Origin of the sequence: Streptomyces panaciradicis (genome assembly GCF_023516615.1) — a bacterium.
Taxonomy (GTDB): domain Bacteria; phylum Actinomycetota; class Actinomycetes; order Streptomycetales; family Streptomycetaceae; genus Streptomyces; species Streptomyces panaciradicis.
Map to the genome: position 1 here is coordinate 1 of NZ_JAMGBF010000060.1, position 56712 is coordinate 56712.

General features: G+C 69.0%; 51 protein-coding genes and 5 pseudogenes (1 of these 56 only partly in view). 29 read left to right on the forward strand and 27 right to left on the reverse strand.

Annotated features, from left to right (window positions below; genetic code table 11):
• Positions 1–326 precede the first annotated feature (326 nt).
• Genes M8J74_RS20830 through M8J74_RS20850 form a run of 5 tightly spaced genes read right to left on the reverse strand, consistent with a single transcriptional unit; the run spans position 327 to position 5758 of the window.
• Positions 327–1325 (reverse strand): histidinol-phosphate transaminase, encoded by a 999-nt coding sequence (locus tag M8J74_RS20830; RefSeq protein WP_249837882.1) that lies wholly within the window; start codon positions 1323–1325, stop codon positions 327–329.
• Between the two features lie 3 nt (positions 1326–1328).
• Positions 1329–2348: a 3-oxoacyl-ACP synthase III family protein gene (locus M8J74_RS20835; protein ID WP_249837883.1), complete on the reverse strand. Its 1020-nt coding sequence runs from the start codon at positions 2346–2348 to the stop codon at positions 1329–1331.
• Positions 2345–2998 (reverse strand): SRPBCC family protein, encoded by a 654-nt coding sequence (locus tag M8J74_RS20840; protein WP_249837884.1) that lies wholly within the window; start codon positions 2996–2998, stop codon positions 2345–2347. Before M8J74_RS20840 ends, M8J74_RS20835 begins: the two co-directional genes overlap by 4 nt.
• Complete coding sequence (locus M8J74_RS20845) at positions 2970–4745, reverse strand: thiamine pyrophosphate-binding protein (protein WP_249837885.1); 1776 nt, start codon at positions 4743–4745, stop codon at positions 2970–2972. The genes M8J74_RS20840 and M8J74_RS20845 overlap by 29 nt, the downstream gene beginning before the upstream one ends.
• A complete protein-coding gene (locus M8J74_RS20850) occupies positions 4742–5758 on the reverse strand; it encodes a GlxA family transcriptional regulator (protein ID WP_249837886.1) in 1017 nt (338 codons plus the stop codon). The genes M8J74_RS20845 and M8J74_RS20850 overlap by 4 nt, the downstream gene beginning before the upstream one ends.
• A gap of 502 nt (positions 5759–6260) precedes the next feature.
• On the opposite strand from M8J74_RS20850, the gene M8J74_RS20855 reads away from it, so the two are divergent.
• Together M8J74_RS20855 and M8J74_RS20860 are read left to right on the forward strand one after the other, a co-directional pair.
• Positions 6261–6593, forward strand: coding sequence for a hypothetical protein (locus tag M8J74_RS20855; protein WP_249837887.1), 333 nt, complete (start codon positions 6261–6263; stop codon positions 6591–6593).
• A gap of 283 nt (positions 6594–6876) precedes the next feature.
• Positions 6877–7281 (forward strand): hypothetical protein, encoded by a 405-nt coding sequence (locus M8J74_RS20860; RefSeq protein WP_249837888.1) that lies wholly within the window; start codon positions 6877–6879, stop codon positions 7279–7281.
• Positions 7282–7303: 22 nt separating this feature from the next.
• Here the strand turns inward: M8J74_RS20860 and M8J74_RS45140 are convergent, their stop codons facing one another.
• Positions 7304–7672: a hypothetical protein gene (locus M8J74_RS45140; RefSeq protein WP_443744578.1), complete on the reverse strand. Its 369-nt coding sequence runs from the start codon at positions 7670–7672 to the stop codon at positions 7304–7306.
• Positions 7673–7712: 40 nt separating this feature from the next.
• Positions 7713–8111 (reverse strand): annotated as a pseudogene (locus tag M8J74_RS45145) (transposase); the annotation flags it as partial.
• 1297 nt (positions 8112–9408) lie between these two features.
• On the opposite strand from M8J74_RS45145, the gene M8J74_RS20870 reads away from it, so the two are divergent.
• The 3 genes from M8J74_RS20870 (at position 9409) to M8J74_RS20880 (ending at position 11720) form a co-directional block, all read left to right on the forward strand.
• Positions 9409–9930 carry a pyridoxamine 5'-phosphate oxidase family protein gene (locus tag M8J74_RS20870; protein WP_249837889.1) on the forward strand — a complete coding sequence of 174 codons (522 nt, stop codon included), beginning with the start codon at positions 9409–9411 and terminating at the stop codon, positions 9928–9930.
• A gap of 5 nt (positions 9931–9935) precedes the next feature.
• Positions 9936–11057, forward strand: a complete 1122-nt coding sequence (locus M8J74_RS20875) for a serine hydrolase domain-containing protein (protein WP_249837890.1) — start codon at positions 9936–9938, stop codon at positions 11055–11057.
• A gap of 93 nt (positions 11058–11150) precedes the next feature.
• On the forward strand, positions 11151–11720 hold the full coding sequence (locus M8J74_RS20880; RefSeq protein ID WP_249837891.1) for an SMI1/KNR4 family protein: 570 nt from the start codon (positions 11151–11153) through the stop codon (positions 11718–11720).
• A 77-nt stretch (positions 11721–11797) separates the two neighbouring features.
• Here M8J74_RS20880 and M8J74_RS20885 read toward each other — a convergent pair whose 3' ends face one another.
• Both M8J74_RS20885 and M8J74_RS20890 read right to left on the reverse strand, forming a co-directional pair.
• Positions 11798–13369 (reverse strand): glycerol-3-phosphate dehydrogenase/oxidase, encoded by a 1572-nt coding sequence (locus M8J74_RS20885; protein ID WP_249837892.1) that lies wholly within the window; start codon positions 13367–13369, stop codon positions 11798–11800.
• On the reverse strand, positions 13366–13977 hold the full coding sequence (locus tag M8J74_RS20890) for a TetR/AcrR family transcriptional regulator (RefSeq protein ID WP_249837893.1): 612 nt from the start codon (positions 13975–13977) through the stop codon (positions 13366–13368). The genes M8J74_RS20885 and M8J74_RS20890 overlap by 4 nt, the downstream gene beginning before the upstream one ends.
• 141 nt (positions 13978–14118) lie before the next feature.
• Here M8J74_RS20890 and M8J74_RS20895 point away from each other — a divergent pair, with 141 nt between their 5' ends.
• From M8J74_RS20895 to M8J74_RS20910, 4 genes and pseudogenes are all read left to right on the forward strand, one after another.
• Entirely contained in the window at positions 14119–15708 is a 1590-nt protein-coding gene (locus tag M8J74_RS20895) for an FAD-binding oxidoreductase (protein ID WP_249837894.1), read from the forward strand.
• A 43-nt stretch (positions 15709–15751) separates the two neighbouring features.
• On the forward strand, positions 15752–16633 hold the full coding sequence (locus M8J74_RS20900) for a diacylglycerol kinase family protein (protein ID WP_249837895.1): 882 nt from the start codon (positions 15752–15754) through the stop codon (positions 16631–16633).
• 292 nt (positions 16634–16925) lie between these two features.
• Positions 16926–17057: pseudogene (locus M8J74_RS45150) on the forward strand (IS21-like element helper ATPase IstB); the annotation flags it as partial.
• 151 nt (positions 17058–17208) lie between these two features.
• Positions 17209–17853 (forward strand): dihydrofolate reductase family protein, encoded by a 645-nt coding sequence (locus M8J74_RS20910; protein WP_249837896.1) that lies wholly within the window; start codon positions 17209–17211, stop codon positions 17851–17853.
• Positions 17854–18000: 147 nt separating this feature from the next.
• Here the strand turns inward: M8J74_RS20910 and M8J74_RS20915 are convergent, their stop codons facing one another.
• Together M8J74_RS20915 and M8J74_RS20920 are read right to left on the reverse strand one after the other, a co-directional pair.
• Positions 18001–18693, reverse strand: coding sequence for a DUF4328 domain-containing protein (locus M8J74_RS20915; RefSeq protein ID WP_249837897.1), 693 nt, complete (start codon positions 18691–18693; stop codon positions 18001–18003).
• A 404-nt stretch (positions 18694–19097) separates the two neighbouring features.
• Positions 19098–19664 (reverse strand): TetR/AcrR family transcriptional regulator, encoded by a 567-nt coding sequence (locus M8J74_RS20920; RefSeq protein ID WP_249837898.1) that lies wholly within the window; start codon positions 19662–19664, stop codon positions 19098–19100.
• An 86-nt stretch (positions 19665–19750) separates the two neighbouring features.
• Between M8J74_RS20920 and M8J74_RS20925 the strand changes: the two genes are divergently transcribed.
• Positions 19751–20176, forward strand: coding sequence for a nuclear transport factor 2 family protein (locus M8J74_RS20925; protein WP_249837899.1), 426 nt, complete (start codon positions 19751–19753; stop codon positions 20174–20176).
• A 70-nt stretch (positions 20177–20246) separates the two neighbouring features.
• Here the strand turns inward: M8J74_RS20925 and M8J74_RS20930 are convergent, their stop codons facing one another.
• The 3 genes from M8J74_RS20930 to M8J74_RS20940 form a co-directional block, all read right to left on the reverse strand.
• Entirely contained in the window at positions 20247–20411 is a 165-nt protein-coding gene (locus M8J74_RS20930; RefSeq protein ID WP_372500222.1) for a hypothetical protein, read from the reverse strand.
• A gap of 138 nt (positions 20412–20549) precedes the next feature.
• Positions 20550–20843 (reverse strand): DUF1330 domain-containing protein, encoded by a 294-nt coding sequence (locus tag M8J74_RS20935; RefSeq protein ID WP_249837900.1) that lies wholly within the window; start codon positions 20841–20843, stop codon positions 20550–20552.
• 289 nt (positions 20844–21132) lie between these two features.
• Positions 21133–21705 (reverse strand): carboxymuconolactone decarboxylase family protein, encoded by a 573-nt coding sequence (locus M8J74_RS20940; RefSeq protein ID WP_249837901.1) that lies wholly within the window; start codon positions 21703–21705, stop codon positions 21133–21135.
• Between the two features lie 138 nt (positions 21706–21843).
• Between M8J74_RS20940 and M8J74_RS20945 the strand changes: the two genes are divergently transcribed.
• Together M8J74_RS20945 and M8J74_RS20950 are read left to right on the forward strand one after the other, a co-directional pair.
• Positions 21844–22140: a winged helix-turn-helix transcriptional regulator gene (locus tag M8J74_RS20945; RefSeq protein ID WP_249837962.1), complete on the forward strand. Its 297-nt coding sequence runs from the start codon at positions 21844–21846 to the stop codon at positions 22138–22140.
• 148 nt (positions 22141–22288) lie between these two features.
• A pseudogene (locus M8J74_RS20950) lies at positions 22289–22636 on the forward strand (IS5/IS1182 family transposase); the annotation flags it as partial.
• Positions 22637–22679: 43 nt separating this feature from the next.
• Here the strand turns inward: M8J74_RS20950 and M8J74_RS20955 are convergent.
• The 3 genes from M8J74_RS20955 to M8J74_RS20965 form a co-directional block, all read right to left on the reverse strand.
• The gene (locus M8J74_RS20955) at positions 22680–23621 is read right to left on the reverse strand and encodes an NADP-dependent oxidoreductase (RefSeq protein WP_249837963.1); all 942 of its coding nucleotides are present in this window, start codon (positions 23619–23621) and stop codon (positions 22680–22682) included.
• Positions 23622–23734: 113 nt separating this feature from the next.
• Positions 23735–24556, reverse strand: a complete 822-nt coding sequence (locus M8J74_RS20960; protein ID WP_249837902.1) for a helix-turn-helix transcriptional regulator — start codon at positions 24554–24556, stop codon at positions 23735–23737.
• 400 nt (positions 24557–24956) lie between these two features.
• Entirely contained in the window at positions 24957–25790 is an 834-nt protein-coding gene (locus tag M8J74_RS20965; protein ID WP_249837903.1) for a helix-turn-helix transcriptional regulator, read from the reverse strand.
• Positions 25791–25907: 117 nt separating this feature from the next.
• Between M8J74_RS20965 and M8J74_RS20970 the strand changes: the two genes are divergently transcribed.
• Entirely contained in the window at positions 25908–26972 is a 1065-nt protein-coding gene (locus M8J74_RS20970; protein WP_249837904.1) for an aldo/keto reductase, read from the forward strand.
• A 164-nt stretch (positions 26973–27136) separates the two neighbouring features.
• Here M8J74_RS20970 and M8J74_RS20975 read toward each other — a convergent pair whose 3' ends face one another.
• On the reverse strand, positions 27137–27925 hold the full coding sequence (locus tag M8J74_RS20975) for an SDR family NAD(P)-dependent oxidoreductase (RefSeq protein ID WP_249837905.1): 789 nt from the start codon (positions 27923–27925) through the stop codon (positions 27137–27139).
• A 63-nt stretch (positions 27926–27988) separates the two neighbouring features.
• Between M8J74_RS20975 and M8J74_RS20980 the strand changes: the two genes are divergently transcribed.
• The gene (locus M8J74_RS20980) at positions 27989–28366 is read left to right on the forward strand and encodes a MerR family transcriptional regulator (protein WP_249837906.1); all 378 of its coding nucleotides are present in this window, start codon (positions 27989–27991) and stop codon (positions 28364–28366) included.
• A gap of 106 nt (positions 28367–28472) precedes the next feature.
• On the opposite strand, the gene M8J74_RS20985 is transcribed toward M8J74_RS20980, so the two are convergent.
• Positions 28473–30410, reverse strand: coding sequence for an AfsR/SARP family transcriptional regulator (locus M8J74_RS20985; RefSeq protein ID WP_249837907.1), 1938 nt, complete (start codon positions 30408–30410; stop codon positions 28473–28475).
• A gap of 112 nt (positions 30411–30522) precedes the next feature.
• Here M8J74_RS20985 and M8J74_RS20990 point away from each other — a divergent pair, with 112 nt between their 5' ends.
• Positions 30523–31401 carry an alpha/beta fold hydrolase gene (locus M8J74_RS20990; protein ID WP_249837908.1) on the forward strand — a complete coding sequence of 293 codons (879 nt, stop codon included), beginning with the start codon at positions 30523–30525 and terminating at the stop codon, positions 31399–31401.
• 459 nt (positions 31402–31860) lie between these two features.
• On the opposite strand, the gene M8J74_RS20995 is transcribed toward M8J74_RS20990, so the two are convergent.
• From M8J74_RS20995 to M8J74_RS21010, 4 genes and pseudogenes are all read right to left on the reverse strand, one after another.
• Positions 31861–35103, reverse strand: coding sequence for a S8 family peptidase (locus M8J74_RS20995; RefSeq protein WP_372500223.1), 3243 nt, complete (start codon positions 35101–35103; stop codon positions 31861–31863).
• Positions 35104–36773: 1670 nt separating this feature from the next.
• On the reverse strand, positions 36774–39248 hold the full coding sequence (locus M8J74_RS21000; RefSeq protein ID WP_249837910.1) for a SpoIIE family protein phosphatase: 2475 nt from the start codon (positions 39246–39248) through the stop codon (positions 36774–36776).
• A 213-nt stretch (positions 39249–39461) separates the two neighbouring features.
• Positions 39462–39587, reverse strand: a pseudogene (locus M8J74_RS21005) (IS5/IS1182 family transposase); the annotation flags it as partial.
• A gap of 337 nt (positions 39588–39924) precedes the next feature.
• Positions 39925–40941 (reverse strand): helix-turn-helix domain-containing protein, encoded by a 1017-nt coding sequence (locus tag M8J74_RS21010; protein ID WP_249837911.1) that lies wholly within the window; start codon positions 40939–40941, stop codon positions 39925–39927.
• Between the two features lie 108 nt (positions 40942–41049).
• Here M8J74_RS21010 and M8J74_RS21015 point away from each other — a divergent pair, with 108 nt between their 5' ends.
• The 8 genes from M8J74_RS21015 (at position 41050) to M8J74_RS21050 (ending at position 48855) form a co-directional block, all read left to right on the forward strand.
• Positions 41050–42105, forward strand: coding sequence for a methyltransferase (locus M8J74_RS21015; protein WP_249837912.1), 1056 nt, complete (start codon positions 41050–41052; stop codon positions 42103–42105).
• 495 nt (positions 42106–42600) lie between these two features.
• Positions 42601–43317, forward strand: coding sequence for a hypothetical protein (locus tag M8J74_RS21020; protein WP_249837913.1), 717 nt, complete (start codon positions 42601–42603; stop codon positions 43315–43317).
• 199 nt (positions 43318–43516) lie between these two features.
• Positions 43517–43657, forward strand: coding sequence for a hypothetical protein (locus M8J74_RS21025; RefSeq protein ID WP_249837914.1), 141 nt, complete (start codon positions 43517–43519; stop codon positions 43655–43657).
• Between the two features lie 590 nt (positions 43658–44247).
• Positions 44248–44691: a large conductance mechanosensitive channel protein MscL gene (gene mscL / locus M8J74_RS21030; RefSeq protein ID WP_249837915.1), complete on the forward strand. Its 444-nt coding sequence runs from the start codon at positions 44248–44250 to the stop codon at positions 44689–44691.
• A 188-nt stretch (positions 44692–44879) separates the two neighbouring features.
• Complete coding sequence (locus M8J74_RS21035) at positions 44880–45209, forward strand: hypothetical protein (protein WP_249837916.1); 330 nt, start codon at positions 44880–44882, stop codon at positions 45207–45209.
• Positions 45210–45856: 647 nt separating this feature from the next.
• Positions 45857–46744 carry a KPN_02809 family neutral zinc metallopeptidase gene (ypfJ, locus tag M8J74_RS21040; RefSeq protein WP_249837917.1) on the forward strand — a complete coding sequence of 296 codons (888 nt, stop codon included), beginning with the start codon at positions 45857–45859 and terminating at the stop codon, positions 46742–46744.
• Positions 46745–46847: 103 nt separating this feature from the next.
• A complete protein-coding gene (locus M8J74_RS21045; RefSeq protein WP_249837918.1) occupies positions 46848–47357 on the forward strand; it encodes a hypothetical protein in 510 nt (169 codons plus the stop codon).
• A gap of 1015 nt (positions 47358–48372) precedes the next feature.
• A complete protein-coding gene (locus M8J74_RS21050; protein ID WP_249837919.1) occupies positions 48373–48855 on the forward strand; it encodes a barstar family protein in 483 nt (160 codons plus the stop codon).
• Between the two features lie 95 nt (positions 48856–48950).
• Here the strand turns inward: M8J74_RS21050 and M8J74_RS21055 are convergent, their stop codons facing one another.
• On the reverse strand, positions 48951–49694 hold the full coding sequence (locus M8J74_RS21055) for an SDR family oxidoreductase (protein WP_249837964.1): 744 nt from the start codon (positions 49692–49694) through the stop codon (positions 48951–48953).
• Between the two features lie 142 nt (positions 49695–49836).
• Here M8J74_RS21055 and M8J74_RS21060 point away from each other — a divergent pair, with 142 nt between their 5' ends.
• Positions 49837–50346, forward strand: a complete 510-nt coding sequence (locus tag M8J74_RS21060; RefSeq protein ID WP_249837920.1) for a TetR/AcrR family transcriptional regulator — start codon at positions 49837–49839, stop codon at positions 50344–50346.
• Positions 50347–51268: 922 nt separating this feature from the next.
• Here M8J74_RS21060 and M8J74_RS21075 read toward each other — a convergent pair.
• Positions 51269–51448, reverse strand: a complete 180-nt coding sequence (locus M8J74_RS21075; protein WP_249837921.1) for a hypothetical protein — start codon at positions 51446–51448, stop codon at positions 51269–51271.
• A 109-nt stretch (positions 51449–51557) separates the two neighbouring features.
• Positions 51558–53264: an MFS transporter gene (locus tag M8J74_RS21080; protein WP_249837922.1), complete on the reverse strand. Its 1707-nt coding sequence runs from the start codon at positions 53262–53264 to the stop codon at positions 51558–51560.
• A gap of 826 nt (positions 53265–54090) precedes the next feature.
• Between M8J74_RS21080 and M8J74_RS21085 the strand changes: the two genes are divergently transcribed.
• The 4 genes from M8J74_RS21085 (at position 54091) to M8J74_RS21100 (ending at position 55725) form a co-directional block, all read left to right on the forward strand.
• Positions 54091–54423: an RHS repeat-associated core domain-containing protein gene (locus tag M8J74_RS21085; RefSeq protein ID WP_249837923.1), complete on the forward strand. Its 333-nt coding sequence runs from the start codon at positions 54091–54093 to the stop codon at positions 54421–54423.
• Between the two features lie 62 nt (positions 54424–54485).
• Entirely contained in the window at positions 54486–55004 is a 519-nt protein-coding gene (locus tag M8J74_RS21090) for a hypothetical protein (protein ID WP_249837924.1), read from the forward strand.
• Entirely contained in the window at positions 55001–55366 is a 366-nt protein-coding gene (locus tag M8J74_RS21095) for a hypothetical protein (RefSeq protein ID WP_249837925.1), read from the forward strand. Before M8J74_RS21090 ends, M8J74_RS21095 begins: the two co-directional genes overlap by 4 nt.
• Complete coding sequence (locus M8J74_RS21100; protein WP_249837926.1) at positions 55363–55725, forward strand: hypothetical protein; 363 nt, start codon at positions 55363–55365, stop codon at positions 55723–55725. The genes M8J74_RS21095 and M8J74_RS21100 overlap by 4 nt, the downstream gene beginning before the upstream one ends.
• A gap of 445 nt (positions 55726–56170) precedes the next feature.
• On the opposite strand, the pseudogene M8J74_RS21105 reads toward M8J74_RS21100, so the two are convergent.
• Positions 56171–56419 (reverse strand): annotated as a pseudogene (locus tag M8J74_RS21105) (transposase); the annotation flags it as partial.
• A gap of 287 nt (positions 56420–56706) precedes the next feature.
• On the opposite strand from M8J74_RS21105, the gene M8J74_RS21110 reads away from it, so the two are divergent.
• On the forward strand, positions 56707–56712 hold the 5' portion of the coding sequence (locus M8J74_RS21110) for an FG-GAP-like repeat-containing protein (RefSeq protein ID WP_249837927.1). Its footprint extends 3177 nt past the window's final position; the window shows 6 of its 3183 coding nt (coding positions 1–6); the start codon lies at positions 56707–56709; the stop codon falls past the right edge of the window.

Genomic DNA, 56712 nt, shown 5'->3' on the forward strand with positions numbered 1-56712 from the left:
CCGGGGACGCCATGCTTCTCGGCCGTCTGAAGAACGAGTTCTTCGACGATTGGAGTAGTCATGACCGCGATCATGCCAGGAGCGACGGACACCGAAAGACTCTCAACTCCTCATCCCGTAGGAGCAGTTACAGCGAGGACTGTCCTTCGACCGCGCTGTTGCCCGGTAGGGGCCGCTTCGACCCCAGGGCGCGGTTTGGGGCCGGAGGGTGCCATCAGCTCGCACCCAGATCAGCCTTACCGGCACCTCCTGTGCACCGGCCGTCCGCGGTAGGTGCTGACCGCCCCGTCCGGTGCTGCGGCCGATGGGCTTTTGCCGGACACCCCCTACCGGTGTACCCCCGCCAACGCGGCGAGCGCGGCATCGTTGGCCCGCCGGCTGCCGACGGTGAGCCGCAGGCCCTCGCCGGGGTAGTGGCGAGCCTGTACATGCGCAGCGGTGAGTGCCGCGGCACCCTCGTCGACCGGATCCGGGGCAGCGAGCCAGACGGAGTTGGCGTGGCCGGGGCGTATGTGCCAGCCTCGCTGGAGGAGTTGGGACTGGAGCCGTTCGCGTTCGGCGATGACGGTGTCCACGCGTCGGCGCAGCTCGTCGGCGGCGCGCAGCGAGGCCTTAACTGCCGCAGTTGCCACCGCGTTGATCCCGAAAGGCAGCTGTTGTCGGCGTATCCGTGCCACCAGGCCGGTGGCGCCGATTCCGTAACCGACCCGCAGGGCGGCGAGGCCGTACGCCTTGGAGAAGGTGCGCAGGACAAACAGGTTGGGGTGCTGGAGTAAAAGGGTGAGCGTGTCCGGCAGGTTCGTGTCGCGGGCGAACTCGACGTATGCCTCGTCGAGGAGCACGGTGACGTGCCGGGGGACCTGGCGCAGGAACGCCGACAGCGCGTCGGCGGTGACCAGGCTCCCGGTGGGGTTGTGCGGATTGCACAGCACCACGACGCGGGCGCGATCGTCGAGCGCCGCGAGCAGGGCGCCCAGATCCTGGCATCCGTCCGGGGTCAGGGGTACGGGGACGGGCTGGGCGTCGACCATGGCTGCCAGCAGGGGATAGGCGTCGAAGCTGCGCCAGGCGTAGACAAGTCTTTCGCCGGGATCGACCACGGCCTGCAGCAACTGCAGGGCCACCCCCACCGAACCGTTGCCGACCACGACGTTGTCGGGACTCACCTGGCACCACGCGGCGATTTCCTCCGTGAGGTCGTCGGGGTAGAACGGCGGGTACCGGTGCGCCTGTGCGACAGCACGTCGCATCGCCCTGCGGACCGAGGGCAGCGGGGGGTACGGGCTCTCGTTCAGCGCCAGCCGGTGCAGCACGGGGATGTCCATCCGTCATCCCCGCCCGCCGTGCCAGCGGACCGCGACGGCACCGGCGAAGTCGCCCGCGTGGGCGAATCCGCCGAGCACCACCAAGTCGCCGTCCTCGACCTGCCGTGAGCGGATCGCGTGGTCCAGAGTGATCGGGATCGCCGCTCCGAACAGGTTGCCGTACTCGTCGAAGGTGTTCAGGTGCCGTTCGGCGGGCAATTGCAGCGCCTCGCGCCAGTTCCGCAGAAAGGTGCGGTTGGGCTGGTTGGTGATGAGGACGTCGATGTCGGCGGTCGCCATGCCGAGTCGCCGGCACAGGTCTGTGACGACTTCGGGGACGAGGCGGTTGCCGCGTGCGAGGACCTTGGCGACGCTGGAGTCGGTGAACCCGATGCGCAGTTGGGACTCTCCCGGCTCCCAGTACTTTCGGCCGTCGTCGACCGCCACGGTCATGTCCCCTGCGTAGTCGCCGATATGCCGGGTTTCCACGTCGAGTACCGGACTGTCGGCCGACGTCGTCACATATCCCACGCCGCAGCCGTCGCCCGGGATCGCGGCCTGGGCGAACCGTCGCACCTCGGACTGTGTGAACCACTGGCCCGCGGCGCTCTGCGCATTGCAGATCAACGCGGTCTTGGCGTCGGTGGTGGTCAGGATCTGCCGCGCCAGCTTCAACATGTACACGAAGGACGCGCAGCCCGCGTTGGCCACGTCGACCAGCCACTCCGGGTTCAGGCCGAGTCGGCGTGCCACCTCGGTGCCGGCGCCCACGAACGGCAGATCCGGGAGCTGGCTGTGCACCAACAGTACGTCCACAGCCCGGATTTCGGCCCTTCCATGCCGTTCGATCAGGGGCTGTACGGCGCGCTCGACCATGTCCGCGTTGGTCTCGTCCGCTGCCACGTGGTGCCGCAGCGGCGGGACCTTGAACATGGGGTGGCTGCGCAACTTGTCCTCGGCTCCCGGGTACTTGGTATAGAAGGCCGCGGGGACCGGCTCGCCGGGCAGGTAGCTTGCGACGTCGCTGAGACTGACCGTGGTCACCGAGCCACCGCCTTCACCGGAGCGACGCAGACCGGCAGGCCATTGCGGTGGCGGTGTTCAAGGATCGTCTTGAGGTTGTTCATCTCCACGGTGTGCCCCGCGTAGAAGAGGTCCCAGAAGTCGCCCACCCAGGGCCGGTCCGGGCGGGGAGTGATGTCGGGGTGCGGATTGTCGTCGTAGTAGGGGTGGCGGCAGTTGGTCCAGGTGATCACCGACCCCGGTTTGTCGAGGACCAGGCGAGCCGGTACGACGCGCATCAGGTAGATCATCCACAGCCTGTCCCCCTGGTCCCAGGAGCAGTGGTAATCCACGGTCATGGCCTCTGGGTTGGCGGCCACCTTGCAGTAGATCCTGGTGTCGTCCTCGAGCCGGTCGTAGCCGGCCCACAGCCCCGGCGTGCCGGTGGGCGCGAAGTCGCGCAGGGTGCAGGTCCACTCCTCCAGGTGGTGGCCCTGGCGCAGGTAGTCGTAGACCTGCTCCGGGGGACAGTCGACGTACTCGTGGATGGTGCAGTACTGCCCGTAGATCTGATGGTGGGGGTAGACGGCATGGGTGAGTTCCATGCAGTGGGCGGTCAGCTCCTCCTTGCCGGTGTTCTCGATCCGCATCAGACCGGGGATGTCAGCCAACGTGGACGACGCCTCGCTCATGGGAACTCTCCTCGCTGTCGGTGGTTTCGGTGGCTCGGGTGGCTTCGGCGAAGGACTGGAAGGGCAGGAACGGGGGGATCTCAGACGGCTCGCAGTCCAGCGCGATGAACGCCGGGCCGCCGCCCGCGTTGCTGCGCACCAACGCCCTGCGCAGGTGCGCAGCGTCTTCGGCCCCGGTGACCTGCAGCGTCGGGAAGGCAGCCGCCATCCCGGCGGCGAGGTCGGTCCGGGAGAAGAGGTCGTCGCTGCGGACGCCGCCCTGGAAGAACTCCTCCCGCACCGCGCACATGGCGTGGGCGTTGTTGTTGAAGATGACGAAGGTCACGGGCGCGGCGTGCTCCACGGCCGTGTGCACTTCCATCCCGTGCATGAAGAAGGCCCCGTCCCCGGCGAGTACGTAGGTGCGTCGGCCGGTGGCGAGCGCGGCGCCGATTGCGGCCCCGAAGGTGTAGCCCATGCCTCCCATACCGACCGCCACGACGAAGCGGCCGTAGCGCGGTGCCGGGAGGAGGTGGATCGCGCTGGCCCCCGCGTTGCCGGCGTCCACGAAGACGTGCGCGTCGTCGGGGAGTGCCGCCTCCACCGCGGCGAGGGCTTCGGTGTAGGGAATGGTGCGGCCTTCGGCCCCAGGGTCCGGGCTCGGCATGACGGTGGGAAGGGGTCCGGAGTGCTGTGGGCAGGCGCGTCGCCGCGGCGGGAGGAGGCCGGTCACCTCGCGGAGCGTGTCCGGCAGGTGTCCGAGCAGCGTGGTGCCCGGCACGAACGGTGGTTCGGCACCGAGGCAGACGATTTCGGTGGCGGCCAGGGCCCGGTCGAGGCCCCCGCGGGCCAGGAGCGGCAGCCTGGTGCCGACCAGCAGGCACACATCGGCCTGCCGCAGACAGTCTTCGACGTTGGCATGGCCCATCACCCCGGCAACGCCTGCGAATCGGGGGTCACTGTTGTCGAAGACGTCCTTGGCGTCGGGAGTGACCGCCACCCACGCGCCGAGGCGTTGGGCCAGTTCGGCCAGTTCCGCGCGTGCGTCCGTGGCGGCGACGTCTTCACCGGCGATGACGAGGACGCGCTCGGCTCCGCGAAGGGTGTCCGCCACGGCGGTGACGGCCACGGTGTCGAACCGTGCCGCTGCCGTCGGGCCCGACGGCAGCACACCGGGCACCTTGGCCACGCCGCGGCCGGGCAGCTGCACCCGTGCCTGCTGTACGTCCTTGGGCAGCAACAGCACGACCGGCCCAGGTTGTTCGGCCCGTGCCGCCGCTACGGCACGAGGCAGCAACTCCGTGAGCGAGTCCGCGTCATCGACGCGCGCGCAGAACCGCGAGACAGGTGCGAAGACCTCCCTGGCGTCGAAGGAGCCCGCCCTGCCGCTGGTGTCCTGGAACGCCCCGTGGCCTTCCTGGCCGGTCGGAGGCTGGCCCACCAGAGCCAGCACAGGCACCCGGGAGGCGTACGCCTCGGCCAGGCCCGGCAGGAGATTCATGGCACCACCGCCCGAGGTGGCGGCGACGACGCCGAGACGCCTGGTCGTACGGGCGTATCCGTCGGCCATGGTGACGGCTGAGAACTCGTGTTTGGCGACGACGCCGCGGACGGCGCCGGTGCGGTGAACGGCGTCGTACACGTCCTCGATGTTCGCGCCGCCGACCCCGAACACGTGGGTGACGCCGGCCCTGGCGAGTTCGCCGACCAGGTAGTCGACCAGACGTACCCTTCCTGCCTCGGGTAAGTCCGCGTTCTTCGGAGTCATACCGGGCTCCTGTCCGTCTCGTGGTGCGGGTCGATGAAGCCGGATGGCGAGATGAGCTGAAAGCGGTGCCGGTATTCCGTCGGGGTGAGTCCCAGCGTTCTCCCGAAGGAGCGGAAGAAGGTCTCGGGGGCGACGAATCCGCAGCGGCGCGCTATCTGGCTGATCGTGAGGTCGGTGGTTTCCAGCAGCTCGCGGGCGCGGGCGATACGGGTCCGCTCGATGTACTGGCCGGGGGTCGTGCCCGCCTCGCGCCTGAAGACACGGGCGAAGTTGCGCAGACTCATGTTGGCGCGCCGGGCGATCTCGGCGACGGGTAACGGGTTGTGCAGGTTGTCCAGAATCCACTCCTGTGCGGCACGGATCGGCGGATGGTCGGCCAACTGGGCGTCGAGAACGGCGCTGAACTGCGACTGACCACCGTGCCGCTTGAGGAACAGCACCAGAAACCGTGCCGTCTGCAGCGCGCACGCCGAACCGTGGTCGGCCTCCACGAGGGCAAGCGCCATGTCGATCCCCGTCGACACGCCGGCGGAGGTCACAAAGGGGCCGTCCCAGACGAAGATCGGCTCGGCGTCCACCGTCACGTCCGGATAGCGGCACGCCAGGGCCTCGCTGTACGCCCAGTGCGTGGTCGCGCGTCTGCCGTCGAGGAGGCCCGCCTCCGCGAGCAGAAAGGATCCGCCACATACGGAGGCCACTCTGCGGGACCGGGCCGCCGCCTGGCGGATCCAGGAGACCAGCGCCCGGTCCTGAAGCGCCCCGTTCAGGCTCCATCCGCCCGGCACGAGGAGCGTGTCGATCGGACCCTCGCCCGCCTCCAGCGGCGCGGCTTCCACCTTCATCCCGGAACTCATGCGCACCAGTGGTGCTTCGGGGGAGACGAGCTCGATCCGGTACGGGGCGCCCTCCGGAGCAAGGAACCGGTTGGCGGTATCGAACACTTCAATGGGTCCAGTGATGTCCAGCGCCATTGCGCCCGCGTACACCACCACCACAACACGTCGCTCAAACACGATCACAGCCTGTATCGAGTGCCGCACTGGCTGCAATGACAGATCATTGACGTATCCGGCCAACGCGCGGTCGTCGAGTACGTAAGAGCAGTGCTGGCCATGCAGTTCGTGCCGTGAGCGGCTGGCGGCGGGTGAGACAGCTCACAGGGCACCTACTGCGCCACCACTCGGGCCAGCGGATGTGCACTCGATCTGCCCAGGAGGCACTGGGCGTCGTCAAAGCCATCAAGGACCCAGGACCCCGACCATCCACGTCCGCTGCAAGCAGTGACGAAGTCCTGAGTGACGGATTTGCGGCGTGCTGGGCGAGTGCGCGGGTTGCAGACGCGCGGCTGGCACCGGCATTTGGGGGGTCTTCTCTCCGGTACGGCGCCGAACGCCTGGATCACCTAGGCGGCGAAGCGCCGCGAGGCTGTGAACCGGCAGGCACGCGGCATGTCCGCAAGGGCTCAGCGCGCCGTGGGCATCAAGATCAGGTCGTCGTCGACGAAGCCGGGCGCAGGTGGCCGGACTCCTGGGCGCGGTGGGTCAGTTGGCCGACGGCGTGCAGAGTCTCTTCCCGATCGGCGAAGAGGCCCGTGGTCTCGTGGAAGGCCGTCATGAAGGCGTCTGCGAACCCCGGCTGTGGACACGGAGTTCACAGATCGGCTTGACCAACCTCCGGAAGCCGTGTCAACGGTCCGTCCACGAGGGCGTCGCGAACGGCGGCATGGGAACCCCGCCGCTGCACGGCGACGGTCTCCACGATCAGCGCCTGCTTGGTGGGGAAGAACTGCTACACGGGTTTGCCACCGACTTCGCGGTGCCGCTCGCCGAGGGCGGCGAACGGCGGTGAACGGCGGTGAGGCGATCGCAGATCCGGTAATGCTGCGGCACCAGGGCGGGATGTTCGGCTCGGTCGCCTCTCCACCCACGGTCTGGCGGTTGCTCGCTGACACCGATTGGGCTGCAAGTGCCTCACTGCGAGCGGGCCGCGCTTGCGAGCCGTTCGGGGGCGTGACGCCTTCAGGTGGGCGCGCCGCACGGGTTACCGCCGGGCCTCGCGACGGCGCACGAGCAGGACCGTGCCTGCACCGGTGGCTATGACTGCGGCCGAAGGGTGCTTTAGGCTCGGCCAGGTGATCTTCGACAAGTTCCCCATCGTCGGCGGCTTCCGGGAGCTGGAGTACGGCAGTGCGGAGGGGCCGTCGATCCGAGCTGCTGCGCGCATGACTGCGCCGGGGTATGAAGGTGATCTGGTTCGATACCTGCGCGCCGGCACGACCTTGGTCGCCACGCCTTCAGCCGTGCCTGACGTGCTCAGCGAGAGTGGCGCGTTCATCGGAGGGCTGCACCTGCTCACAGACGGACATTGGCTGTGGTACTCCGACCTGGCCCACTACGTGGGGCGCTATCACGTGGAGCTTGACCCGGCGTTCATCGAGCACGCACGCAGCAACAGCTGGACCGTTCCGCAGGTAAGCGACGAGCGCCTCGAAGCGATGGTGACGTTGCTGATCGGGAGTCAAGGTGAGCCGGGCTGATGTTGCTGCCCGCGTTTGGCTATCAGGCCGAGGTTCGGGTCAACGGGCGCTGACCCGCGCGGGAAACCGGCCCCACTCGGGTCAGGCGGCGGACCATGATGCCGATCATCGCCCAGCGGACCATCGTCTCGGAGGGGGCAGGACTGGTCTCGTAATCGCGGGCCAGGTGTCGGTGGGCGGTGAGCCACGAGAAGGTACGTTCCACCGCCCACCGCTTCGACTGGACTTGGAACCCTTGCTGGTCGGGGGCGTTGCGGACGATCTCCAGCTCGCGACCGAGCACGGTAGGGGTCCAAACGACCAGACGGCCGGCGAAGCCCTGGTCCGCCTCGGATCTTCTTGACACCTGGATGGTCGAGGCGAGTCCACAGCAGCGGTCGGCGGGCGCCATCGCGGTCCTGGACACTGGCCGCGACGACGTGCACGGCCAGCAGCAGGCCGAGAGTGGCGGTGACGATGAACCGCTTGCGGCCCTTGACCTTCTTGCCCGCATCGAATCCCCGTGGGGCCGCCGGGACGGTATCGGCAGTACGAACAGACTGCGAATCGATCAGGCCCGCGCTCGGCTCGGCGTCGCGGCCATCGGCTTCGCGGATCCGGCCACGCAGGGCGTCGTGGATGCGCTGGACCGTGCCGTCATCGTGCCACCAGGTGAAGTACCAATACAGCGTCGGCCACGGAGCGAAGTCCCTCGGCAGTGGCCACCAAGCACAGCCGGTCCGCCCAACGTAGAAGATCGCGTCCACGATCCGCCGCCGTGGATGTTTCTCCCGCCGCCCGCCCTTGGGCCCCACCCTCGCGGGCGGCAGCAACGGCCCACCAACGCCCACTGCGCGTCCGTCAAGTCCGACGGATACCTACCTCCAGCACCGCTCACGGAGTGTGCAACGACCACACCAGCAACGGGCCACGGCAGAACTCAAACGCGGTCTCAAAGTGAGAACAGCCTTTCAGCACGCTCTAGCCGACGGGTTCGGCCTCGTAGGCCCGCAGAGCCGTGATGCGTGGCTGAGATCCATCCAGGGTGCCGTCAGCCAGCGGTACCTGGGCAGAAGACCCGAACGGCGCGTACATCCCGCCGGATTGGCGCGGTGGCCAGTCCTGCCCGGTCAGGCGTCTATAGCGCGGCGGGCGGACCCGTGGAGCCTCGCCGCAGATCCCGTTTCGACGGTCCTCGAAATCTTTGTGGCATCATCCAGCGCCCTCTACGTTGAAATACCAAGCAATTCACCGCAGCGTGAGCTGTTGGCCCTCACAGCACGCCAGCGCGGTGGCGCAGGGGACGGCACAGCGGGCAGTTCGAGGCGCCCGGCGAGCCCGCACCGGGCCGAACGCGGCGAGGTGCCAACTCCTGGCGAAAAAAAGGACATTGAGAGGTCTCAGATGCGTCTTCACCAGCGAGCGGTCGCTGCCGTCTTCGTGACCACCGTGGCTCTGACCGCCCTCGCCCCCCAGGCCGTGGCTGCCCCCATGCCCTGGGAGACCAGCAAAAGCCCCACCCACCACGTCGTCTCCTCAGCGGCCAGCACCAGCGGGACCGTCGCCGTGCTGTGTGGCCCCCCTTGCTACCAGTAGGTGCCACCACCGAAAGCACTCAAAGTGAGCTGGGCCCGGGGTACTTCGTAGTCGCTGGGAGCGTCCCGGCGGCCGATCGCGTAGGCCCAATGGGGCGAACCGGCAGGAGGCGAAGACCCCCGCGAACACGAGTAACTCTTCCGGACTGTCAACGGTCCCCACGGGGCGCGATGCTGCGGGGCTGGCGTCTCCGAGGCGGGCAGGAGCCACGCCCGCCTCGCCAGCCGCCCGACATATCCGCGCCGCCCCCATAACCGCTCGCCCAGAGATCACGCAGACCCTCTTGCCTGCCGTCCCGTGCCGTGCAATCGCACAGTGCCGCGGCGTCTCGCCGAACCACATCCACGGGCGGTGGGCCCCCGGTTCTCACCCACCCTGCCAGCCGCTCGACGGCAAGATCACAGCTTCCCAGTGCGTTCTGACCGATGAATTTGCCGCCGACCTCGGGTCACCACCAAGGCGGCGAAAAACCTGTCCGAGACCACGGCAGGTCGGCTGGATGGCGCTGGTCTACGTACGCCGTGGCGGAACGTGCCTGATTGGGGACGCAGCATGTTGAACAGCGAACCGGATGTTGCGCTGGGGCCCTTCTCGTCCCCGAGCGCGCGGGCGACGCCATGGGCGTCGGCGTGGGCGGTGCTGGCCGAGGCGGAGGTGTTCTGGCTCTCCACGGTGCGCCCGGACGGGCGACCGCACGTGACGCCGCTGTTGGCCGCGTGGAGTCTGGGTGGCATGTGCTTCACCACGGGCAGCCAGGAGCGAAAGGCACGCAACCTGGCGCGCAATCCTCGCTGTGTGCTGACGACCGGCACGAATGCTTTGACCGGTCTGGACGTCGTCATCGAGGGCGCCGCACACACAGTGGACGGGCGCTCCGAGCGTGAACAGGCTGCCGCCGATTTCGAGCGGAAGTACGGTGCGCATCTGACCAGCCCTGACGGAGCCTGGTACAGGTTGGGCGAGGTCGTCATCGGCGGCGGCGTCAGTCTGTATCGAATCGAACCGACTGTGGGGTTCGCGTTCGGCAAGCTACCGACGTCCAGCGAGACGCGCTACACCTGGCCGAACCAGTGACGATCATGTCCACACTGCAGCAAGAGATCCAAAGTGTCCTGGACGAACTCGTGGATCGGCGGGCAGAGACCGGTCTGCAGGTCGCCGTCTACCACCATGGCGCTCTCGTCGCCGACGCCGTGGCCGGCGTCGCCGACGCTCGAACCGGGCGCAGGGTGACTTCGCAGACGTTGTTCTTCAGCTTCTCCACGGGCAAGGCCATGACGTCGATGATCGCTCACCTGCTCGTCGGGAGGGGAGTGATCACATACGACACACCATTGGTCGACGTGTGGCCGGAATTCGGCGCCCACGGCAAGGAGAAGGCGACTCTTCGACACGTGCTGACCCACTCGGTCGGTGTGCCGGCTGTGCCACGATGCATCGGCCCTGCTGATCTCTGCGACTGGCCGCGGGTCTGCAGCGCCATTGCCGACGCCGAGCCGCAGTGGCGGCCCGGGACCGAGACCGGCTACCACTCGTTCACCTACGGCTTTGTGGTCGGTGAAGTCGCCCGCCGGGCCACCGGGAAAACGATGCGGCAGCTTCTACGTGAATGGATCACCGTGCCCCTGGGGATCGACGGCGAACTGTATTTCGGTGTGCCCAGCACCGAGCTGCCCCGCTTGGCATGGCTTGAGGACGCTGCACCCCCGCCGGCCACCGCACCCGACGAGGCCATCCTGGCGCCCTGGGAGATGCAACCGATCGCGGCTCTGGGGAACAGCCACCAGATCTTGTCGGCGGACGTCCCGTCCGTGGGCACCTTCACTGCGCGGGGAATCGCTGCCATGAATGCGGCGGCACTCAACGGTCAGCTCATGGACACAGCCCAGCTGGAACGGCTGACGGCGGTGGCCTTCGAGGGAACTGACCGGGTTTTCGGCAACCACGCGCGACTGGGCCTGGGCTGTCCGCTCGGGCGCCTCGGTGCCCCGCCGAACGAACCCTCGACCGCGTTCGGCTGGGTCGGTGGAGGCGGCAGCTATGTCTACGCCGACCCGGCCGGCAGCGTCTCCTTCGCCATGACCAAGACTCGCCTCACACCTCATTTCAACACCGCGCAACGACTTGCCGACATCACCGCGGCCGGCACGGTTGAAGCTCGACAGCGGGATGGTTTGCCCGGTGGTCGAGTGATCCAGTGAGGCCATCTTGTGCAGGTGGGAGAGCCGAATTCATACCGTCGACACCGTGCCGAGCCGTGAAAGCTGTGCGCCGGGCGCGGATACCGTTCCGGCGTGAGCAGTGACGCAGACCCCTTGAGGGGGACGTGGTACGACGCCTCCGTGCGCTCTCGTGTTGCCGTGATGGCGCGGCACGACCCCGAGCATCGCCGCTTCGGCGCCTCCCACCACCACTATCGGCTTCACCCGCCTCTGAGCCGGGAGACGATCAGCTCGTTCGAACGGCTGCACGGCATCACCCTGCCGGCTTCCTATCGAGGCTTCCTGGGCTCGGTAGCCGGCGGGGGAGCGGGCCCGTACTACGGACTTTTGGGCCTGGCCGAGGAAGTGGACGATCAAGAAGCCTTGTTTGACCTTCGAGCAGAGTGCCTGGAGCCGGGCTTCCTTGCCGCCCCTTTCCCGCACACCACCGGCCGGCCGGGCCCTGACAAGGGAGGCAGCGCTGACTACTCGGTCGCAGGGACGCTCGTCCTCGGCGAGGTCGGCTGCGGCGCTTTCTCTCGCCTCATCATCACTGGAGGCCGTGCCGGCCAGGTGTGGCTCGACGACCGCTCCTGGGGTGGTCTGACCCCAGGACCGGACTTCGGCGAGTGGTACACAGCATGGTTGGCATCCACGAGCTAGAGCTGTCCTACCGCTGAAAGTGCCGCTCCGGATGGTGTGGCCGTCTGATTCCGCCGGTGCTGGGCGGGGCGGCCGAGTCACGGGTGTATTGCTGCCGCCTCCTCGAGGACTTCGCGGGCCACGGGGACTGCCTGCGCGCGGTCCTCTGGGACCACGCCGATGCGGGAGCGGCGGTCCAGGAGGTCGTTCTCGTCCAGGGCGCCCTCGTGCCGGACGGCCCAGAGGAGTTCGGCGCGGGTGACGGGGTGGCCGGGGAGCACCGGCTCGGCCAGCGCGGGGTTCTGGTCGGCGAGGGCGTGGACTTCCACGGCCTCCGTGCCGTATCGGCGGACCAGGCGGCGGGGAACGGGCAGTGCGCGCAGTCGTTCGGGGGAGGCCGCACCGATGAGCGGCAGCCCGGCGGTGGCGGAGGGGGCGGCGCGCAGGCCACGGGCCGCGATGGCGGCGTCCACGGCGTCCTGTGCCATCCGCCGGTAGGTGGTGAGCTTGCCGCCGACCACGGTGGTGACCCCGTCGGGCGAGGTCAGTACGGCGTGCCGGCGGGAGATGTCGGAGGTGCGGTCCGGGGAGCCGCCGGTGGAGGTGTCGAGCAGCGGGCGCAGGCCGGCGAAGGCGCCGACCACCTCGTCCCGGCCGACCGGCACGTCCAGGGCCGAGCCCAACACGTCCAGCAGGAAGCCGATGTCGGTCTCGGGCACCTCCGGCACGTCCGGTATCGCGCCCTCGACCGGCTCGTCGGTGAGGCCGACGTACACCCGGCCGTCCCCTTGTGGCAGGACCAGCACGAAGCGGTTGGTCTCTCCGGGGACCGGGATGTGCAGGCCGGCCGGCAGGGCTCCGAGCCGCTGCGAGCGCAGGACCAGGTGGGTGCCGCGGGAGGGCCGGATGCGGATGCCGTCGGCGAGGGTGCCCGCCCACACCCCGGTGGCGTTGATCACGGCACGGGCCCTGATCTCGCCCTCCTCACCGGTGAGTTCGTCGCGGACGCGGGCGCCGGTGTCGTTCAGTTCCAGTGCACGCACCCGGGTCAGCACGCGGGCGCCATGCGCGGCGGCAGTCCTGGCCAGGGCCGTCACCAGCGCTGCGTCGTCGGTCACCTTGCCGTCCCACGACAGCAGTCCGCCGCGCAGGCCGGAAGCGCGGACGGCGGGCGCCAGGTGCCGGGCCTCCGTCGCGGACAGCCGGCGTGGCGCGGGCAGCACCGGGCGCGGGGTGCGGGCGGCCAGCCGCAGCAGGTCGCCGGCCCGGAACCCGGCCCAGGCCAGTGAGGCCTGGGCCCGGGACACGAGCGGGGTCAGCGGCAGTACGAACGGCTGCGCGGCCACCAGGTGAGGGGCCGTCCGGGTCATCAGCACCCCGCGTTCGACCGCGCTCTCGTGGGCGACGTCGAACTGCGCGGAGGCCAGGTAGCGCAGCCCTCCGTGGATGAGCTTCGAGCTCCAGCGGGAGGTGCCGAAGGCCAGGTCGTGGGCGTCCACCGCGACGACGTCCAGGCCGCGGGCCGCAGCGTCCAGGGCGACGCCGGCCCCGGTGGCGCCGAGCCCGACGACCAGGACGTCGACCGTCCGGCCGTCCGTGGCCTGGGCCAGTTCCCGGCGGCGCCGGTGTGCGCTCAAGGACGAGCCGGGCGCGGCCTCGGTATGGCTCATGGCGTCAGGGTCCTCTCCAGGAGGGTGCGCAGTTCGCCGAGGAACGCGGCCGAGTCCAGCTCCGGGTCGTCCTCGTCGGTCATCGTGCGCAGGGACAGGGTGAAGGACTGCACGGTCAACAGCAGCGCCCGCGCCTGCCGTTCGGCGTGGCCGGGCCGTACCGAACCGTCCGCGTGGCCCTCGCGCAGCGCGTCGCTCAGCAAGCCCAGGAGCGCCTCCTGGCTCGCGCCGCGCCGGTCGAGGACGTACGGCAGGAGCAGTTCCGGGTCGACATCGACGATCTTGCGGAAGAGGGGGTGGGCCCGGAAGGCCTCGACCCCGGCCACCAGTCCGTCCACGATCCGGGTGCGCGTGCCGGTGCCGGACGCGGGGTCCGGTATGGCCCGGGTGGCCACGCCGACCCACTCCCGCGTCATGAGGTCGCCCACCAGGGTCCGCAGGTCCGGCCAGCGCCGGTACAGCGTCATCCGGGAGACCCCGGCGCGGCGGGCCACGTCGGCGAGCGTGGTGCGCCGCACTCCGACGGCCAGAACACAGTCGCGGACCGCGTCGAGGACGGCGTCGTTGTCCGATCCGCCGCCCGAACCGTTGTGACGAATAGGCGTCATGTGTCACAGTGTAACGCCTCGGGGTCGAGACGACACCGGCGTGGTCCCGATGGCAAGCCGAGCCGCACGGAGGCGGGCACCGAGGCAGGCCGCCCCCGAATCGCCCCCGACCAGACACCGACCTGTGAGGACGACCGTTCAATGGACATGCTGTGGAACGGCTGGGGCGACCCGGCCAAGGCGGCACCGCTGCCCGAGACGGTGACCGGGCTGCTGCACGACCTGCTCGGCGTCCAGCCCCGCAGCACCCCCGCACTCGGCCTGGACGACATCCGCCCACCCGCCCCCACGGCAACCCCCGCCGCCTTGCGCGCCCTCGGTGCCGCGGTCGGTGACGAGCACGTACGCACGGACGCGGAGAGCCGCGTCCGGCACACCCGCGGCAAGTCCACCCCCGACCTGCTGCGCCTGCGCGCCGGCGACGTCAGCGACGTCCCGCAGGCAGTCGTCCTGCCCGCCACTCACGACGAGGTCCTCGACGTGCTGCGCGCCTGTGCCGCGCACGGCCTCGCCGTCGTGCCCTTCGGCGGCGGCACCTCGGTGGTGGGCGGACTGGCCCCGCAGCGCAGCGCGTTCGTCGCCCTCGACCTGCGCCGCATGAACGCCCTGCTCGACCTCGACCCGGTCTCCCGCACCGCGGTCCTCCAGCCCGGCCTGCGCGCTCCCGAGGCCGAAGCGCTGCTCGCCGCAGAGGGCTTCACCCTCGGCCACTTCCCGCAGTCCTTCGAATGGGCCACCATCGGCGGCTTCGCGGCGGCCCGCTCCAGCGGGCAGGCGTCCGCCGGCTACGGCCGCTTCGACGAGATGGTGCTCGCACTGACCCTCGCCACCCCCGAGGGCACGATCGAGACCGGCCGCGCCCCACGCTCCGCCGCCGGACCCGACCTGCGCCAGCTGATCCTCGGCTCCGAGGGCGCCTTCGGCGTCATCACCTCCGTCACCGTACGGATCCGCCCGCTGCCCGAAGTCCGGATCTACGAGGGCTGGCGGTTCGGCTCCTTCGAGGAGGGAACCGCCGCACTGCGCCGGCTCGCCCAGGACGGACCCCGGCCGACCGTGCTGCGCCTGTCCGACGAGACCGAGACGCTCGTCGGCCTGGCCCAGCCCGACGCCATCGGCGCCGACCTTGCCGCAGGCGGTGCGGGCTGCCTGGCGATCGCCGGGTACGAGGGGACGGCCGAGGACACCGCGTACCGCCGCGAGCGGGCGGCCGCCGTCCTGGCGGACTGCGGCGGCACCCCGGCCGGCGCCGAACCGGGCGAACGCTGGGCGCACGGCCGCTACTCCGCGCCGTACCTGCGCGACGCCCTGCTCGACGCCGGCGCCTTCGCCGAGACGCTGGAGACCGCGGCCTTCTGGTCCCGCGTCCCCGAGCTGTACACCGCCGTCCGCACCGCCCTGACCGACACCCTCACCCAGGCCGGCACCCCACCGCTGGTGATGTGCCACATCTCCCACGTGTACGAGAACGGCGCCTCCCTGTACTTCACCGTCGTCAGCGCCCAGGGCGAGGACCCGGTGGCTCACTGGACGCCCGCCAAGCACGCCGCCAACGAGGCCGTGCTCGCGGCCGGCGGTACCATCTCCCACCACCACGGGGTCGGCACCGACCACCGCGACTGGTACGTCCGCGAAGCCGGCCCCCTCGGCATCTCCGCCCTGCGCGCCGTCAAGCGCCGTCTGGACCCCGAGGGCCTGCTCAACCCCGGCGTCCTGCTGCCCACCGACTGACCCACCCCACCCCATCCGACCGCCTGCCTCGGAGGCCCATTCGATGCGCCAGTACACCGCCGTCGTCAACCCCACCGCGGGCGGCTCCACCGGGGCGGCGACCCTGATCCAGCTGGCCCGGCTGCTGCGCGCGGCCGGTGCCGAGCTGGAGACCGAGTACAGCAACGACCTCTCCCACGCCCAGGACATCGCCCGCGCGGCCGGCGAACGCGGCCGGATCGTCCTGGCCGTGGGCGGCGACGGCATCGCGGGCGGCATCGGCGGCGCGCTCAGCGGCACCGGGACCGTACTGGGCCTCGTACCCGCCGGACGCGGCAACGACTTCGCTCGCGCCCTGCACCTGCCCGCCGAGCCGGAAGCCCTCGCCCAGATCCTGCTGCACGCCGAGCCCCGGCCCGTCGACACCATCGAGGTGGAGTCGGCCGTCCACCCGCGCACGGTGGTCCTGGGCAGCGTGTACGCCGGCGTCGACGCGCAGGCCAACCTGCACGCCAACAACGCCCGCCTGCTGCGCGGCGCCGCCTCCTACTACGCGGGCGGACTGCGCGCCGTGACCACCTGGCGGCCGGCCGACTACCGGGTCACCGTCGACGGCGAGGAACACCTCCACCGCGGCTACACCGTCGTCGCGGCCAACTCGCCCTACTACGGTTCCGGCCGGCTCATCGCACCCGACGCGCGCGTCGACGACGGGCTGCTGGACGTGGTGCTGATCCGCGAGGCCCCGCGCAGGCTCTTCTTCACCCTGATGAACGAGCTGAAGACCGGCGCCCACATCCGCCGCCCCGAAGTGCGCGTCCTGCGCGGCCGGGAGCTGCGCATCGAGGCCGGCCGGCCCGTCCCCTACGGCGCCGACGGCGAGGTGGACGCCACCCTCCCGGTCACCGCGCGGGTGCGGCCCGGGGACCTGTCGGTGCTGTACTGAGCCCGCAAGATCGTCTCGACCGCCGAGGAGGCAGCTGACCAGCCGGTCTGCCGGTTCACGATGTGCAGTGCGCGCCTTCGATCCCGACGGCACTCCCATCGCAGCGTGCAGGTGCGCGCCGGGATGAAGACGGCCCTGTGACGGCGTCGAGGGCCGGACAGCCCACGGCCGGGTTGGGGCTGGCGCTGCGGGATCGCGGTCGTACGCAAGGGAGCCCTCTCCTCTGCTCCGGATCCTGCCACTCGGGGGAGGGGCGCCGTTGCGAGGGAGTCGCCTGCGGTGCAGACCCGCCGATCCCCGGCTCTGCGCGGGCACCTTTGACCGCCTGACGTTCAACGGCACGATCATCGACACCGGCACCGATGCCTACCTGCCTGCCTCACCCGGGCACAGGCCGGCGACCGCAGCCAAGGCCGGCTCGTAGCCGCCTTGAGCCACCGAGCAGCTGGGCCGCTTCACGGCGGGTGTCGGAAAAAGAGTCGTGGGCTGCTGTCGATCCGGTCGCGTCCCGTTCGACGTGATTGATGTCCGGCGGTTCGCCGCACGGTGACGCGACAACCCGACGAGGAAACCACGTGGATCAACTGCTCAGAGTCATGAACTTCAACGTCTCGAGTGACGGAATCGGTGCCGGTGAGCACCAGAGTCTCGAGAGGCCGTTCGGCCACGACCATCCCGAGAAGCTGTTCGCCTGGGCCGGAGCAACGGCGAGCTGGCCCATGCGTACCGACCCCGGGGGAAGCCGGGGCCTCGACGACTACTTCACCCGGGACTTCGCACGCAACATCGGTGCCGAGATCATGGGCCGCAACAAGTTCGGGCCCCAGCGCGGACCCTGGGAGGACCATGAGTGGCGCGGCTGGTGGGGGGAGGAACCCCCGTTCCGTACGCCGGTGTTCGTCATGACCCACCACACACGTCCGTCGTTCACGCTCTCGGACACCACCTTCCACTTCGTCGACGGCGACCCGGCCGCGGTCCTCGACCAGGCGCGGGAAGCGGCACAGGGCAAGGACGTCCGGCTCGGTGGCGGGGTCACCACCATCCGACGGTTCCTCGACGCCGACCTCGTCGACACCCTGCACGTGGCGGTCTCACCGGTAGAACTCGGGACCGGGCTACGACTCTGGAAGTCCCCCGATGAGCTGCTCGACCGGTTCCACCTGGAGGTCGTGCCCAGCCCGAGCGGCGTCACGCACCATCTGTTCTGGCGAAGGTGACGCAAAGACCCGTCCCGTAGGGGCGTCATCCATCCAGCTGGGGCCAGGTTGTGGAGTCGGGCTTTGGCAGGCCCGACCCACAGCGTCGCGCGGACGTCCAGCCTCCGTTCCGCAGTGCTACGTGATTACTGCTGAGCGAGGAGGTCTTCAGCCAAGTGCGGGAGCGGGCAGCTCGCCGGAGAGGACCTTGCGCTCCTGCAGCCGGGTCAGGCGGACGACCACCACGATGGCGAGGACCGCCGCCGCGATGTCGAGGCAGTCGGAGAACAGCATCGTCCCGGCTGCCTCGTGCAGTTCGTCCGCCGTCTGGCCCTGACGGGAACTGCTGTCGGCGAACCGGCCCACGAAGACGCTGGCGATCCACAGTGTCCACCAGGCGTTGACCGGCGTGTGCCCGGACCGCGAGCCCCAGGGAGCGCTGGCGTCCCAGCTGTCCGCGACGATCCGGTGCGGGAACCACAGGTTCACCACCGGGCAGAACCAGGCGCCGATGGTCCAGCCGCGCTTCAAGCGATGCCGCGAGGCGTCGAACACCTCGGCGTTCACCCGGATCCGCCACAGCCAGCACAGGTAGACGACGGCCGTGGCCACCAGCGCGACACCCTGCGCGACGCCGGCGATGGCATAGAGGGCGTCCGCCTGGTCCGCCCGGTCGATCACGTCGGCGCCGGTGACGCCGTCGGTCAGGTCGCCGGTGACGTTCATCTCCCGCAGGTCGGCGTAGCAGGCGAACAGGTCGGTGGCGATGACGAGGCCGAGCATGATGACGGTGGCGCGGCCGAGCGCGGCCGGCGAGCGCAGCAAGGCGCCGGGCGAGGCAGCGTTTGGCGGAACCGGCATGGGCGTGGTCATGAGAAAGTCCCCCGAGAAGACGAGATCCGAGCCGGCGCGCGGTTCTCCCCGAACCGGCGCGGGCGCATTGGTGTCAGCGCGCGTACGAACGCGCGCGGCCACCGGAACATACGGTTGGATGCCGTCGTACGTCCACTCGGTTCTCAGCCCAGCTCGGTCCGCCAACTCCCTGAAGACGGCCTGGGCGAGCGCCGGCTCGCCCAGGTCCCTCAGCTCCCACGGCGGTCCGCTGCTGAGACCGGATGCTCCAGCACGTGTCCGGGCGAGGAGGATGGACGTGCGGGGTGGTGGCGGAGTTCGGGTTCAGGCCGGCGCTCGGCACCAGCCGGCACCCTCCATCTGCGACGACCCCGACCAGTGGCTCGCCGCCTCGACCGACGAGCATTCCGGGCTCACCCCGAGGGCCCTGCCAGGGCCTTGATGGCGGGGCGAAGCAACGCGGCGATGTGATCCGCAGGGGCCTCACGAAGCGCTGCCAGGCCGAGCAGCTGGTGGCCGATGGTCACGCCCAGCAACGCGGTGACAACCAGTGCGGCGCGTAGTTCGGGATGGTCGGGATCCGGCAGGGCGGCACCGACGCTGTCGATCTGCCGCCCCAGAGCGGCACGCACGTGATCGGCTGCCGCCTGGTCTGTGAGCATCGACCGCATCATCGCCAGTGTGCCCTCGGGAAGCCCGCCGAGCTTGAGGCCGAGGGAGGCCAGCAACTGATCGACCAGCTCGTCGGCATCAGTGGTAGGCAGCGGGGTGGGCAACGCCTGCACGGCTTGGCCGAACAGCTTCCGTTTCGAGCCGAAGTACTGCATCACCAGAGCCGGATCGACGCCTGCCGCGGCCGCCACGGCGCGGATGGTGGTGCGCTCGAACCCCTTTTCGGCGAACAGCTCCCGGGCGCTGTCGAGGATGCGTGCCTCGGTCGCTCGGCGGCGGTCGGCGCGGGACTGGCGGGGAGTGGACACCAATTCACTCTACAGCCGTTGACCGAACTTCCGCGGCGAGCCTACCGTGATCGGGTCAACAAGTGTTGAGCGAATGGAGTGCCCCCGTGTCACCTCTCGATACACCTGCCGGCCGCACCCCTGCCGAGGTGTTGAGCCGCTACTACCAAGCCATGCTCGACAAGTCGGCCGACGAACTCGCCGACCTCTACGCCGTCGATGGGGTCCACGAGTTCCCGTTCACCCCACCCGGCTTCCCGGCCCGCTTCGAGGGACGTGAGGCTGTGCGCGCCGGCTACCGGGCGATCTGGGGCGCCAGCCCCGCCGAGGTGCAGGAGGTCAGAAGGATCGCGGCCTACGAGACCGCCGATCCCGAGGTGATCATCGCCGAGCATGTAGTGGTGGGAACAGTGCTGCCCAAGGGCTCTGCGTTCACCGTTCCGGGCCTTCTGATACTCCACGTCCGCAACGGAGTGATCACCCGCGTCCGCGACTACATGGACGGCTCAGGCGTCGCCGGCGCCAGGGCCTGACGGCCCGACCACTCCAGCCACGGCCCAATTCGGCCGAGCCCGGTGCCGTGGGCTTGTCCTCGTCCGGTGATCACCGGACGGATGCCGCGTTGCCGCAGGGCCGGCGGTACTTGTCGTGGTCGTAACCGCAGTCGGCGAACAGCGCGTCGGGCCGTTTGAGGGGCCGGCCGACGACTCCGGCCACGGGGAACGGCGGCAGTCCCTGATCACCGGGGTGTGCCCCCGGCTGCGTCATCGAGAAGCAGGACTCTTCCTCGAAGACACTTTGTCTTCGTCGCTTTCGATGGCTCGTGCGGCCGGGCACCGACCACCAGGTGCGGGGAGGTGCCGTTCGGGTCCTGAAGTTGATTCCAGCGATGACTGAGCCCGTCGGTCAGTCGATGCCTTCGACGATGCGGAAGTCGCGCTTGAAGCCGTCGGGGAGGGCCACGAGCGCCTTCTGGTATGCCTCGCTCTCGTAGGCCGCGACGGCCTGTCCAAAGCTGTCGAACTCGATCAGAACGACGCGTTGCGTGATTCCGAGCTCGTGGGCGACGACTCGGCCGCCACGGGACAGGACGCTCCCGCCCGCAGCCCGGACGGCCGGACCGGCCAGTTTGTTGTAGGCAGTGAGAATCTCAGGGTCGGAAATGGCGGGGTAGACACTGACCCAGTAGCCCTTGGTCATGGAAACCTCCTGTGTTCGGGCGGACATGTACGACTTCGAATCGACGCTCAGACGCTCAGACGCTCATGTTGCTCGGTCCCGGTGGCGGAGCACCGAACGTGTGTGAGGACTTGCTGATCCGGCCTGGGCACCAGCCCGCCCAAGCGCGAGGCGGCGCTCGCCATCGGTCAACGGCCTGCCGGCGTCTCGTCCACGACCACCGTCGGATTGCCTCCACGCCCCTCACGCAGGCATGCGTGGACGATCGTGACGGGCAGGTCGTCGTGGCCGGCAGGCCCGGTGGGGCGCGTCATCGAGTGCGGGGCGGGAAGTCGGCGAAGCGTGGTGCGCCGGGCTCGTGCGGTATGCGGGCAGTGCGGGCGGCGAAGCTGACGGCGTGGTACCACCCACACAGCAGGAGCAGGTCGAGCAGTTGGAGCTCGTCGAAGACCGAGGCAAGCCGTGCCCACAACGCGTCGTCGATGTCGGAGCGCTCATGCAGCATGTCGACAGCGAGAATGAGCAGTCGTTCCCGCTCGGATGTCCAGCATTCGTCGGCGGGACCGCCGTGCACCAGCGAAGTCGCCTGTGCGTGAGTGAGGCCGACGCGCTCGGCGAAGGTCAGCATGTGCACGCCCCACTCGTACTCGCACCCGCACAGCGCGCACGTCCGGTCGATGACGATCTCGCGTTCCCGCATGGTCAGCGTCAGCTGCCGACCCAACTCGTAGCGACCCCACCCGTGCATGGCGCCGGCCATCGGGAGGTTTCTGGCGAACATCCGGAACAGACCGATCGGCGGGGCGTCTCCGGGCATCATGCGCGCGAGCAGTGCGCCGACCTCGTCGGTGTACGGCGGTTCGAGCAGGGCTATCCGCGACATCGGCTCTCCCTCGAGCTTGTTTCGGAATCAGAAACGCCGAATGGATGTTAGTGTTTCGAATAGAGAAACGCAAGGAGACGTATGTCAACGCCGCGCCCAGGAAAGCCGGTTCGTGGATCGACGACCGGCCGACCGATCATGGCCGCGATGGACCTGTTCGGTCGGCGGTGGGCGCTGCGCATTCTCTGGGAGCTGCGTTCGGGCCCGCTCGGCGCCCGTGCACTGCTGGCGCGGTGCGAAGGCATGTCGTCCAGCGTCCTCTACCAGCGGCTCCGCGAACTCACATCGAGCGGGATCATCGCCCAGTCGACCGACGGCTACGAGCTCACTCGGCTGGGGACAGCACTCAGTCACGCCCTGCGTCCGCTCGACGAATGGGCGGCCGTCTGGGCGCAGGAGCAAGAACGCGAAGGTGAGGAGCCCACCGAGACCTGACGGCTGACTCCCGAACCAGGTGGCGGTGAAGTGACGATGTGCTGGGTAGGGGCGGTGGGCCCCCGGCAACATGCGGCTGAGCCGGCATGGATTGCTGGGGCCGCGGTCTGCCCGGTCCGGCAGATCGCGACTCCCGGCAATGGCTCGGGCCGCAGACGTGCCCGAACCCGACGACCACGCGCTCGGACGCTCTCGCGGCGGCCTGAGTACGAAGGTCCACCTCACCGACGATGGCCGTGCTCGGCCGATGGCCCCGCCAGGGGGCGATGTCCCGGCCTTTGGGACCGCCCTGGCCGGCATCCGTGTTCCGCGAAGTGGACTCGGAAGACCGAGGATCCGGCCGAAGGTCGTTGTGGCGGATCGCGCGTGTGCGTCACGCGCGATCCGAATACGCCTCTGCCGACGAGGGATCGGCGTTGTCATCCGCCAGTCGTCCGACTGGGTCGGCCATCGTGTGCGGCGGGGTCGCGCCGGAGGCCGCCCGCCTGCCTTCGACGCTTGAGCACGACGATCTCACCGACGGATCCACGAGGCAGTGCCTAGGTGAGCGGGGCGGTGGGGGCAAGGACGAGGACCTTGCCGGAGAGCGCGCCTTCGGCGGCCTCCGCGTGCAGCGTCGGCAGCTCGGCCAGCGGCACCCGTCGAGCGATGTCGACGTGCAGCGCTCCGGAGTCGACCAGTGTCACCAGCCTCGCCAGTTGTGCGGCGTCGCTGTTGACGAAGAGGTTGACGCCGCGCACGCCGCGTTCCTCGTCGGAAGGCGCGGGCATCCACACCGTCGTGTTCACCACGATGCCGCCGTCGCGCACCGCGGAGGTCAGCGCGGCCAACTGCATCGGCTCGACCGGCGCGAGGTTGAGCACGACGTCGACCAGCGCGGACAGCTCGGGAACGCCGTGGCCGAGCACCTCATCGGCACCCAAAGTCTTGACGCGTTCGCTGCTGCGTGGCCCGGCCGTGGCGATCACGTGTGCGCCGGCGTGCTTGGCCAGCTGGACGGCGTAGCCGCCGACTGCACCGCCCGCGCCGTTGATCAGCACCCGCTGGCCGGCAGTGAGCTTGGCGTGGTCGAAGAGGGCCTGCCAGGCGGTGAGCCCGACCAGAGGCAGCCCGCCCGCATCGGCAAGCGGGATGCTCGAAGGCGCCGCCGTCAGCAGGCCGGCCGGTGCGAGTGCGTACTCCGCCGCCGCGCCGGCGCCGGTCATCGGTAGGAGGCCGACAACGCGGTCACCTGCCCGGACACTGTGCACGCCCTCACCCAGGGCGTCGACCGTGCCCGCGACGTCGATGCCGGGGGTGTGCGGCAGGGTTACCGGGATGGGGCCCTGCATGAAACCCGCGCGGATGTTGCCGTCGACCGGGTTGAACGACGTCGCGGCCACCCGGATCAGGACCTCCCCGGCCGCAGGGATCGGCTGTTCCACGTCTTCGTAACGCAAGACGTCCGGAGAGCCGTACTCATGGAAACGTACTGCTTTCATGGCACATGCCACCTTTCATGATGGAGAATCTGCTTCGAATTTGAAGCACATTGAGGCTGGGGCATGCCTCGGTTTCGAGACAGTGCCTTCAGGTGTGTGAGGGACGACAGCCGCTAGAGGGCGGTCAAGAGCTGGAGCTTGTCATGGCTCGGGGAACCGGGGACGGCGGTGAACACCAGCAGCGTCTGACACTGTTCCGGATCCAAGAGCATCTCGGCGTAGAGCTCCAGCTCCCCCAACTCGGGGTGCAGGTAGCGCTTGAGGTCGTGATGATGGGTCACTCCCACTTCGTGCAACCGCCAGATGTTCGCGAACTCGGAACTGACCTCCAGCAGCGCGGCTACGATCTCGCCGGCCTTTCCTGTGGGATCCGCCGTGTACGCGTCCCGGATCTCCGCGGCGAAGACCCTGCCTCGTATCGGATGGTCCTCCACGGGGTACAGGCCACGGACCTGCGGATCACCGGTGAACCATCGGTAGACCAGGTAACGGGACATGCCCGAGTACTGGGTGTAGTCACCGAGCAGTGCGACCGCCGGGCGAGTCTGCAGCAAGGCCTCACCGAGTCGTGACAGCACGATGGCCGGCACGTCCGAAAGGCCAGCGACGATCCGCAGCATCGTGGGTCCGACGTAGTCGTCCCGCAGGATCCGCCGAGGCGCCGGGATCCCGCCCAGGACGAAGAGGTGGTCACGCTCGCTCTGGTTGAAACGCAGTGCCCGGGCGAGCGCGACGAGCATCCGCTCCGACGGCACCGGACCTCGCTGCTGCTCGATCCGGCTGTAGTAGTCGGCCGACATCCCGGCCAGCGCCGCCACCTCCTCGCGCCGCAGCCCGCCGGTGCGGCGCCGCTGCCCGCGGGGAAGCCCGACATCCTCCGGCTGCAACGCCTCACGACGTGCTCGGAGGAAATCCGCCAGCAACGCCCGGTCCATCGTCCGACCTCCTCTGTTCGACAGGACAATCTTGACGCGAACCCGGGAGCGGATGAAGGGTGGCTTTAACCGGGGACAAGTTGTCCCTGGCTGACGAGCTCATGCAGCTACGTTGCACTTTGGATGCGCTGCCTGGCGGTCTGAGTGGCGCGCCCGGCGGCATGCTCAGCCCTGCGGTTCCCGCGGCTTGACACCGTACTCCCGCACTTCTTGGTCCTTGAGGCCCGTGCGGGCGGCCTGCGGTGCGATCCCGCAGCATCGTTCCGGTCGCGTCCTGCGGCGGAGCGCACACGCCTCGTTCGGACTGGGTCTGGTCCACGGTCGCTCCCGGCCCTCCTGCGTGCGTTGGACCGGCATCACCCCCCTGAAGCCGGGATCACCTCGCTGTCGAGGCTGGACCTCACCGTGCGTACAGCCTGTCCAATGCAGACCGGCTCGCGGCGTCCGCGGGGCGGCATATCATCAACCGCTGGTCTGGGTCTTGAAGTGGCGTGAGGACTTCGAAATCCACGGCGATCACACCGGCGCCGGGATGGTCCATCAGTTTGCGCCCGCGGCCATTGACATCGACGTGCTGCTCGTCCCACAAGCGTGCGAACTCCTCGTCGCCCGCGATGATTTCGCCGATCAGGCCGGTGAGCACCTCGTCACGTGGGTGTGCGGCCCATGCACTGCGCAGGTGGGCGACTCCTTCCCGCACGACGCGCTCGCGCTCGACGTAGTACTTGCGTGTCTCCGGATGCATCAGGCACAACCACATCGCATTGCGCTGAGCCGGCGGCAGGGCGGCGAAGTCCACCAGCAGCCCGGCCATTTCGCTGTTCCAGGTCAGCACGTCGAAGCGGTGGTTCATCAGCATGGCCGGCAGCGGCGACAGATCGTCGACGAGCCGGGCCAGCGACGGCGTTGCGGTTGTGGCGGGTTTGCCCGCGTCGCGGGGACGCTGTTGGGCGAGCTGGAAGAGGTACCTGCGTTCGTCGGGGGCCAGGCGCAGCGCGCGGGCCAGCCCCTCCACCACCTCTGCCGAGGGCCGCAATCCACGGGCCTGTTCCAGCCGTACGACGTAGTCGACGCTGACTCCGGCCAGTTCGGCGACCTCTTCCCGTCGCAATCCCGGAGTACGCCGGGCCTGTCGGCGCGTCGGCAGGCCGAGTGCGTCCGGGTCCAGACGCTTGCGTCGACTCCGCAAGAACGCGGCCAGCTCCTGTGTCGTGTCCACGGTGCGGGGCGTCATGCCCGGTCCAACACCCAAGGTGGGAGTGGTGTTCCCAGGAACGTCCCGCCCTTACCCCCGGCTCGCGGTGATCGCAGGCTTGCTCCCGACGACGGATCACACGCACAGGAGGACACGATGTCGCACACTCTCGACACCTACCGGCTGCTCGGCCGCAGCGGACTGCGAGTCTCACCGCTGGCACTGGGCGCGGCCACCTTCGGCACCGAGTGGGGCTGGGGCGCAGAACGGGACGAGGCGCGCAGGATGTTCGACCTCTACGTCGAGCGTGGCGGCAACTTCATCGACACCGCGAACACCTACACCAACGGCAGCTCCGAGCGTCTGCTGGGCGAATTCACTCGCGACCACCGCGAAAGTCTGGTCCTGGCGACGAAGTACACGACGCTGCGCCGGTCCGGCGACCCGAATTCCGGGGGAGCTCACCGCAAGAGCCTGTTCGCGTCCGTGGAGGCCAGCCTGCGACAGCTGAACACGGACTACATCGACCTGCTCTACCTGCACGTGTGGGACTTCACGACGCCGGTCGAGGAGATACTGCGCGGCCTGGACGACCTGGTCCGGCAGGGCAAGATCCTCTACGCGGCGATCTCCAACGCTCCGGCTTGGCAGGTCTCGCGCATGCAGACCATCGCCGACCTGCGCGGCTGGTCCCCGCTGGTCGCGCTGCAGATCGAATACAACCTGGCGGAACGTGGCGGGGAGCGCGATCTGATCCCCATGGCACGCGAGATGGGACTGGGAGTGGTGCCGTACTCACCGCTGGCTGGTGGGGTGCTCACCGGCAAGTACAGCCACGACGACCTGACCGCGACGCACGCCGCATCCGCAGACAGCACGCGTAAGAGCTTCAACGCCGCGCTGGGCACCGTCACCGAACGCGTCCTCACCATCGCCGGTGCCGTGCGTGAGATCGCCGCTGAGCTGGGCCGTACGCCCGCCCAGGTCGGACTCGCCTGGCTCCTTCACCACCCGGACGTGACGGCGCCCGTCATCGGCGCCCGCACTCCGGCGCAGCTGGAGGACAACCTGGGCGCCTTGTCAGTGGACTTCACCGCCGCGCAGCTGGCTCGTCTCAACAAGATCGGCGGGATCGAACTGGGTTATCCGCACGCCATGCTCGCCAGCGACCACATCCGAAGAGTGACCGGGGGCGACCTCAGGATCGAAACCCGTCGCTGACACCGCACCGAGCCCCTGAAGGGCTGCGCCTCGGCCCCCCAGGGCCGCGATCTGCGGTAGGCGCCGGCGTGTTGCGGCATCGGGGCGAGATGTGCGTGTAGGAGGGTTGGCAGGGGCGTGCGGCTTCCTGATGGGGCGTCATGGATGAGCGGTGAGCGGGAGCTTCAGCTCCTCAGCGCCGCCCTGCGCAGGGTTCGCTCCGCGATCCGGGCAGCCGCTGACGCGGGCAGCAGGTGGCCGAAGACAAAGGCCTGGACCGTGTTGAGACGGCCGTCCACGACCGCCGGGCCCCGTCCTCGCAGGGCGGTCATGACGGTGTCCGCCACGGAACCGGGCGCGCGCTTGCCCGGCACTCGGCGTGTGTTCATCGGTGTGTCGGTGGCACCGGGGCTGACTGCCACGACCCGCACTCCCGTCGCCCTCGTCTCGGCCCATACCGCCTGGGTGAAGGACAGCACGAACGCCTTCGAGGCCGCGTAGGCGGCCACATACGGCGCGGGCGCGTACGCACCGGTGCTCGCGATGTTGACGATCGCACCTCTTCCCCGCGCGACCATGGGGGGCAGCAAGAGCGCCGTCAGCTCTGCCACCGCGCCGGCATTGAGGTCGACCAGGCCGCGCACCAGCGCGGGATCGCTGCCGACGACCGGCCCCAACAGACTGGCGCCGGCATTGTTGACGAGCACGTCGACCTCGGTCCCCGCATCCGCCAGCCACTCGGCCAGCCGGGAAGGAGCACCCTGGTGCGACAGGTCGAGAGCGAGCGTCGAGACCTGTGTCCCGTGTTCGGCGTGCAGTCGCTTGGCCTCCGCCTCCAGGCGTGCGCCGTCGCGTGCGACCAGGACCAGGTGCATGCCCTGCCCGGCCAGCCGCTCGGTGATCGCGGCCCCGATGCCTGTCGCGGCGCCGGTCACGACCGCAGTTCGCCACCTCGTCTGTTCCTTCGTCTTCATGCCCAGAACCGTAAACTCTGACATTGACGTGAATGTCAAGCATGGATCGGTGGAGGAGACGGCGTGCGCATCGGGGAACTCAGCAGGGCCACCGGGGCCAGCACCCGTTCGCTCCGGTACTACGAGGAGCAGGGGCTGCTCTCCAGCCGCCGTCGCTCCAACGGATACCGGGAGTACGGTGAGGAAGCCGTACGTCAGGTCGCCTTCATCCAGGACCTCTACCGCGCGGGGCTGCCCTCTCAGATCATCCGGGACATCCTTCCCTGCAGCACCGAACCGGCACCGCCCGCGGGTGAGTGCACACAACTCCTGGCCCGCGTCCGGCAGGTCCGCGACGAACTCGCCCGCCAAGAGCAGCAGATCGCTCAGCGCCGCGAGACGCTCGACCGGTACCTCACGGGCACGGCCGCCCCCGCCGGCCAACCCCGCCGCTCCGCTTGAGGCGGCTGAAAGGCGTGTGAGGTCGGCACCCTGGCGCAGACCGGAACCTCGCGACGGAGCCGTGGGAGGGGTGCGGACGGGCTCGGGGTGCGCGGATTCCGGTCGCTCACTCTCCTGCGGCGCATGCCTCCGCCTCTGCCAGGTACCGCGCCACCGGGCCCAGGGTCAGCATGCCGCTGGCGGCGCCGGCGTGTTCTGCGCAGGCATCACGCAGGGCAGCCGCACAGTGTGCGGCGACTTCGCGCTCGCCGAGGCGTACGGCGGCGCGGGCGGTCAGGCACCACATGGCCTCCTGCATCTGGTCACGCGGTGGTTCTGGCACGGCACCGAGGGCGGTACGGACCTCCTCGCATCGGTCCTGGGCGAGCAGCACGAGGGGGCGCGTCCAGGGCTTGTACGGGCCCCAGTCGAGGTGCGGGTCGGTGGGCGCCGGCCGGTCGTGCAGCAGGCGCAGTCCCAAGAGGGCGAGCGGGAACAGGCCGCGGTGCAGCCCCGGCATTCCGGCCGTCCGCAGGGCGTCCTCGGCAGAGCGGTAGTGCGCTGCTGCCGTGGCGGCGGTCGGTCCGCCGGGTTCGGCACTGCGGGCGGCTGCGGCCCGGGCCCTGAACCAACCGGTGAGGACGGGGACGAGGGACGCCTCGGTGGTGGCGGCGAGTAGGTCGGCTGCATGGGCGTGCGCGCTCGCGGCGTCCAAGTCGCCGAGGGCCGAGGCGGATTGCAGGCGGACGAGTCGGCCGAGGACGGCGAAGTTCGGCAACTCGTGCCGGGTGGCCAGGTCGAGGATCTCGGCGCCGGTCCTGTCCCGTGCCGCCGCGAGCCCGGGGCGGGTGAAGGACTGCAGGAACACCCCGTTGAGGGCGAAGGCCAGTAGAGCGGGATCGGCCAGATGCCGTGCCAACTCCTCTGCCTGTCGTGCCGCCTGCTGCGCACGCTTCAGCTCGGTTGTGGACAGATCGGCGCTACGGCTCTCGACGGCGACCGTGGCCAGGAGGCGGGCGCGCAGATCGGCGGGGCAGTCTGGGCCGAGCGCGGTGAGTGTGCGCTCGGCAGCCGCGACGACGGCGCGGGACTGCTCGGGGTCGTCGGCCCGGCTCCAGAGTGCGGGCACGTCGTAGGCGCCGATGGTTCGGGCGGTGAGAAAGAGGTCTCCCGTGCGCTCCGCCGCGTGGATGGCGGCGGGGCGGTCGCGCCGAGAGTGGACGAGGGCGTCGCCCCCCGCCAGCGCGAGGGTGCGGGCCAGGTCCATGGTGGTGCGCGGGCCGAGTCGGACACCATGGCCGGTCCACGCGGTACGCGCTCCCTCCAGGGGCGCGGCCCCGTTGAGGATGTCCGTCTCCAGACGCTGAAGGTCGCCGCTGGGGTCGAGCCCGAGTTGGTCGACGAGCATGGCGCGGGCGCGGCGGAGGACGGCCAGTGCGTCGGCCTGGCGGCCCGCGCGGTGCAGCGCGCGGGCAAGCAGCTCCCAGGCCGGCTCGCGCCACGGGTGTTCGGCGACATGGGCCCCCAGTTCGGCGACGAGGTCGGCCCCTTCGCCGGAATCGAGGAGGATGCGGGCGCGCAGTTCCACCCCCTCCAACCTCAGTTCCTCCAGTCGGGTCCGCTCGCGCTGCGCCCACGCCGAGCCGGTGACATCGGCGTAGGCGGGTCCGCGCCAGGTCGCGAGTGCCGCGCTGAGGTCGGTCACCGCGCCGGGGCTGCGGCGGGCTCGGGCCAGGGTGTCCTGGAACCGATGGACGTCCACGTCATCACGCGGCAGGCGCAGCGCGTAGCCGGGACCTTCGGTGACGAGTACGCGCGGCGGATTGCGGGGCGGCCGGTCGGGTTCGAGGGCGCGGCGCAGCGCGGCGACGAACGTACGCAGAGCACCCACGGCGCGGGCCGGCGGATCGGTCCACAGGTCATCGACCAGGGTGTCGGTGGTGACCATCCGTCCTTCGGCGGCGACGAGCCGGGCGAGCACTTCACGATGGCGGGGTCCGCCCAGGTCAACCGGGCTGCCGTCGTCGCGGAGGGCCCGCACCGCACCGAGCACGTCGATTCGCATGCCCCCATCCTCCGTGCCGGGGGCCGGTTGCGCCCAACCGTACTGATCGGCTGCTGATCGCCGTCGCCCAAGCTGATCCGGTCAAGTCCCCGACCCGAAAGAGTGGTCCCTCATGACGCTCACCATTCCCGGCTTCGATCACGTTCGCCTGCCCGGTGCGGACGGTGTGGAGCTGGCCGTAGCTGTCGGCGGCAGTGGCAGCCCGGTCGTGCTGCTGCACGGTTTTCCCCAGACCCACCTGATGTGGCGACACGTCGCCGAGCGGCTCTGCGACGAGCACACGGTGATCTGTCCTGACCTGCGGGGTTACGGCGCCAGCGACAAGCCGGCGGCCACCAGCCCCGATGTGTATGCCAAGCGCACCATGGCCGCCGACGTCGTGACCCTGGCGGCGGCGCTCGGCCACGAGCGCTTTGCCCTCGTCGGCCACGACCGAGGCGCCCTGGTCGCCTTCCGGGCGGGGTTGGACCACCCTGAGACCATCACGCACCTGGGCATCCTCGACATCGTGCCGACGCTCGACATGTGGAACGTCCTGCATGGCGTCTCGGCGGCGGTCGGCTACCACCTCTTCCTGATGGCACAGCCGCCGGGCCTGCCGGAGACGATGATCGCAGGCAGCGCGGACGCGTTCTTCGGCTCGTTCCTCGACACCTGGGCCAACGACCCGAACGCCATGCCCGCCGATGTGCGTGCCGAGTACCTGCGCGCGAGCGCCGCGGCGGTGACGTCGATCGTCGCGGACTACCGGGCCTCGGCGGACATCGACGTGGCGCACGACCAGGCGGACCTGGACGCCGGGTCTCAACTGGCCATGCCCGTGACGGTCGTCCAGCAGGACTGGGGCGCGCGGCTGGGCTACGACGCTGCCGGGGTGTGGAAGGCGTGGGCGCCGGACCTTGACCACCGGCTGACCCGCGCCGGACACTTCATGGCCGAAGAGGCACCCGACGAGATCGCGGCTGCGATCCAGGACCTGCTGGCCCGCTGAGCGTCCACCCTCCAGAGCCAGGGTGTTGCCCTTTCGGATCCAGGAACGGGCGGACAGGGCCGCGTGGGGCAACGCCAGCTCGATGAAGATCGTGAAGCAGCTGGTGGCGGTGGTGAGGAAGGCGTTGCTCATCAGGTGCGTATACGCCGCCGACATCTGGAAGCCGGTGATGCGGCTGATGTACCGGCGGACAGCAGGGCCCCGTCCCGCTCCGGGAGGCCCCATGCGCGAGATGAAGAGTCCCAGTCAGCGGCCGAGGTGCCTACGGACAGGCGTGCCCAGGCTGCCAGTCGGCGAGCGAACCGACACGTGGGCGGGGGCCATGTGGACGCCGCGCTTGGCCACGGGGCAGTGCGGCGGTCTGAGGCGGGCTCGCTGTCGTCACGGGGGCGGAGCACGAGAACGGCCCGCGGGAAGTGGTGCTTCCCGCGGGCCGTCCGTCATCGGCCTATCGGCGTGTCACTTGCCGAGGTAGGCGTTGTAGACGGTGATCGCCGACGTGTTGCCCTTCTTGTCGGTGATCTTGGCGCGGAACGAGATGCCCTCGTTCTTCGCCGGGTTCTTCACGGTGATCCTGCCGCCATGGACGGTGACCTTCTTGAAGGTCTTGCCGTCGTAGGAGACGTACACCGAGAGGGACTTCAGGTTGCCGCCCGCGGCCGCGCCCTCGACGGTCACCGGGAAGGTGACCTTCTTGTCGGCGTCGACCCGGCTGTCCAGGCCCGTCGTGGCGCCGAAGTGCAGGGCGGAGACGGGGAGCTTGGCGATGCCGCCGCCCGACGGCTTCTTGGAGCGGAAGGTCCAGGTGGCGTCGATCCGCGAGGAGACCGCGGCGACGTCCGGCGAACGCTTGACCGAGGTGGTCAGCTTGTACGCGGCGTCGGCGGACGGGACGTCGAAGGGCTCGCCGAACAGCGGGTCGTGGTTGGAGCCGACCTTGCTGCCGTTGCGGTACAGGGTGGTGTTCACCGAGGTGAAGAGCGAGGAGCCGGCGTGCTTGGCCCCGTCGGCGAACAGCGGCAGCATGCCGTAGATCTGGTTGCCGTCGCGGTAGACACCGAAGTCGGCGTTCAGGTGCGGGCCGAAGACCGCGGTGTTGAACGTCTTCGTGTACGACTTGCCGGCCGAGTAGGACTGGGCGCCCAGGGCGTAGCCCGCCTCGCTGATCGGGAACCCGTCCTGGTCGAGACCGCCGTCCTGTTCGAACTCCAGCTCCCACTTCACGCCGCCCTTGGCGGCCAGGTGCAGGGTGCGGGTGCCGGGCAGCTTCTGCGGGATGGAGACGGCGGAGGCACCGGAGGCGCCGGGCAGCCAGCCGAAGGCTGCGACGGAGCCCTTCTTGCCGCTCACGGAGGCGCCGAGCCGCGCCTTCACCGTGGCCAGTTCACCCGCCTTGTAGTGCTTGGTGTAACCGGTGGCGAGCTGCCTGACCGGGCCGCCGGAGGTGACGTCGTACTGCTCGGTGGCACCCTTGGTCCAGTGGCCGTCCCACTGCTGGGTGAGCGTGCCGGCCGGCAGCTGCGGGCCCAGGTGGGCGGTGTGGAAGTTCTTGTACGTGGTGAGGAACCAGCCGAAGCCGTACTGGCCGTCGCCGATCGTCACGTCCCACTCGGGTGAGGCGAACACGGACTTGGCACCCGAGGCCGGGACGGTGATGTCCACCGGCTTGGCCTTGCGTGCGTCGATCGTGATCGTCTGCTTCTTGGCGACCGTCAGTTTCGGCTGGGCGATCGAGTCGATGCCCTTGCTCGCGTCCTGCGGGTCCCCGTAGACGGCGGCGTTGAGGATGTACGTGCCCTTGGGCGCCCGCACCTTCACCGTGCCCGACTTGTCGTACCCGTTCAGCTGCTGGCCGTTGGCCAGACCGGCCACACCGATCAGATCGGCGTTGTAGTACGGGGCCGGCTTGCCGTCACGACCGACGAACTTCAGCGTGACGTCGTAGGACTCCACCTCGCGCTGTACCGCGGCGGCCGTGCGGACGCTCTGCCCGTCGCCGGTCGCGGTCACATACGACGAGTAGGCGCCGTCGGTCGTGCCACCCAGCTTGGTGTCGACCGTGAAGCCGACCGCGGCCTTGCCGTGCGCCGGGACGGTCACCGAGGTGGCGGCCAGCTTGAAGAAGCCGGCCGGGGCGGCATGGCCCTTGGGGTCGGTGGCGGTGCTGGTCAGCTTGAGCGTGACGTCCTTGTCGCCGAGGTTGCGGTACGTCAGCTGCTTGGTGACCGGCTTGTCGTCGGTGTGCGGCCACTGCTGCACACCGAAGCTGACCGAAACCGGGTCGGCGATCACGGACTGCTTGATGGCCTTGTCGACCGCGATACGGCCCGAGCCCTGCTGGAACGGCGTGTAGTTGCCGCCCTTGGCCGAGCCGGTGAGCGCGCCCTTCAGCTCGGCGTAGCCCCAGTCGGGGTGCTCCTGTTTGAGGATGGCGGCGGCGCCCGCGACGTGCGGGGTGGCCATCGACGTGCCGGAGATGGTCAGGTAGCCGTCGGGCTTCTCGCCGACCTCCTTGTCGATGACGCTGCCCTTGGCGGCTGCGGCGGTGATGTCCACGCCGGGCGCGGTGACGTCCGGCTTGATGGCGCCGTCGCCGGCCCGCGGACCGGTGGAGGAGAAGTCCGCCAACTTGTCCTTCTTGTCGACGGCGCCGACGGTGAGCGCGGCGTCCGCACTGCCCGGCGAACCGATCGAGTGGGGGCCCTCGTTGCCTGCGGCGATCGCGAACAGGACGCCCTTGTCGGCGGAGAGCTTGTTGACCTCGGCCTCGAGCGGGTCGATCTCGGGCGTGTCGTAGCCGCCCAGGCTGAGGTTGATGACGGAGGCGCCCTGCGCGGCCGCCCACTCCATGCCGGCGAGGATGCCGGAGTCGTCACCGGAGCCGGTGTCGTCCAGGACCTTGCCGTTGAGGATCTCGGCGTCGGGGGCGACACCCTTGTACTTGCCGCCCGATTTGGCGCCGGTGCCCGCCACGATGGAGGCCACGTGCGTGCCGTGCCCGAAGTGGTCGGTGGCGTCGGCGGCCGCTGAGAAGTTCTTGGACGCGACCACCTGGCTCTTGAGGTCCGGGTGGGTGGTGTCCACACCGGTGTCCAGGACGGCGACCTTGACACCCTTGCCGGTGTAGCCGGCAGCCCACGCGACGGGGGCGCCGATCTGTGGCACGGACTTGTCGAGGGCGGCCTGGCGGACGCCGTCGAGCCAGACGTGCGCGATGCCGGAGGCGGCGCTGTCCCCGTTGGTGACGGCGTTCCACAGCTCGGCGGTGTCCTTGACCGGAGTCTGTACGGCGTCAGCGTTCAGCGCCTTCAGGCTGCGGCGCAGGGTGCCGGCGTCCCGGACATCGGTGCGGGCGGCCGCGGCGGCGCCGCTGTAGCCGACGATGACCTTCAGGCCGTTCTTCTGGGCCTTGCGGATGGCGGCCTTGTTCAGCTCGGTGATGTCGAACAGGCGTTGGTCCAGCGTGCCGACGGCGACCAGGCGGGCCGCGTCGGCCGGGACGACCAGCGTGTGGCCGTGGGCCTTGCGGACCTGGACGGGTATGTTCTCCCGGCCCTTGGCCCGCCGCAGGCCGACGACGCGGCCCTTGGCGTCGAGGTCGACCCGGTCCCCGGTGATCAGGGTGACGTGGTGCTTGACGGTGAGTGAGGAGCCGGCGGCCTGGACTTGCTGCGCGGGCTTCGCCGACGCGGGGCTGGTCATACCCGCTGCGAGGGCGACGGCTGCGGCGGTGGCCACTGTGGCCGCAGCTGCTCTTTTCAATTGTCTGCGCAAGATCTCCCCCTGGAGATGAGGTATCGGGCGAATTCCCCGTTCACCCGACCGAGGGGTATCTCGTACAGCTGTACACCGACCCCCCGGACGACGAAGTATGCCGGGGGTTGATGAGGCGGCTCAAGAGTTGAGAGGACGGTGTGAAAGCGCTGCCTACAACTGTTACGCGCCCGGGCAGACACCGTTACCGAATCGCGAAGTCCCGCCCATCGCAACGGTGTTACGTGACGTCAGTCGCCGCGTTGCCGCGCACGGTGAACTTCCCCTTGCGGATGGTGGCGGCGCGCGGGAGCACGTTCGCGATCGCTGAGTGGGAGGTGGCGCCGATCAACGGCAGCCTGTGTGCTCTCTGTTGCCTGCGATATGCGAGGTTGGTGCTGATACTTCCCGTCTATGGCCAGCACCAGGCCGAACAGGTCCGTGATCAGGTGGCGTTTGCGTCTTTTGATCTTCTTGCCGGCGTCGATGCCCTGGCTGGCCGAGGCCGGTCCGACTCGCCCTCCAGGCGGTGAAGGCAGGTTCGATCGAGGACCAGCGGGTGTCGGGCGCATCGCTGCGGTAGGTGCGACGAAAAACCCTCACGTTGTCCAACGACCGCCAATGGCCCCACACGCAAACGTCCCAGAACACCAACTACGCGAGTCGGATGCCCTCTTGGGCACCGTTCGTCGAGGAAGGTGCGTGCCGTCCTGCCATGATCGGAAGCAACCATGTCGCGATCAGCCGACACCTCTCTTCAACCGCGGCCGGCGGGCGCAGCGAAGCGCACAAGCCCGAAGCTGCCGCAGGAAAGGATGGGCGTGCACCTGTCTAGGGGCGTCCTTGCTGCGCTTTTCCTCCTCCCGGTCGTCTGCGGGGCTGTGCTTGCTGGGTCGGCCCTTGCCAGTTCGTCAGTGGTGCGCTGCCCGGGCGAGAACGTTGGGGAGGACGGCGAGGAAAGGCCCGGTCCGATGCGGCCTGGCGACACCCACTGTTCGGTACTGCGTGGCAACGTGCCTTTGGGTGAACGGACGTACGATGAGCAAAGGGCGGCTCAGCACGAAGATCGGCTCGACAACCTCACCACCGGCAGCGGCCTGGCGGTCTACGGTCTCGTCGGGGTGACGATCATATGCTGCGGGCTGCGGCGGCGAACAGTGTGAGGAGGTGGGCCCGGATCGTGCGGTCGGGTTGCGCTGTTCTACAAGCAGCGGCGCGTGCAGGGCCCGCATGGTGGCCGCCGGGCGGCGGCGCCCGCCTCGCCCAAGCTGCCGCGCAGGCGAAGCCCACCATCGTGCAGAACCGGGACCGCAGTCCGGGACGCGGTATCTAGGACTGGAGGAGGCTCAGTCATAAAGGACGCAGGAGCGCCCGTTACGGCGGCGGTGAGCGTGAGGACAGCCTCGAATGCGGCGGCGGCCTGCGTCAGCGCGGCCGGGTAGGTCGCGCCGTCCAGACGGGTTAACCTGCCCGCGCCGGCGGTGGTTGGAGGGCACTCCGGGGTCCTGCCGACAGTGCGAGGTTCTGCGTCGGGCGACGGCCTGGTCGTAGCGGTAGGTGTTCCCGCCTGAACCAGCCCCGCGGGAGGCTGTCTGCCACGCGGTCGGCCGTATCGGCGCTCATGGCTGGGGGTTGCCTGCGGAGGGGTCGGCAAGGGGTAGTTCCGCCCAGATGACTTTCCCGTCTCCGGTGTAGCGTGTGCCCCAGCGCTGGGCGAATTGAGCGACGAGAAACAAGCCTCGCCCGCCTTCCTCACCGACAGCGGCCCGCCGCAGATGGGGAGAGGTACTGCTGTGGTCGGAGACCGCGCAGATCAGCCGGTTCCGTGTCCGGATCAGGCGCAGTGCGACAGGGCCTATGGCGTGGCGGATGGCATTGGTGACCAGTTCGCTGACGATCAATTCCACGGAGAAGGTCAGCTCCAGCAGCCCCCACTGGGTAAGGCGGTCGCCGGCCAGTTCACGGGCTCGCCCTACGGCGGCCGGCTCGAATGCCAGGTCCCAGGTGGCGACGTTCTCAGCGGGAAGTGCGCGGGGGCGGGTGACGAGGAAGGCCACGTCATCGTGTGCGCGGTCGGGCAGCAGGAGGCGTTCCATGGTGTCACAGACTTCCTCCAGGGGGCGGTCGGGATGGGCGAGTGCGAAGCCCAACCGTTCCAGACCGGTGTCCTCATCGCCCTCGGAGGCCGTGAGCAGGCCATCGGTGTAAAGCGCCAAGACGCAGCCCTCGGGGATCTCCACCTCGACCGATTCGAACGGCAGTCCGCCTACGCCCAGTGGAGGCCCCGCCGGTATGTCGAGGAATTCCACCGCCTTGTTCAAGTGGGCAAGAGCAGGGGGCGGATGTCCAGCGCGGGCGAACATGGCACGGCGCGTTACCGGGTCGTAAATGCCGTACAGGCAGGAAGCGCCGAGCACGCCCTCGATTCCGTAGGGGTGTGCGGCTTCGGCCTCCGCAGCCAGGCGGCTGACCAGGTCGTCGAGATGGGTCAGCAGCTCGTCGGGCGGCAGATCCAGGTCGGCCAGCGTGTGGACGGCGGTGCGCAGCCGTCCCATCGTGGCCGCAGCGTGGATGCCGTGGCCGATAACGTCACCGACGACCAGCCCTACCCGTGCGCATGCCAGGGGCAGCACATCGAACCAGTCACCGCCTACTCCTGCCTCAGTGTCCGCGGGCAGATAGCGGTAGGCGGCCTCCACGGCTTCCGGGGTGGGTAGCTCGTGGGGCAGCAGGCTGCGCTGCAGAGTGAGCGCGCTCTGGTGCTCACGGGTATATCGACGTGCGTTGTCGATGCACACGGCGGCGCGGGCAGCGAGCTCCTCGACGAGCAGCAGGTCCTCGGCGGCGAAGGGGTCCGGGGTGCGCCAGCGCATGAGGGTGGCCACCCCCATGGTGACTCCGCGGGCACGCAAGGGCACCACGAGGTGGGAGTGAATGCCCAGCTGGCGCAGTCGGTCGCCGCGTACCGGGTCCTCGAGCAGCCATGGTTGTGACAGGTCCAGAACGGCGTTCAGGACGGGTTGTCCGCCCGTTAGACACTGCCAATGTGGGGACCCTTGCGAGTAGCCGACCCGCTGCCCCGGCGTGACGACGGCCTCGGGTAGGTCTTCCCTGACCGAACGATGAGCCACCCGGCAAAGGTCACCGGTCCTGCGGGCGGACCGTGCGTCGGGTTCCCGTCCGGCCAGTACGTCGCCGAGCAGGTCGACAGCGGTGAAATCAGCGACACGGGGTACCAGGACCTCGGTCAGTTCCTGGACTGTGCGGTGCAGGTCCAGGGTGCTGCCGATCAGGACGCTTGCCTCGTTGAGCAGAGCCAGCCGCTGCTGTGCCTGATGGAGATCGGTGACATCCACCGACTCCTCGCACACTCCCAGCGGTCTGCCGTCCGCATCCTGCAGACGGTAATAGGACAGCGACCACACGTGTTCCCGATCGGGATCAGAAGGGGGGCGCCCCCGGTAGTGCACGTCTGTAACCGTCTGTCCGGAATCAAGCACTTTGCTCATGAGCTGCGTGATCGTGGCTGGGTACTGCGCTGAGAGAATCTCGCTCCCCGGGTACAGCTCGTCCTCGCTGCGCCCGACGTACTGGGCGAACGCCCCTGGGAGCTCCTGCCGGGCTGCGGCGTTCGCCCACGCCACGCGCAGGTCCGGGCCGTAGATGGTCATCCCGACCGGGGAGTGTGTCGAAATGCCGTGCAGCATCGCCTGCTGCAACTGCCGGCCCCGCACCTGCTCAGGGTCCCCGAGGAACACCACCGTGGTGGGGCCTATCACGGTGGCAGGCAGCTGACGGCACGCTGCCACCAACCGCAACAGGCGGCCGGACCGGTGACGGAATACGACGTCAAGCCAGCGTTCTGGTCCTGATTGAGTGAGCCATTCGCCCGCTTTCTGCCCGTCCACGTGCACCGAAAGCTTGTCGACAGGCTGCCCGAGGGCCTCCTGTGCGCGATAACCGAGCAAATGTTCTGCCTCGGGACTCCAGCCGGCCACGAGCCCTTCGCTGTCCAGCATGACTGTCGCGAGCCCCGGCACCCACGAAGAACCGCCGAAGTCGGCGGGTGCAGGTTCACTCGATGGCGCACTCATCGCATCCGTCCTCGCCCCGCGTCCGCCGTGCGGCAGACCGCCCTTACCTCAAGGATCAGCCCAGTGCGGGTGGGACACAAATGTCACCGCACCGCCGCATGATCAGTCACCGGCATGTGCATCCTGGTCCACCGCAGGGGAGCCATCCCGTCGGGTGTTCTTGCCGCGCGAGGCTGTGTCGGCGCTGACTGCCCGCCGGTGATCAGGTAGTGGGATCCGGGTGCGCAGTACGTTCAAGATCCCGCACAGCACATCCAGGTCTGGCAACGGCTTGCGACCCGGATACCGGAACCGACGGTCATGCTGCGGCAGCAGAGGTTCAAGCCGATCCGAGCACATCCGCCAAGCCGCAACGATCCCCGGCGCATGATCGATGGACAACGGCTCTCACGTACGGAAGAAGGCGTTCTGAGATCTTGCGGGCGGCACGGTACCGGTGCTGCGGCAGCAGGGCTCAACAGTCTCCGGACTTCGACGCACCTTCACGTTCCTCACCCTGCGCTGTCCGCCGTCACTCCCCGATGATCGCAGGATTCCAGACCATCCGTCCTGGGGGACGCACCACCTTCGAGCAGGTGCGGGCCCGCACCTCTCGGCAGCGGCGTGGCCAGGGAGTGGCCTCCCGCCGCGGCCGCGAGTCAGGTGTGTCTGTGGACCCGCGGAATCCGAGTGCCCGTCAGGTGACCGGAGGACGGCGCGTGCGTTCCTCGGAGGTGGCGGTCAGGTTGGCGGGCGTCTGTCCGTACTGCTTCTTGAAGGCGCGAATGAAGTGGCTGCTGTCCGAGAAGTGCCAGCGTGCCGCAAGTTCCGAGACGGTCGGCCGGCCCAAAGGCGCGAGCAGTTCCTGCCGGGCGCGCTCCAACCGTCTGCGGCGGACGTACGCCGATACCGACTCCTCCGCGGTGGTGAACGCCCGGTGCAGGGTGCGTACGGAGACGTTGAGGCGACGGGCCAGTGTCGCGGGGGAGAGCTCGGGGTCGGTGAGGTGCTCGTCCGCGAGATCCATGGCGGCACGGGCGAGCGCGCGGGCCAGCCGGGGTTCGGTGTCGTCGAACTCGCGCCGCAGGACTGCCCTGACGAGTTCGATCAGGGCGTCACGCGCGCCGCGCAGGCCGACGGTGCTGAGGTCGTCCGCAGTCTCGCGGACCATCGCCGCGTGGGCCGTCAGAAGGCGCATCTCTCCAGAGTCGGCCGGACCGACGACCGGCCTCCCGCCGGTGGCCCGGCCGAGCACATCGGGCGGCAGGAGCAGAACGGTCGCTTCGGTACCGGGCCGCACGTCGAACAGCAGGGGCGGGTTGTTGCGGCGGGCGATGAACGTCCCTGACGAGACGGTGACGTCGTCCCCTCGCCCGCTGGGTGAGGAGAAGCGCCAGGAACCGCGCCGCACCAGGTGCAGTTCGAACCGGTCGCCGCTCTCCCGGGCCACCGTGGGCTGGCCGAGGAAGTGTTCGCTGTGGACGTCGGAGATCAGCGTGTCGTGCGCGACGGCACCGCGGACCCTGATCCGAAAGCCCCCGCGCTTGCCAAGGTCGAGCGAGGGCAGGGGCCACGGCTCGCCGGTCTGCGCCTCGAAGGACTGCCGGAAGGCGTCGAAGCCGTCCCTGCCCGTCCGTGCCCCTGTGACGTCCAGAGTGAACGTCCTGGGCTGCCGGTCAGCCGCCTGAGCCTTCTCCACGCTCTCCTCTTCCATCAGGCAGGGAGATCCACCGGCGTGACGCTCAGGTCCAAGCGCTCCCCGCACCGAGGAGACGAAACTACAGCTTCCGACTACACGTCAGTTGAACGAGGTTCCCTTTCCATGACTGAAACGACCCCCCACCAGGCGACGGAAGAGACCACCGCCGATCCGGCAGCGGACACGGCGAGCCTGATCAACCTGATCGGCGGCGGTGTCACCGTCCAGACCCTGCACGCGGTCGCCGCGTTCCGTATCCCCGACCATCTCGCCGCCGGGGCCCGTACGGCGGGCGAGGTGGCCGACCTTGAGGGCTGTGACGAGCGGGCCGTCTACCGGTTGATGCGTGCGGCTGCCTCCTTGGGCGTGCTCAGCCATGAGGGTGGGGGCCGCTTCGGCCTCACCGGCCTGGGCCAACTGCTGCGTACCGGCGTGCCCGGCTCCCTGCGTTCCCTCCTGCTCGTCCAGGCCGGACACGCACACTGGCAGTCCCTGGGCCTGCTGCCCGAGGCGGTACGACGAGGCACGAGCCAGACGAAGAGCGCGCTGGGTTCGGACATCTTCGACTACCTCGCCCGGCCCGAGAACGCGGACCAGGCCCGGCTGTTCGCCGAGGCGATGGGCGAAGTGTCCGAGGCGGTCACCCAGGGAGCTGCCGCGGCCGTCGACACCGACGGCGTGAGCAGCGTGCTCGACGTCGGCGGCGCGGACGGACACTTCGTCCTGTCGCTGCTGGAGACCGCTCCCGCGCTGCGCGGTGGAGTGCTCGACCTGCCGCATGCTGTGGACGGCGCGGTGCGTGAGGCCGAGCGGCGCGGCCTGACGGACCGGTTCTCCGCAGTGGCCGGCGACTTCTTCACCGAGGTGCCCGCCGCCGACCTCTACCTGCTCAAGACGGTCCTGCACGACTGGGACGACGAGCGGTGCCTGACCATCCTGGGCAACTGTCGTGCCGCCGCCCCTGCGGGCGGACGTGCCCTGGTCGTGGAGACCGTCGTCGGTGAGATCGGCAAGCCCGACTTCGCCACCATGTCGGACATGGCCATGCTTGCCATCACCGGCGGCGTCGAGCGGGACCTGGACGAATTCGGCGTGCTCTTCGCGGCCTCCGGCTGGCGCCTCGGCCGCACCTACCCCGTCGGCGGCGGGTACTTCGGCCTCGAACTCGAAGCGGTCTGACCGGCCCTCTGCCGGTCGCGCGAACCGAGCGCGGCCGAACCGCTCCGGGACCGTGGAGACTCTGACGTCTCCCACGGGCTGAAGTGGCTCGGCTGCGCCGGCACCACCACACTGCCGGACGACACGCCCCCGGGGACGTCCCGGTACTCCCTGAGGAACGTCGGCAGCGGCGCCTGCGTCGACGCGCACGCCGCTGCCACTGCCTACGGCAGTTCCGGCTCCCCCCGAAGGAAGCCACCACTTCACCGCCCGCCACAGCGGCAAATGCCTGACTGCGGAGCCCACTGCCGCGAACAGTAGGCAACTCACCAGCGCACGTGCGACGGCTCGGCCGCACAGAGCCTTACGGCGACCGCCGCCCACCCCGGCGCCGAGCGCGGTGGCGGGGAGCGCCGTACTCGGGGTACATGCTGAAGGTGCCAGATGACCTGCACCGAAAGAGAGACGCAGGCCTCCTGGCGCTGTCAGCGGCGGCGAGGGGAAGGACCAGTCGGCATGGCACGTACGCGTGCGGAGGCGAGAACCAGGCATCCCCGGCACGAACGCAGGGGCGAGGCACGGCTGCCCGCGGTCGTCGCGACGCTCACCGCGATCGCCCTGTATCTGTTCCTGCCGGAGCGGCTGCTCGTCGCCCCACGCTACGTACTGCCCACCCTGGAGTGCCTGCTGCTCGTGCCGCTGGTCGCGATCAACCCCAGGCGCCTGACCCGGCAGACGAAGGCGTTCCGGGTGCTGTCCCTCACCCTCGTGGGCATCATCGCCGTCAGCAACCTGGTGGCGCTGGTCATCCTGGTTCACGAGCTGGTCTACGCCGGAGTCAAGGACGGTCGGTCCTTGCTGGTGGCGGCGCTGCAGGTATGGCTGACCAACATCATCGTCTTCGGCCTGGCCTACTGGGAGCTGGACCGCGGCGGCCCGGTCAGCCGCACCCAGCTGGCCCGCTCGGCGCTGCCGCTGGCGGACTTCCGCTTCTCGCAGGACGAGAACGACGATGCCATCCAGGAGGTGGCCGACGGCGCCAGCGGCACGTCGGACTGGGTCCCCACCCTCGTGGACTACCTCTACGTCTCCGTCACGAACTCCACGGCGTTCAGCCCGACCGACACGATGCCCCTGTCGACCCGCGCGAAGCTGTTGATGAGCGTCCAGAGCGTCTCGGCTCTGCTCACCTCGCTCCTGGTGATCGCCCGGGCCGTCAGCATTCTGCACTGAGCGCCCACCCGACGCGGGTCTCTTCCGTGAAGGTGTCGTCAGGGGCCAACCCGCCGTAGCAGACCGGTCGGTGACATTCGGGACGGATCCGCAGCAAGCTCAGGGGGCATCACACCCGGTGGCCCATGGGTCGTACAGGGGGGAGGGCACAAGCCCGCGCATCCGCCCGGGGAACCGGGCACGACCGATGGGGGAGACCATGCAGATCCGCGCCCGAGGCACCCGCACCACCCTGGTCGGCCTGGCCGAGCCGGCGGCCGCCGCGGCCGGCCGCGGCGCCCCCGACACGCCCCGGTTCCTGGAGCCGGCCCAGCTGCCGCCGTACCCGTCCTCGCCCTAATACGTGGGCCTCACGAAACATCGCCGCCCGGTCATGACGTCGCCAAGCGCTTACGAAGCCGGTGCACTGGTCGCCTGCGCCGCCGTGACCTCGCCTACCGGGCAACGGACTTCCTGTCCACGCGCATCCCGGACGCCCCCGGCCCGGGCGAGGAATGCCTGCTCCTCCTGCACACCCTCCAGGTTGTCGGCCAGGTCCGGTACCGGATCTGCACTGTCTGCACCCAGGGTTCATCACCGCCGTCGTCATCGACGAGCGCTTCCACAGCAACGGCCTGGGCCCCCGGGCGCTGTCACACCTACGGTCCCGCCACCCGGGACTGACCTGGCGCAGCACGCTGCACAAGCGCATCACTCGTGACCTCCCGCGCCGGATGCGTATTCCCACTACCGCCTCTGCAACGCTCTGCTCCCGTGCTCACCGGACACTCTCTGTCCCGGCCGGCCCGGCTAGCGGCTGACCTCGACGCACCGCGCCACGCGACGGAGACGGCATGAGTGAGGGGTGGCAGGGCATGCGAGGTGAGGCAATGGGCTGACCGGGCTTTCGGTGCCGCCCGTCGACGTCAAAAGCCTCTGGGGAGTGAGAAGGTGAAGGGCTTCCGCAGCTTCATCCTGCGCGGCAACGTGGTCGATCTGGCCGTGGGCATCGTCATCGGGGCTGCGTTCACCGCCGTGGTGAACGGCTTCGTCAGTGCCTTCCTGACACCACTGGTCGGGCTGGCCACCGGCGCCACCGGCGACATGAGCCGCAAGACCTTCACCGTAGGCGCCACCAAATTCCCCTACGGCGCCTTCATCAACGCGGCGATCAGCTTCCTCCTCCTCGCCAGCGCCCTGTACTTCCTGGTCGTGCTCCCGATCAACAAGCTCCACGAACGCCTGGCCCCGCACCAAGACGTCCAAGCCCCCAAACGGGACTGCCCCGAATGCCTCAGCCCCGTACCCGCCCAGGCCCGACGCTGCGCCTCCTGCACCGTCTCCCTGCCCGCCGTGCCCGCTCAGGCCGGGGAGACAACGCAGCGCGCCGGGTGACCTGACTTCCATGGCCCGGCCTGCGTTGCCGAACCGGCTGCGTGGCTACATGACCAGCGCTGCTGCAGCCGTGCTCGCCGACGACCCCTGAAAGGTCGGCTTTAGGCGTGGTACCCAACGCGCTGCCCGCTCGAGCTCGTGGGCTAGGTGGATCTGCTCCTGCGCTGACGCGGCCAGGCCGTCCGGCCATGACCCTCGACCCGCGCTTCGCCGACGGCAGCCGCGGGGAGAAGACCCGCCACCTCGCGGAGCGGTCCGCGCACGACGACGACCTACGCCAGGTCGCCCACCGGCTGATGGACGCCGCCGGCCTGCAGCGCGGACGCCTGACCGGACTCGTCAGAAAATGCAGGGACTTCGTCGACGCCGAGCAGGTCGCGACGCAGGTCGGTCTCGACAACGCCCGCGAAGCCCACCTGGTCGCCGAAACAGCTGTCGCCCGCGTCCGGGAGAAGTTCGGCGCGGCCGTCATGGTTCAGCCACCGTCTTCCGCGACGCTTCCTGACCCGATCGACTGAGCGAAGGTGTTCCGGCCCCGCAGAGGTGGAGGCCCGTGCTGCTTGACCTCCCCGGCCGCCCCGGCTGGTCCCATGAACTGCCGCACCGGCCCTATGTCCAGGAACCTGCCACGTCGACGCGCCCTCCTTGCCCGCGGCATTCCGCCCGGCCTGGTACGCGCCAACAGCAACAGCCTCGCACCCACGGCCACGGCGGCATCCGGCTGAACCGGGAGGAACACGCCGGCGCATCACCACCCTGCCGCAGGCGCGCTACCGCACCGAGTGGCCGGGGGAAGCAGGCGCGCCGATGCCGGGACCGTGCCTGCGTGATTCAGACGACGAACGGCCACCGCGGGTCGGTCGGGACGATCGCGTACTCGTCGAAGAACCGTTCAAAGGCTTCCCGACCGTGCGTGCGGCGGTACTCCATCACGGCTGCCGTCCCCGGTAAGGCCCATAGCGCCGCTGCGCGTTCGACGGCATGGAGGGGGGGTGCGGCGCACGGGCGGTCAGGCCTTCACGCACAGAGCAGCGTCGCGGCCTCGCCCGCCGGCTCCTTCAAGAGGCGGAGCAGAAAGAGGACGGGATCGGGATGTCCTTGGACGGGGTAGACGGGCGGTGCGATGCGGGGCGGTCCGGCGCGCTGCTTGAGGGAAGGTGAACGTATGCAATTCGACGATGACGCTGCTCTGGACACGTCCGAGGTCGAGGACGGTCGGGGAGGAGCGCTGGGCGGGATCCCGGGTGGCGGGAAGACCGTCGGCGGGGGACTGGTCGGGCTCGTGGTGCTGGTCGCGTCCGTGCTCTTCGGTGTCGACCCCGGCATGTTCGACTCGGGCGGCAGCGACACGTCCTCGTCCGGCACGTCAGCCGCGGACCTCGCGGCGAACTGCCGTACCGGTGCTGACGCCAACCGCAAGGAGGAGTGCCGGATCGTCGCCGTGGTCGACAGCGTGCAGGCGTTCTGGAAGCAGACGGAGACGGCCGCCGGCAAGCCCTACCAGGAGGCCCCGACGTTCCTGTTCACCGGCAGTGTGAACACCGGCTGCGGGAGCGCGACGTCCGACGTCGGCCCCTTCTACTGCTCAGCCGATGACAAGGTCTATCTCGACCTCGGCTTCTTCAACGACCTGAGCAGCAAGTTCGGAGCCAAGGGCGGCCCGTTCGCCGAGGCCTACGTCATCGCGCACGAATACGGCCACCACGTCCAGGACCTCAGCGGAACGATCTCCCGCGGCAGCGGAAAGGGCCAGAACAGCGGCTCGGTGAAACTCGAGTTGCAGGCGGACTGCTACGCCGGAGTGTGGGCCCACCACGCCACCACGACCCCCGACCCCAAGAGTGGTAAGCCACTGATCACCGACTTGACGCAGGACGACATCAACCGCGGGCTGGACGCGGCCGCCGCCGTCGGAGATGACCGTATTCAACAGCGCTACCAGGGCAAGGTCACACCCGACACCTGGACCCACGGCTCCGCGAGCCAGCGCCAGCAATGGTTCTCCACCGGCAACCGCTCCGGCCGCGTCGCCGACTGCAACACGTTCAGCTGACCACGCTACGACGGCACGGCCGGAGGAGCCGGGGTTGCGTGGTTGCGGGCGGAGGCATGGAGAATATTCGACCCGTTCTGCTCTCTGACGAGATGATGGGCTCATGTCGTTCACGGAATCAGCAGCGCGCGAACTTCAGGACCGTGCCGTTCTGTGGAGCATGCGCGAGATCCCGGCAGCCGATGTCGTCGCTGCCGCCTGTGATGCACTCGTTGCCGGCCTGGACAGTCCTGCCCTGCGGATCCTGGCCGCGTGCACACGTTCGGAGGCGGATTACGACGTCCCCGACCTGCTTCCCCCGGCCCTCGACGAACTGGGCCTCGTCTTCCACGCAGCGGACAGCGTTGCCGGACAGGAAGCTGCGGTGCGAGCACTGGCTGCCCGCATGCTGGCCAACGAGTTGACACCACGTGAGCTGGCCTTGCAGATCCACCACCGTTTTGGGCATGAACTCGCTGTGGCCGAACAACTCGCCCTTCTGGACGATGAGTACGACATCGTCGAGTACGGCGACAGGACACCGGCACAGGTCGACGCCGACGTTGTCACCGAGGCCCTTCGGCTCACTCAGCATCCTCGTGTCACGCCCCAAACCGAAGGATCCACCGGTTGAAGCATTTCGATAGCTTCGTGGATTCGCTGTCTTTCAGACCCTCACCGAAACGCCTCTGCCCCGTAGGCCGGATCATCTGCAGCATGTCGTCGACGTCACCCACCTAATGACACGGGGCCTTGTGTCAGGAAGTGGTGATGCGGGCGGGTTTCGCGCTCAGTGGCGAGGTCACCCGCACCTCACACCGACCTGCCGCGTTGGCGTGAATGGGTGGAGCCGGAGGTGGGCCGGAGTGCGCGGCGAGCTGGAGGGGGTGGCGCCGGGCAGGGGCAGTGCGGCGGTGGTTGCGCGACCGTGCGGTTTGAGGTGCCCGGTGTCGGTGACGTGGCCTGGCTGTCGGCCGCCACCGGCGCCGGGTTTTGGGGCTGCCGCCTGCCATCGCCTCCCGGGCCGTCATTGCTGGCCTCAGCACCACTGAACCCGCCTACCACGGCTGACCCCACCTCGGCCCGGCTGGGCCGTCTCGTCGGATCACTTCCGCCGGCCGGGGTTGTCGTCTCGTTCTCGGCTTGGCGCTGCTCGCTGCGCCGCCGTTGGAGGTAACCCACGGTGGCGACGAACACCGTGGCGCCTACGGGAAGCGCGACTGTCAGTAACTCCACGGAGGTATTGTGGCGACAGCGATGCCGCTGGCCAGCGCCTGGGAGGGACGATGCGTCGTCGGCACGGCTGCCCCCGGTGCGCGCGGGCAGACGTCGGCCCGGGATGGCCTCAGCGCGCATCGCGGTGCCTTGTCGCTTTCCACCAGGACGCCCTGACGCCCCGGGCAACCTCCAGAGGTGCCTGCAGCGGTGAATGTGTTCACCGGACGGGATGCCCGTCGGCGCAGGGGTGCGGACCGTCCTCGCGCAGGTGGCCGACCGCGCAAGAGCAGCGAGCGGGGAAATCCGTGACCGGAATGCTGCAGGTGGGGGTGGCGTCGTATCAGCGTGCGAGGATCTCGGGTGTGAGTGCTCCGAGTTTGATCCGACCCACGGCGCCCTGGGTCGTTTTCACCGCCCGGAGTGATGCGTAGGTGTCCGCCGATTCGAGTGCGTTGCTGGAGCGGGGTGGCCTGGTCCTGCGGCTTGATGCCCGCGAGCTGCTGGAACCCGCCTCGCTGTTTGGTGCGTTCGCGCGCGAGCTGTCGTTTCCCGGTTACTTCGGCCACAACTGGGGTGCCCTCGTCGACTGTCTGCACGACTGGCACGGCCCTGGGCACGTGAAGCGCGATGTTGCGCTTTTGATCGGCGAAGCGGACGTGCTCCTCGGGGCCGTTTTCCTGGGACTGTTCATCTCGGTGCTCTGTCAGGCGGCGTGGAAGACGAACCTCCAGCTCGGCGCCGGCGGCCTGCCCGACGGGGAGCGGGTGCCGTTCGTTTTGCACTTCGTGTTCCTGCTGGAGCACACCGTGTCGGCTGACTCCGCCGAAGCCGTGTCCAGGGGCAGGTGGTTGGATGTCGAGCTCACGGACCATCGGCTGACCGTCGCCTTGGACAGCGCCTACTGGAGCGGCTGAAGAAGGTGCCGCAATGCGGCGCAGTCACCGTTGGCACATGCGCCGCATGGTTTGTCGATGAGTTCGCGCGCTGTGTCGAGGTGCCCGACGTGCTGTCATGCCTGGACGGTGGGACGGACGTTGATCTCGCCGATCTCGACGTCGCCGGGCTGTTCAAGGGCGAAAGCGACCGCGCGGGCGACCGCGGCCGGCTCGATGCCCGCCGCGTCCATGTGTTGGCGTGTCTGTTCGCGGATGTGCGGGTCTGTCATGGAGTCGGCGAGGTCGGTGCGGATGTATCCGGGCGAGATGGCTGTCGTACGTACCACGCCGTCGGTGGATTCCCGGCGCAGTCCTTCGTGGATGGTGCGGACGGCGTTCTTGGTCGCCGCGTAGACGGCCATGCTGGGGGATGCGCCGTGCAGGCCGGCCACGGAGACAATGCTGACCAGGTGGCCCGCTCCTTGTTCGCGGAAGACGGGCAGTACGGCGGCGACGCCGTTGAGCATGCCGCGGAGGTTGACATCGATCATGGCCGACCAGCCTTCGGTGTCGAGGTCGGCCAGCGGGCTGATCGGGGCGATTCCGGCGTTGTTCACCAGCACGTCGATACGCCCATAGAGGTCGGTGGTGGCGCGGACCAGGCGCTGCAGGTCTTCGGCCTTGGTGACGTCGACGACGCACGCGGCGGCCCGGCCTCCCTCCTGCCGGATGTCGTGCGCGATGGCGTCGATGCGCTCGCTGCGGCGGGCTGCGAGGACGACCGCGGCGCCGCGCCGGGCGAGCAGGCGGGCCGTGGCTTCCCCGATGCCGCCGCTGGCTCCGGTGATGGCGACAATCTTGTCGTGAAGAGAGAGCACTGCTGCCTCCAGTAAAGTGGACACGTGTCCGGTGAGTTTCACCTTACCGGACACGTGTCCGCTTGTGATGACGGAACATCGGGAGATGCCTATGAGCGCGCCAGCACGCCGTCCGGATGCGGCGCGGAACCGGAGCCTTATCGTGGAGGCCGCCCGCGCAGCACTCGCCGAGTCCCCCCACGTCCACCTCAACGAGATCGCCAAACGTGCCGGTGTGGGACAGGGAACGCTCTACCGCAACTTCCCCAACCGCGAAGCGCTCCTGGCCGAGGTCTACCGGCGCGACGTCGAAGACCTCGTCACCGCCGCTCCCGCTCTGCTGGCGGAACACGAGCCGGTGGAAGCCTTGCGGCACTGGCTCGACCGGGTGATCGACTACGCCGAGATCAAACGCGGTGTCCTGGCGGCGCTCGAGCCGACGGCTTGGCAGGACCTCGTCGCCCACAGCCACAACCCCATCGAAGGCGCCCTGGCTCACCTGCTGGATGCCGGGAAAGCGGCCGGTTCCATCCGCACCGACGTGGACGCCCACGGGGTCCTCGTGCTCATCGCCTACCTCAGCCGGCTGGAACGGGACGAATGGAAATCCACGGCCCGGCCACTGATGAACGTCATCCTCGACGGCCTTCGACGACAGCACGCGGACCGGTGAGGACAACAGATCACTGAGGACATCCCGAAGGGCAACCCCCACGTCACCACACAGCAGAGCTCGCTGATTGACATGTGCTGTCCCGAACTCGTCGACAAATGGTGTCCGCTGTCACCTGCAAAGCCGGCGGGCACGGTGCATGCAGGGCTCAGGAGCGGAGCCCCAGCCGGATTGCGGTGGCGGTCACCGTGCCGTGGAGGACGCACCGACGATCGAAGCGGGTGGTCACGGCGCGGAAACCTTCGAGGGCGTTGATCGTTCGCTCGTTCTCGTTCCTGCGGGCACAGGGGAGCCGCGCAGGCATCTTCATCCGGCCGGACGGCCAGGCGGTTTGCACAGTTCAGGGCCGCAGGGTCTCTGCTTGTGGATCGAAGCAGGTGAGTCCCCGTGTGCGGGCCAGGGTGGCGGCGTACTGAGACACTTCCTCGGCCCTGCCGTAGGACATGAGCAGGTAGACGATCGGTCCTGATGCCTCATCCGCCACCGGTGGTGAGGCCCAGGGGCTGTCATGTGCGTCGTCGGATACCGTTCGAGGAGCGCCTCGATGTAGGCCTTGATGCAGGGCGTCGGTTCCACGACCGCGTCATCGGAGTCGAGGTAGCGCTCGTAGAGCTCGTCGTAGACAACACCGGCTGCGTCGTTGTCGCGCGGCGGCTCGCCCTCCCAGACGGCCAGGTCAAAAGTCATGGCCGAATGATCGCAAAGGGGTGATCCGGCCTGGGCCAGCACCCTCTTGAAGGCGGCCCGGGAACGACCCATGGACTCCCGCTTCGCGCGGCTGGCCCCCGCCCCGCCCCCTCTCCTCTCGTGCTGCCTTGAGCCGGATCCGTCCTGCCCGCTTCGCTTCGTGTTGGCGCCGCGAGCTGCTGCCGGGACTGAGGGTGCTGGTCAACCAGGACCGGATGCACGAGAGCCTGCACGGCTAGTTGCAGGCTCGGGACTGGGCCGGGTTGGGTGACTTGCTGGCTGAGGACTTGGTGGTGGAGTGGCCGGTCGGCGGGAAAGAGCTGGTGCCGGTCTTGCTGATGGTCCCGCCGAAGGCGAGGCGGTCGACGATGGCCGGGCAGAGGCCGGGCTGAATCCGCAATCTGAGAGCGGCCATGCACGCGCCCTAGGGCACAGGATGAGCGCGGCTCGGAGGACGGTCCGCGGAGCTCATCCACGGCTGCGGGGCCGGCCGGTCCGTCGACGGCTGCCGGCCCCGTGTCCGGTTAACTTTCGGCCGCGGTGAGGGTGGCGAGTTCGCGGTCGACGGCGAGCTGGTGCGCCTCGGCGTCCTCACGCGCCTTCTTCGGGCTCCAGCGGCCTGCCATCACGAAAACGAAGGGCAGGAACAGCACTTGGCCGCCGACGCAGATCCACCACCAGTTGCGCCACTCGCCGGGTCCGTCCTTCGACGCCTTCTGGACCTGGGGGCCGTATTCCCGCAACAACTTGAGCTGAGGTGCGGCCTTTTGCACGACAGCCAGGTTCGCCGCACCGACTTCCTTGACTGCGCGGGCGCCCAGGGTGGGTGGCACCGTGGTCGGGGTGTACTTGTCCAGTTCGGCGAAGAGTTGAGGATGCGCGTTGATGATGGTGAGCGCGGGCGCGGCCTGGGCCGAGGCAGCCTTGACCTCAGCGCCGTGCTCCACCAGCGGGGTCACGGACGTCACGAGGACGGGGATGAAGGCTGCGGAGACGGCGACGACGATGCGCACTGTCCACCCCCACACCGCCAAACCCGCTGCCGTTGCTGCCGGGTTGTGCTTTTCCACGGTCTCGGTGAAGCTCGCCATCCAGGGCGCGTAGGCGATGCCGCTGAAGACCCCGATGCCGATGAACAGCAGCGCGAAGGTGTAGTAGTCGGTCGTCGGGTGAGTGGCGCGGGTGGCGAAGATCGCGGTCACCACGATGGAGCCGACCGCGCCGACGATCATGAACGGCTTGCGGACCTTCAAGCGGTCCGAGAGCAGGCCCACCAGGACCAGGGCGATGGCGTTCGCGCCCCAATACCAGTTGGCCAGCGCGTTGGTGCGCTGCTCGGTGTAGCCGAATGTGGTCGCGAAGTAGACGACGAAGTTGCCGACCGCCGCGTAGTAGAGCAGCAGGAACACGGCGATGGCGAAGGCCGATCCCAGCACGTCCAGGCGCATCATCTGCCGCCACTCGCCGCGGCGCACAGCCTCGGTGTCCAGCCCCCTGGCGCGCGCCTCGACCAGTGCCCGGTCCCGCAGCGACACCATGGTCTGGTCGCGCAGGGCAGGGGACAGCTCGCGCAGCGCGAAGATCGCCACGACGAAGACGGCGAATCCTGCCATCGCCGAATACCGCAACTCGTCCTGCCAGGTTGCTGTGTCCAGGGTGTTGCTGGTGACGGTGGTGACCACCAGAGAGCCGATGACCGGCCCCATCGTCCAGTACCCCATCGCGGTGGCCCGGCCGAGTTGAGGGGAGAAGTCTCTGATCAGCGCGGGGGTGGCGACGAGCACGATGCCCTCGATGAAGCTGACGAGCGCGAAGAGCACCATATAGGCGCTCTTGCTCGCCGCGTTCGGCAGCCCGAAGAAGACCAGCAGTGAGGCGATCAGCAACCCGTAGACCACCAGATTCGCCCGGCCCCAGCGATCGGCGAGACCGGCGACGAGCGAGGCGAATGCCCCGATCGCATTGCCGATCACCGAGACCCAGACGAAGTAGCGGTACGTCATGTCGAAGTGCGTGATGATCGACGTCGCCACCGCGTACTGGATGTAGAGCATGTAGTACAGCACGACGGTGGTGATGACCACGATTGCGAGATAGGCCATACGGCGACCGGTGGGCGGATAGTCGGCCAGGTCGCGATGGTACAGGCGGGTCAGCGGGCCGTGGGCGTTCACGCCGGGCCCTTCAGGCGTGGGTCTGTCGGCGTCGAACGCCGTCGGTGTGGCGGACATGCGGCTCCTCCTGCTGATACGGAAACGGAAACCGGGTGTGGCGTCACGGCGACGGGGCTCGGTGCGCCCGGCTCCGAGAGCGTGGCCAGAGGCTAGTACCGACTAGTCGGTACGCCTAGAGGTCGGCGCAAGGTTGTTCACCCCGCTCGTCACTTTGACCGCCGACACAAACGGCTAAGCCGTCCGTGGGCCGCGCAGCATCCCTGACAGACCATGACCCGCTCATCGTCGGCCGCGAAACCGCTGTCAACCTCATGGCCTGGGCTCTTACCAGCCCGAACACGGGGGACGTTCGGCAGCGCGCGCACCGAATGCTCGCTCCTCAGGCGTCGGAGTTCCGGTTGGGTGAGGGCCGGGAGCGATCGAAGTCGTCGCCGCGCCGCTGCAACGCACGTACAGCGGCTCTTCGGAATCGGTCTGAAGCCTGATCCGCGGCGGGGGCGTCGGTTCCTTGCGTGAGCCATCCCGCTCGATTCGCGCAACAGCGGCAGCCGTCTCGTTCGCGGTCCGAGCCGCTGGGTTCGTCTCACGGGAGGCCTTCCGCGTGCCGTAGGCGGCAGCGCCGCTTCTCACTTGCCTGGTCGCCGCTCACCACAACTGATATGGCGAGTGATTCCGCGCTGGAGGCCGTTCACGGCTTCAACCCGGTGCCCACACCCTGTGGCCGGCCCGGGTGGAGCCCCGCCCGCGTCATCGGGATTCTCCCCTTTCAGGGCGGAGGGGCGGCAGCGTCACATCCGTCCGCGCAGTACGCCGACGCGTCGGCCCGGACAACGGCACCCGGCTGCTTCGAGAACGGTTAAAGGATGGCGACGCACACCGAGTCATGCGTCATCGGGCGGGTGTACAGGTCGACACCCTCCGGGAGACGTGTTGGGCGGACAACCACGAGTACCTGGGCAAGCCCGCTGATCCCACTTCGGGTCTGAATCTCCTCGGAGCACGCAACGACGACCCGGTCACCGGCCGCTTCCTGTCGGTCGACCCGGTTTTCGAGAGCAACGAGCCGAACCAGTTGGGCGGCTACGGCTACGGGGCCGACAACCCCGTCTCGGGAAGCGATCCCGACGGCCTGGCCTGGTACTCGGGCTGGGGCAGTTCGGTCGGCAGCTTCTTCTGCGGCGTGGGCGACAGCTTCGTCGGCGACCCGGGGCAGTAAAGGGTCAATACGCTCTCCGACGGCTGGAACGGGTTCGCGAGCATCGCCAACGGCGACAACCAGTGGTTCACAACCAGTGGTTCAACGGCTGGACCGGCTACTCGAACGAGACCCCGTTCCAGCTCGGCCACACCGGTTACGTCTACGACCACCCGCTGGCCAACCTCTTCGGCGTGGACACCGGCTCGACCTCGTACGTGGCCGGCCAGTGGACCGGCGTGGTCGGTACCTTCGCCATCGACGGTTACGGCGCCTACAAGGCGGTCAGCGGCGGAATCAAGGCGGTCAAGCTCGCCATGTCCGAGGGCGAGGACTTCGTCGGAGCGGTCAAACGACTGCTCTCCGGCGACCTGCCCACCACCACCCCGGCCGACCCGGCACCCACGACACCCAAGTCCGGCGACGCCCCCTCGACCCCCAAGGCGGGCACCGGCAAGGGCGGCAAGGAGCCGGGCGGCAGCGGGAAGTCCGGCGCCCGGAGCGGCGACGAGCCGAGCGCGGGCTCGGAGTCGAAACAGGCAACGCCTACCGCAGCAAGCGCGACAAGAAGCCGAACGAGTACCCGCAGGGACTGGTGGTGAGCCTCGGCAGGCTCAAGGAGACCCTGGCCAGGGCGGGTTACCGCTCCGAGTGGGAAAGGTACGACGTGGTCCACAAGGCCCCCATCATCGACCCGGACTCGGGAGAGTACAACTTCGGCAACAGCCCGCACACGATGAAGACGACCCACCCCTACACCGAACGCCCGAACCTGGGCCGGAACGGGTTGCCGATCATCCAGATCTCCAACAAGGGGCTGCGAAGCATGGAGGAGGCCGTGGTGACGTTCTTCCATGAGACCTACCACCACTACCGCATGGCCAACTACGGAGACACGGGATCCGAGAAGGAGGCCGACACCACGACCGTCGTACCCAGCCCCCTCCGAGAGGCCCATCCATGATCCGCCGTTATGACCAGCACCACCGAGAGTCGCTCGGCGCTCAACTGCACCTGCCCCTGTCCGAAAGAGTCTGTCCTCTCTGCGGCCACGCCGCGATGCGCAACTACCACCATGAGTCATATGGCCGACCGACACCGGCATGGATCAACTACCTGTGGTGCGCCAACTGCCACACCTACTCGTCGTCCTTCACCGCTGCCGAACGTAAAATGGTCGAGAGCGACCCGCTGCTCGCGGAATTCGGCGACCGGATCGGCGAGATCTTCGACAACCCCGAGCGTCTACTGAAGATCCTCGATGGCTACTGGAAGGCGGGGAAACTCCCTCAGGTGATCTCCCGCCGCCCCCGCGCGAGTTGACACGGCAGTGGTAATGGAGGACGGCTCCGAGTCAGCGGATGCCGTGCGTGCGAGAACCTGTCGATATCTGTCTCGGCGGCCTGGACGACGATGACTATCACTCTCCTTCTGGTGGTCCTGTCCCGTGCGCCGTCGGGCACCGGCAAGGGCGGCAAGGAGCCGGTCGAAGGCGTTCAGCGCGTTCGTCCAGCGAAGGGTCCAGCGGGGGACGCGGCCTGGCCCTTGGGGGTGGGAGCGAGCGACACGATGGCCAGGTAGGCGCATTTCCATGAGGCATGCTCGGTGGGGAAGTGTGAGCCGACCGGGATGTAGGCGAAAGTGGTTTGCGCTCCTGCGTGTGGGTGCAACGATCCTCGGCGATCAGGTCTCTTGCAGCGTGCGCCACAATCAGACCTGGCAGACTCCGGAACCGACGGGAGAGGTGCAGCCGCTGACTGCGACTGACTCACCGAACGTCTAACTGGCCCTGACAAAGCCTCTGGACGTGCCGGCGGGTGATCAGGCAGGCCGCGAGTCCGAGGAACGCTTCGTGGATGTCGTCGCGTCGTTCCCAGCGAATGCGCAGGCGGCGGAAGCCGTGCAGCCAGGAGATCGTCCGCTCGACCTCCCAGTGGAAGCTGCCCAGGCCGGTGCCATGAGGCTTCCCGCGTTCGGCGATAGCGGGCCGGATGCCGCGTTGCCGCAGGAGCCGGCGCTACTTGTCGTGGTCGCAGCCGCAGCCTCCCTCGGTGAGGCCCCCTTGCGAGGGGACTGGTCATTTCGTCAGCGATTCTCAGGGGCAGAACGTCATGTCCATGCTGTTAGTCTCCTCGGACACGTGCGTGGGGGGAGCGGCCGGGGGGCCGCACGGGATGCCAGGGCGTTGCCGTACTCCTGCCCATGCCTGCCCTGCTTTCTGGAGGAACGGTGGCCCAGCTCCACCCAGGTCGGCACAGACCCGGCTTCGGCTCACACCCGGCACGACGGACCGTTGCCGTCCTCGTGGCG

Coding starts and splice junctions, on each gene's coding strand:
- M8J74_RS20830 (WP_249837882.1), bottom strand. CDS start 1,325: ATGGACATCCCCGTGCTGCACCGGCTGGCGCTGAACGAGAGCCCGTAC.
- M8J74_RS20840 (WP_249837884.1), bottom strand. CDS start 2,998: ATGAGCGAGGCGTCGTCCACGTTGGCTGACATCCCCGGTCTGATGCGG.
- M8J74_RS20845 (WP_249837885.1), bottom strand. CDS start 4,745: ATGACTCCGAAGAACGCGGACTTACCCGAGGCAGGAAGGGTACGTCTG.
- M8J74_RS45140 (WP_443744578.1), bottom strand. CDS start 7,672: ATGGCGCCCGCCGACCGCTGCTGTGGACTCGCCTCGACCATCCAGGTG.
- M8J74_RS20870 (WP_249837889.1), top strand. CDS start 9,409: ATGTTGAACAGCGAACCGGATGTTGCGCTGGGGCCCTTCTCGTCCCCG.
- M8J74_RS20875 (WP_249837890.1), top strand. CDS start 9,936: ATGTCCACACTGCAGCAAGAGATCCAAAGTGTCCTGGACGAACTCGTG.
- M8J74_RS20885 (WP_249837892.1), bottom strand. CDS start 13,369: ATGAGCCATACCGAGGCCGCGCCCGGCTCGTCCTTGAGCGCACACCGG.
- M8J74_RS20890 (WP_249837893.1), bottom strand. CDS start 13,977: ATGACGCCTATTCGTCACAACGGTTCGGGCGGCGGATCGGACAACGAC.
- M8J74_RS20895 (WP_249837894.1), top strand. CDS start 14,119: ATGGACATGCTGTGGAACGGCTGGGGCGACCCGGCCAAGGCGGCACCG.
- M8J74_RS20900 (WP_249837895.1), top strand. CDS start 15,752: ATGCGCCAGTACACCGCCGTCGTCAACCCCACCGCGGGCGGCTCCACC.
- M8J74_RS20915 (WP_249837897.1), bottom strand. CDS start 18,693: ATGCCGGTTCCGCCAAACGCTGCCTCGCCCGGCGCCTTGCTGCGCTCG.
- M8J74_RS20930 (WP_372500222.1), bottom strand. CDS start 20,411: ATGACGCAGCCGGGGGCACACCCCGGTGATCAGGGACTGCCGCCGTTC.
- M8J74_RS20935 (WP_249837900.1), bottom strand. CDS start 20,843: ATGACCAAGGGCTACTGGGTCAGTGTCTACCCCGCCATTTCCGACCCT.
- M8J74_RS20940 (WP_249837901.1), bottom strand. CDS start 21,705: ATGTCGCGGATAGCCCTGCTCGAACCGCCGTACACCGACGAGGTCGGC.
- M8J74_RS20945 (WP_249837962.1), top strand. CDS start 21,844: ATGGCCGCGATGGACCTGTTCGGTCGGCGGTGGGCGCTGCGCATTCTC.
- M8J74_RS20955 (WP_249837963.1), bottom strand. CDS start 23,621: ATGAAAGCAGTACGTTTCCATGAGTACGGCTCTCCGGACGTCTTGCGT.
- M8J74_RS20960 (WP_249837902.1), bottom strand. CDS start 24,556: ATGGACCGGGCGTTGCTGGCGGATTTCCTCCGAGCACGTCGTGAGGCG.
- M8J74_RS20965 (WP_249837903.1), bottom strand. CDS start 25,790: ATGACGCCCCGCACCGTGGACACGACACAGGAGCTGGCCGCGTTCTTG.
- M8J74_RS20970 (WP_249837904.1), top strand. CDS start 25,908: ATGTCGCACACTCTCGACACCTACCGGCTGCTCGGCCGCAGCGGACTG.
- M8J74_RS20975 (WP_249837905.1), bottom strand. CDS start 27,925: ATGAAGACGAAGGAACAGACGAGGTGGCGAACTGCGGTCGTGACCGGC.
- M8J74_RS20985 (WP_249837907.1), bottom strand. CDS start 30,410: ATGCGAATCGACGTGCTCGGTGCGGTGCGGGCCCTCCGCGACGACGGC.
- M8J74_RS20990 (WP_249837908.1), top strand. CDS start 30,523: ATGACGCTCACCATTCCCGGCTTCGATCACGTTCGCCTGCCCGGTGCG.
- M8J74_RS20995 (WP_372500223.1), bottom strand. CDS start 35,103: ATGACCAGCCCCGCGTCGGCGAAGCCCGCGCAGCAAGTCCAGGCCGCC.
- M8J74_RS21000 (WP_249837910.1), bottom strand. CDS start 39,248: ATGAGTGCGCCATCGAGTGAACCTGCACCCGCCGACTTCGGCGGTTCT.
- M8J74_RS21010 (WP_249837911.1), bottom strand. CDS start 40,941: ATGGAAGAGGAGAGCGTGGAGAAGGCTCAGGCGGCTGACCGGCAGCCC.
- M8J74_RS21015 (WP_249837912.1), top strand. CDS start 41,050: ATGACTGAAACGACCCCCCACCAGGCGACGGAAGAGACCACCGCCGAT.
- M8J74_RS21020 (WP_249837913.1), top strand. CDS start 42,601: ATGGCACGTACGCGTGCGGAGGCGAGAACCAGGCATCCCCGGCACGAA.
- M8J74_RS21025 (WP_249837914.1), top strand. CDS start 43,517: ATGCAGATCCGCGCCCGAGGCACCCGCACCACCCTGGTCGGCCTGGCC.
- M8J74_RS21035 (WP_249837916.1), top strand. CDS start 44,880: ATGACCCTCGACCCGCGCTTCGCCGACGGCAGCCGCGGGGAGAAGACC.
- ypfJ (WP_249837917.1), top strand. CDS start 45,857: ATGCAATTCGACGATGACGCTGCTCTGGACACGTCCGAGGTCGAGGAC.
- M8J74_RS21045 (WP_249837918.1), top strand. CDS start 46,848: ATGTCGTTCACGGAATCAGCAGCGCGCGAACTTCAGGACCGTGCCGTT.
- M8J74_RS21075 (WP_249837921.1), bottom strand. CDS start 51,448: ATGGCCGCTCTCAGATTGCGGATTCAGCCCGGCCTCTGCCCGGCCATC.
- M8J74_RS21080 (WP_249837922.1), bottom strand. CDS start 53,264: ATGTCCGCCACACCGACGGCGTTCGACGCCGACAGACCCACGCCTGAA.
- M8J74_RS21085 (WP_249837923.1), top strand. CDS start 54,091: ATGCGTCATCGGGCGGGTGTACAGGTCGACACCCTCCGGGAGACGTGT.
- M8J74_RS21100 (WP_249837926.1), top strand. CDS start 55,363: ATGATCCGCCGTTATGACCAGCACCACCGAGAGTCGCTCGGCGCTCAA.